Source organism: Mesorhizobium sp. WSM3626, assembly GCF_000513935.1.
GTDB lineage: Bacteria > Pseudomonadota > Alphaproteobacteria > Rhizobiales > Rhizobiaceae > Mesorhizobium > Mesorhizobium salmacidum.
This window is the reverse complement of the sequence record NZ_AZUY01000047.1, coordinates 1-49,146: the sequence shown is the minus strand read 5'-3', so window position 1 is coordinate 49,146 and position 49,146 is coordinate 1. Positions and strand designations below refer to the sequence as shown.

Annotated in this window: 43 protein-coding genes; 22 read left to right on the top strand and 21 right to left on the bottom strand. The window is 59.7% G+C overall.

Annotation, left to right across the window (positions count from 1 at the left end; genetic code table 11):
* Positions 1 to 350, bottom strand: a 350-nt coding sequence (locus M653_RS0125475; protein WP_027145864.1) for a GTP-binding protein, incomplete at its 3' end; no start/stop codon positions are given.
* Positions 351 to 1,299: 949 nt separating this feature from the next.
* On the opposite strand from M653_RS0125475, the gene M653_RS01000000133490 reads away from it, so the two are divergent.
* Positions 1,300 to 2,058, top strand: a complete 759-nt coding sequence (locus M653_RS01000000133490) for a response regulator transcription factor (RefSeq protein WP_084636857.1) — start codon at positions 1,300 to 1,302, stop codon at positions 2,056 to 2,058.
* Positions 2,059 to 2,201: 143 nt separating this feature from the next.
* Here the strand turns inward: M653_RS01000000133490 and M653_RS01000000133485 are convergent, their stop codons facing one another.
* Entirely contained in the window at positions 2,202 to 3,269 is a 1,068-nt protein-coding gene (locus tag M653_RS01000000133485; RefSeq protein WP_156938269.1) for a hypothetical protein, read from the bottom strand.
* Between the two features lie 571 nt (positions 3,270 to 3,840).
* Here M653_RS01000000133485 and M653_RS0125460 point away from each other — a divergent pair.
* Positions 3,841 to 4,428, top strand: coding sequence for a sugar transferase (locus tag M653_RS0125460; RefSeq protein WP_280940120.1), 588 nt, complete (start codon positions 3,841 to 3,843; stop codon positions 4,426 to 4,428).
* 125 nt (positions 4,429 to 4,553) lie between these two features.
* On the opposite strand, the gene M653_RS0125455 is transcribed toward M653_RS0125460, so the two are convergent.
* Positions 4,554 to 4,802 (bottom strand): hypothetical protein, encoded by a 249-nt coding sequence (locus M653_RS0125455; RefSeq protein WP_027145862.1) that lies wholly within the window; start codon positions 4,800 to 4,802, stop codon positions 4,554 to 4,556.
* Positions 4,803 to 5,206: 404 nt separating this feature from the next.
* On the opposite strand from M653_RS0125455, the gene M653_RS0125450 reads away from it, so the two are divergent.
* The 7 genes from M653_RS0125450 (at position 5,207) to M653_RS0125425 (ending at position 11,535) form a co-directional block, all read left to right on the top strand.
* Positions 5,207 to 6,487: an O-antigen ligase family protein gene (locus M653_RS0125450; RefSeq protein ID WP_027145861.1), complete on the top strand. Its 1,281-nt coding sequence runs from the start codon at positions 5,207 to 5,209 to the stop codon at positions 6,485 to 6,487.
* A 7-nt stretch (positions 6,488 to 6,494) separates the two neighbouring features.
* Positions 6,495 to 7,328: a hypothetical protein gene (locus M653_RS0125445; RefSeq protein WP_156938268.1), complete on the top strand. Its 834-nt coding sequence runs from the start codon at positions 6,495 to 6,497 to the stop codon at positions 7,326 to 7,328.
* Positions 7,325 to 8,341, top strand: coding sequence for a hypothetical protein (locus M653_RS0125440; protein WP_245262337.1), 1,017 nt, complete (start codon positions 7,325 to 7,327; stop codon positions 8,339 to 8,341). Before M653_RS0125445 ends, M653_RS0125440 begins: the two co-directional genes overlap by 4 nt.
* 94 nt (positions 8,342 to 8,435) lie before the next feature.
* Complete coding sequence (locus M653_RS0125435) at positions 8,436 to 9,602, top strand: PqqD family protein (protein WP_027145858.1); 1,167 nt, start codon at positions 8,436 to 8,438, stop codon at positions 9,600 to 9,602.
* The gene (locus M653_RS0125430) at positions 9,592 to 10,587 is read left to right on the top strand and encodes a nucleotidyltransferase family protein (RefSeq protein WP_027145857.1); all 996 of its coding nucleotides are present in this window, start codon (positions 9,592 to 9,594) and stop codon (positions 10,585 to 10,587) included. The genes M653_RS0125435 and M653_RS0125430 overlap by 11 nt, the downstream gene beginning before the upstream one ends.
* 78 nt (positions 10,588 to 10,665) lie before the next feature.
* A complete protein-coding gene (locus M653_RS1000000136060) occupies positions 10,666 to 10,920 on the top strand; it encodes a hypothetical protein (protein WP_156938267.1) in 255 nt (84 codons plus the stop codon).
* 114 nt (positions 10,921 to 11,034) lie between these two features.
* The gene (locus M653_RS0125425) at positions 11,035 to 11,535 is read left to right on the top strand and encodes a nucleoside kinase (protein ID WP_027145856.1); all 501 of its coding nucleotides are present in this window, start codon (positions 11,035 to 11,037) and stop codon (positions 11,533 to 11,535) included.
* 263 nt (positions 11,536 to 11,798) lie between these two features.
* Here M653_RS0125425 and M653_RS0125420 read toward each other — a convergent pair whose 3' ends face one another.
* From M653_RS0125420 to M653_RS0125385, 8 genes are all read right to left on the bottom strand, one after another.
* The gene (locus M653_RS0125420) at positions 11,799 to 14,279 is read right to left on the bottom strand and encodes an RTX toxin (protein WP_245262334.1); all 2,481 of its coding nucleotides are present in this window, start codon (positions 14,277 to 14,279) and stop codon (positions 11,799 to 11,801) included.
* A gap of 140 nt (positions 14,280 to 14,419) precedes the next feature.
* Entirely contained in the window at positions 14,420 to 15,961 is a 1,542-nt protein-coding gene (locus M653_RS0125415) for a lipopolysaccharide biosynthesis protein (protein ID WP_245262332.1), read from the bottom strand.
* 164 nt (positions 15,962 to 16,125) lie between these two features.
* The gene (locus M653_RS01000000133480) at positions 16,126 to 17,052 is read right to left on the bottom strand and encodes a sulfotransferase (protein WP_051442799.1); all 927 of its coding nucleotides are present in this window, start codon (positions 17,050 to 17,052) and stop codon (positions 16,126 to 16,128) included.
* Positions 17,053 to 17,257: 205 nt separating this feature from the next.
* Positions 17,258 to 18,628: a polysaccharide biosynthesis/export family protein gene (locus tag M653_RS01000000133475; RefSeq protein ID WP_245262330.1), complete on the bottom strand. Its 1,371-nt coding sequence runs from the start codon at positions 18,626 to 18,628 to the stop codon at positions 17,258 to 17,260.
* A gap of 126 nt (positions 18,629 to 18,754) precedes the next feature.
* Positions 18,755 to 19,975, bottom strand: a complete 1,221-nt coding sequence (locus M653_RS0125400; RefSeq protein WP_027145853.1) for a glycosyltransferase — start codon at positions 19,973 to 19,975, stop codon at positions 18,755 to 18,757.
* 189 nt (positions 19,976 to 20,164) lie between these two features.
* The gene (locus M653_RS0125395; RefSeq protein ID WP_245262328.1) at positions 20,165 to 21,913 is read right to left on the bottom strand and encodes a hypothetical protein; all 1,749 of its coding nucleotides are present in this window, start codon (positions 21,911 to 21,913) and stop codon (positions 20,165 to 20,167) included.
* 262 nt (positions 21,914 to 22,175) lie between these two features.
* Positions 22,176 to 22,736: a transcription termination/antitermination NusG family protein gene (locus M653_RS0125390; protein WP_027145851.1), complete on the bottom strand. Its 561-nt coding sequence runs from the start codon at positions 22,734 to 22,736 to the stop codon at positions 22,176 to 22,178.
* 14 nt (positions 22,737 to 22,750) lie between these two features.
* Complete coding sequence (locus tag M653_RS0125385; RefSeq protein ID WP_027145850.1) at positions 22,751 to 24,847, bottom strand: polysaccharide biosynthesis tyrosine autokinase; 2,097 nt, start codon at positions 24,845 to 24,847, stop codon at positions 22,751 to 22,753.
* A gap of 413 nt (positions 24,848 to 25,260) precedes the next feature.
* Here M653_RS0125385 and M653_RS1000000136945 point away from each other — a divergent pair, with 413 nt between their 5' ends.
* From M653_RS1000000136945 to M653_RS0125375, 3 genes are all read left to right on the top strand, one after another.
* Positions 25,261 to 25,851, top strand: a complete 591-nt coding sequence (locus tag M653_RS1000000136945; RefSeq protein WP_156938266.1) for a hypothetical protein — start codon at positions 25,261 to 25,263, stop codon at positions 25,849 to 25,851.
* 526 nt (positions 25,852 to 26,377) lie between these two features.
* Positions 26,378 to 27,085, top strand: a complete 708-nt coding sequence (locus M653_RS0125380; protein WP_084636855.1) for a Crp/Fnr family transcriptional regulator — start codon at positions 26,378 to 26,380, stop codon at positions 27,083 to 27,085.
* A gap of 657 nt (positions 27,086 to 27,742) precedes the next feature.
* A complete protein-coding gene (locus M653_RS0125375; RefSeq protein ID WP_027145848.1) occupies positions 27,743 to 28,177 on the top strand; it encodes a hypothetical protein in 435 nt (144 codons plus the stop codon).
* A gap of 140 nt (positions 28,178 to 28,317) precedes the next feature.
* On the opposite strand, the gene M653_RS0125370 is transcribed toward M653_RS0125375, so the two are convergent.
* From M653_RS0125370 to M653_RS0125345, 6 genes are all read right to left on the bottom strand, one after another.
* Entirely contained in the window at positions 28,318 to 29,058 is a 741-nt protein-coding gene (locus tag M653_RS0125370; protein WP_027145847.1) for a ribonuclease activity regulator RraA, read from the bottom strand.
* A 23-nt stretch (positions 29,059 to 29,081) separates the two neighbouring features.
* Entirely contained in the window at positions 29,082 to 30,245 is a 1,164-nt protein-coding gene (locus M653_RS0125365) for a mandelate racemase/muconate lactonizing enzyme family protein (RefSeq protein ID WP_027145846.1), read from the bottom strand.
* Positions 30,246 to 30,276: 31 nt separating this feature from the next.
* Positions 30,277 to 31,374: an ABC transporter ATP-binding protein gene (locus M653_RS0125360; RefSeq protein ID WP_027145845.1), complete on the bottom strand. Its 1,098-nt coding sequence runs from the start codon at positions 31,372 to 31,374 to the stop codon at positions 30,277 to 30,279.
* Positions 31,375 to 31,384: 10 nt separating this feature from the next.
* Complete coding sequence (locus M653_RS0125355; RefSeq protein WP_027145844.1) at positions 31,385 to 32,275, bottom strand: carbohydrate ABC transporter permease; 891 nt, start codon at positions 32,273 to 32,275, stop codon at positions 31,385 to 31,387.
* Positions 32,272 to 33,231 (bottom strand): sugar ABC transporter permease, encoded by a 960-nt coding sequence (locus tag M653_RS0125350; RefSeq protein WP_027145843.1) that lies wholly within the window; start codon positions 33,229 to 33,231, stop codon positions 32,272 to 32,274. Before M653_RS0125350 ends, M653_RS0125355 begins: the two co-directional genes overlap by 4 nt.
* Positions 33,232 to 33,308: 77 nt before the next feature.
* Positions 33,309 to 34,787: a sugar ABC transporter substrate-binding protein gene (locus M653_RS0125345; RefSeq protein ID WP_027145842.1), complete on the bottom strand. Its 1,479-nt coding sequence runs from the start codon at positions 34,785 to 34,787 to the stop codon at positions 33,309 to 33,311.
* 184 nt (positions 34,788 to 34,971) lie between these two features.
* Between M653_RS0125345 and M653_RS0125340 the strand changes: the two genes are divergently transcribed.
* The 5 genes from M653_RS0125340 (at position 34,972) to M653_RS0125320 (ending at position 39,959) form a co-directional block, all read left to right on the top strand.
* Positions 34,972 to 35,682: a GntR family transcriptional regulator gene (locus M653_RS0125340; protein WP_027145841.1), complete on the top strand. Its 711-nt coding sequence runs from the start codon at positions 34,972 to 34,974 to the stop codon at positions 35,680 to 35,682.
* A gap of 56 nt (positions 35,683 to 35,738) precedes the next feature.
* On the top strand, positions 35,739 to 36,905 hold the full coding sequence (locus tag M653_RS0125335; protein ID WP_027145840.1) for a mandelate racemase/muconate lactonizing enzyme family protein: 1,167 nt from the start codon (positions 35,739 to 35,741) through the stop codon (positions 36,903 to 36,905).
* Positions 36,906 to 36,961: 56 nt separating this feature from the next.
* A complete protein-coding gene (locus M653_RS0125330; RefSeq protein WP_027145839.1) occupies positions 36,962 to 38,320 on the top strand; it encodes a mandelate racemase/muconate lactonizing enzyme family protein in 1,359 nt (452 codons plus the stop codon).
* A gap of 103 nt (positions 38,321 to 38,423) precedes the next feature.
* Positions 38,424 to 38,750, top strand: coding sequence for an NIPSNAP family protein (locus tag M653_RS0125325; RefSeq protein ID WP_027145838.1), 327 nt, complete (start codon positions 38,424 to 38,426; stop codon positions 38,748 to 38,750).
* Positions 38,751 to 38,759: 9 nt separating this feature from the next.
* On the top strand, positions 38,760 to 39,959 hold the full coding sequence (locus M653_RS0125320) for a mandelate racemase/muconate lactonizing enzyme family protein (RefSeq protein WP_027145837.1): 1,200 nt from the start codon (positions 38,760 to 38,762) through the stop codon (positions 39,957 to 39,959).
* Between the two features lie 136 nt (positions 39,960 to 40,095).
* On the opposite strand, the gene M653_RS0125315 is transcribed toward M653_RS0125320, so the two are convergent.
* Both M653_RS0125315 and M653_RS0125310 read right to left on the bottom strand, forming a co-directional pair.
* Entirely contained in the window at positions 40,096 to 40,689 is a 594-nt protein-coding gene (locus M653_RS0125315; RefSeq protein ID WP_027145836.1) for a DJ-1/PfpI family protein, read from the bottom strand.
* Positions 40,690 to 40,834: 145 nt separating this feature from the next.
* Positions 40,835 to 41,536, bottom strand: a complete 702-nt coding sequence (locus tag M653_RS0125310) for a GntR family transcriptional regulator (RefSeq protein ID WP_027145835.1) — start codon at positions 41,534 to 41,536, stop codon at positions 40,835 to 40,837.
* A gap of 156 nt (positions 41,537 to 41,692) precedes the next feature.
* On the opposite strand from M653_RS0125310, the gene M653_RS0125305 reads away from it, so the two are divergent.
* The 3 genes from M653_RS0125305 to M653_RS0125295 are packed head-to-tail and all read left to right on the top strand — an operon-like array spanning position 41,693 to position 45,243.
* A complete protein-coding gene (locus tag M653_RS0125305; RefSeq protein WP_027145834.1) occupies positions 41,693 to 42,919 on the top strand; it encodes an iron-containing alcohol dehydrogenase in 1,227 nt (408 codons plus the stop codon).
* Between the two features lie 17 nt (positions 42,920 to 42,936).
* On the top strand, positions 42,937 to 44,424 hold the full coding sequence (locus M653_RS0125300) for an NAD-dependent succinate-semialdehyde dehydrogenase (RefSeq protein WP_027145833.1): 1,488 nt from the start codon (positions 42,937 to 42,939) through the stop codon (positions 44,422 to 44,424).
* Positions 44,425 to 44,433: 9 nt separating this feature from the next.
* Positions 44,434 to 45,243: an alpha/beta hydrolase gene (locus M653_RS0125295; protein WP_027145832.1), complete on the top strand. Its 810-nt coding sequence runs from the start codon at positions 44,434 to 44,436 to the stop codon at positions 45,241 to 45,243.
* 940 nt (positions 45,244 to 46,183) lie between these two features.
* On the opposite strand, the gene M653_RS01000000133470 is transcribed toward M653_RS0125295, so the two are convergent.
* The gene (locus M653_RS01000000133470) at positions 46,184 to 46,858 is read right to left on the bottom strand and encodes an isoprenylcysteine carboxylmethyltransferase family protein (RefSeq protein ID WP_084636853.1); all 675 of its coding nucleotides are present in this window, start codon (positions 46,856 to 46,858) and stop codon (positions 46,184 to 46,186) included.
* Positions 46,859 to 47,208: 350 nt separating this feature from the next.
* A complete protein-coding gene (locus M653_RS0125280) occupies positions 47,209 to 47,682 on the bottom strand; it encodes a hypothetical protein (protein ID WP_027145831.1) in 474 nt (157 codons plus the stop codon).
* Positions 47,683 to 47,926: 244 nt separating this feature from the next.
* On the opposite strand from M653_RS0125280, the gene M653_RS0125275 reads away from it, so the two are divergent.
* Both M653_RS0125275 and M653_RS0125270 read left to right on the top strand, forming a co-directional pair.
* The gene (locus M653_RS0125275) at positions 47,927 to 48,358 is read left to right on the top strand and encodes a tetratricopeptide repeat protein (protein WP_245262326.1); all 432 of its coding nucleotides are present in this window, start codon (positions 47,927 to 47,929) and stop codon (positions 48,356 to 48,358) included.
* Between the two features lie 98 nt (positions 48,359 to 48,456).
* Positions 48,457 to 49,047, top strand: coding sequence for a hypothetical protein (locus M653_RS0125270; protein ID WP_027145829.1), 591 nt, complete (start codon positions 48,457 to 48,459; stop codon positions 49,045 to 49,047).
* Positions 49,048 to 49,146 lie beyond the last annotated feature (99 nt).

The window sequence follows — 49,146 nt, the reverse complement described above, 5'->3', positions numbered from 1 at the left end:
TGGCCGGGCGTATCGGCAACGATGAACTTGCGCTTCGGCGTGGCGAAGAAGCGGTAGGCGACATCGATGGTGATGCCTTGCTCGCGCTCGGCCTCGAGGCCGTCGACCAAGAGCGCGAAGTCGATGTCGTCGCCCGTCGTGCCGTGCTTGCGCGAATCGCGTTCGAGCGCGGCGAGCTGGTCCTCGAAAATCTGCTTGGTGTCGGACAGCAGGCGTCCGATCAACGTCGACTTGCCGTCATCCACCGAACCGCAGGTCAGGAAGCGCAGCAGCGACTTCTTCTCCTGCGCGGCCAGATAATCGCGGACGCCATCCGTGGAAGCGAGGCTCTTTGCCTTGATGTGGCGCATGGTCAGAAATACCCTCGCGCTTCAGGTTGAGACTATCGGTCCTGCAAGCCCTGATGTGAAGCCCATCCGCCGCTGGGGCCAAACGTGACCTGTTGCGGGTCAGCACGCCTGGGATCGCAATTGCGGCCGTCGCCTCGCAGATGGGGCGGCGGCTTCAGTCGGGCCTGGATGGAGCGGCCCGGCACCCCTTGTTGGTATGGGGCTAGGACACCGGGCCTAACCGACGGGCAGTTTGTGAGAACCGGCGCCGGGGGATAACGGACTATATGCGCTCATGCTCAAGACGCGCAAAGCATACGAAAGAAGTATGAGGACAGCATTCGGGGCTCAACGCCGATGACCGATCAGCCAGTGACGTGCAGGCGCCGCCTCACGCTCTCTTCCGGCGATTTGCGGGGTCCGGCTTGCAGCGCTGCTACTATCCCTCGTTCCCGCCTTGGCGGGAAACCACTGACCAAGTCACCATCGATCTGGTTTGGTCTTGTCGAGGCGCTTGGCCGTGGCGGAGAGGTCGAACCAATGCGCACCTCGGTCGCCGAGTTCGCCGCGATTGGCGGCCGTATGGTTTGTTGGCCGGCAAACAGGAAATGACCAGTCGCAACCCCTGTCTCGGCTTATTGGTGCGAGGCAAGCTGAACGCAATTGTAGGTTGTAATACCTTTGGACATATTAGCTAGCTAATATATAATTACCAATTGTTAACCAGGATTAATGCGCCCTTTCCACAGCATTGTAGTATGCCCTTTAGGTTGGGTTACCTCCATAGGGCGGGGAGGCCATACGTCCGTGCGTTGGGGCGGCGTATGCTCTACTCCTTGAATCCAATCCCCGGTTAAATCTAGGCAGCCTGACACGATGGAGCGTATCAGTTCACGCGTCTGACAAGCTTTGCGGGGCCCAAATCAAAGGGAGAAAAGCAAGTCGGCGACGGAGAGGAGTATGTAAGGCGATGGGACCTCACCAAATTTCCGATTCCTGGAATGATGCAGCAGTACCGCTACATAATGGACATCTGCCGGGCGCGAATGGTCTAGGCAGATCCGATGTCGAAGAAGAGCACCGAAGCGAAGGCCTCGTCCTGATTGTAGACAAGCGAGCGCTTGAACGTGAATGCCTTGCTCGTGGCCTTATCGAACACAATCCCACTTTGCGCGTTAGCGCGGTAGGATCGCTTGACGAAATCCAGCACATTGCCGGGAAAGAGGAGCCATCCGCGATCCTGGTCATTCTTGGCGCCAGAAAGGTCTCCGAGCAGAGCGTTCGGGCGGAACTTACGGACTTCATTGCTGAGATTGGCACCGTACCCGTAATCGTCGTGGTGGATTCCGACGACCCGGGGGAGGTCCTCGCCGCACTCGAATGCGGAGCCCGAGGCTACATTCCCACAAGCGTGAAGGTGAAAGTCGCTGCCGAGGCCATTGGTCTCGCTCGCGCGGGAGGGATCTTTGTACCCGCCAGTTGCGTGCTGGCGCTTCGAGAGATCATCCACTCGACGGCAAACGGTGCCCGGCCGCTCGCCGGCATGTTCACGATACGCGAGGCTGCGGTCGTAGAGGCGCTCAGGAAAGGCAAGGCGAACAAGATAATTGCCTACGAACTCAATCTTTGCGAGAGCACCGTCAAGGTCCATATCCGCAATATCATGAAGAAACTGAAGGCTACGAACCGCACGGAAGTAGCCTACAAGCTCAGACAGATGTTGCTATGACGGCTGCTTCGGACTTTACCTAACGGGTCCGGCAACAATTGCCGGACCCGTTGAGAGGACCTTTTTGGGGCTGGCTGTTCTTATAAGGTGGTTGGACACCCGTCCGGGTCGTTTTCGCGAAACAGACTCGCTCGCGCTGGTGTTTAAGTGCGTTGCCTCTCAATGGTCGCGGACCTTGCCTTCACGAGGAATCCAACACTGTCCTCGCCCAGTTCTGCGCCCCGATATGCTGCTTCGGCGGCTTTCAGCCCTCCCGTCAGCCTGCGGACCGTCGGAGCTGCTCCGAGTACGTCAAGTGGCAAGCCTAGCTGATCGCGGCCGGGCCTCTTCGGCGGCCAAACCGTGAGGCCGAAATAGCTGGCGGCCGAGCGATCGATCCCGCCGCTGAACTGCGCCAACAGCGTTTGGTTCGAGTTCCGGCCAATTCGGCCCAGGCTGTTGATGTCCATTGATGGTTTGTCGCTGGGTCGCATCGCTACGACGATGACATCCCATGCATCGTCGGTCAGCAGCACCGGGTGCGAAAAAACGCTTACCCCCGCCCCGCGCTCGCGGAGCGCATATTCAAGGGATGATGCACAGGGCGTGTCGCAGACGATGGCGAGCTTGGCCGCGCGTAGATCGACACCGGCATCGTCCAGCAAGGTGCAGCATAACCGCGCGAACTCTGGCAGCAGGTCTACGGCTGGATGGTTGAGATTGAGAGCCGCAACCTTAATGCCAGCCTCGTCACAGGCGTCGAAGTCCACAGTGCCAGGCCGAAGCTCCCATGGTCCAGCCATTAGCGAAACAACCGCATGAGAGGGTAAGAGTTCGACAAGCGATCTAGAAATCGTTCCGACCTGGAGGGAGTTCGTGACGAGGTCGACGTCCTGCCATTTGCGGCTGTCGATGCGGTCCGTCACTTCCACGCATTCCGATACGTTGGCAAAATTGGCAAATGCCAACGTCGCGGTCGCGGCTGCTGCCAGGCTCGGATGTCTGGAGGATATGCGAGTGAGCGCAACGACGCGGCTGGCCTTAGCGAGCGCCGCCGCTGCCGCAGTCACTGCTTGGTATCCTGTCGCAGCGCCAACGACCACGGTGAGGCCGGAGAGATCGAGATCGAGCAAGGCTATTTGCTTGCGCACGAGAGCAAGGACTTCGGCACGGTCGATCTCGGGAACATCACGAGCAAACGACCTTGCTGAAAAATGACGTGATGTAGGCATGAAGCTGGGCACCACGTTGCGCGCTCTCACTATCTGGTAGGCCGGCAATGTCCTTTAAGCGGATCCGCTGCCCTGCCGGTCTCGTCTGGGCGCGATGCGCGTGCATTTCCTGCATTGCGTTGGCTGACGCGTTTGCGGCCTTCGCATTTGGTAAAGTAGTTCCTGTCTATTCTATTCTCGCCCAGGCGAGTGACGGTCCAAATTGGTTGGCCCTCTGACCTCTTGGTGGCCGAACCCGTTCCAATGCGCGCTTTGGCAATACAGCCGAACCTGCCCGAACTGCTACTGCAGCAAACGGATGCTAGGTGATACCCCGTTTGATCGGAAGACTTACCGAGGCTACGCCTGCGACGCTCGGATCAGGCTAAGGGGGTAACGAGCGCTGGGTACGGCGCTACCTCCTTTGCTTCTCTTGCCGAGAATGACGCGCCGCTGTGAAGTTGGGCAGCAAAACCAGCAGCGTTTCTTGGTGACATCCGTGACAATAAGCGCCTTTGACATAAAGCACCGCGGGCCAGGCATCCGCGTCGGCCAAAACCTCCGTCCGCTTGGAGGCCGGCGCAAGAGGATGATGGACATGACCGTCGCATTGATCGCGCTTGTCCTCGCTGCGCCGGTGATGCTGGCGGTTGCCCTTTTGATATTGGTGACCGACGGCGGACCGGCGGTGTTCTCACACACCCGGATCGGGTTCAACGGCAGGCGCTTCGCCTGTTACAAATTCAGGACCATGGTGGCCAACTCGGAGCGGGTCCTGGCCGACTATCTCGCGAGCAATCCCGAAGCCGCCAAGGAGTGGGAGCAGAATTGGAAATTCAAGAATGACCCGCGGATCACATTCCTGGGGCGCATTCTCAGGAAGTCTAGCCTGGATGAGCTGCCTCAACTCATCAACGTGCTGCGCGGCGAGATGAGTTGCGTCGGCCCCCGTCCAGTCGTTCCCGACGAACTTCAACGTTACGGCTCCTCTGCGATCGATTATCTAAAAACCCGGCCTGGGCTAACTGGCCTTTGGCAGGTGGCCGGCAGAGACGCAATGGATTATCCCAGTCGTGTCTCTATCGACAGCCGATATGTGCGGGAATGGTCCCTATGGGCCGATGTTGTCATTCTCGTCCGGACCGTGGGCGCCGTGATGAAATTCGACCGTGCGTCTTGATCAATGCGCATCGCAAATTCTTGCCCGATGCATTGCTTTGCCTAAAAACCGCAGCGTGCTGTCGCGATCGCAATGGCGAAAGGTGCGGCGCCCGCCAGCCGCGGCGAAATGGCAGCCGCAGACCATTACTGCTCACGTGACATGCCTTGGCGCCAGATTACGCCAAGGAAGAGGCCGAGCAAGTAGGCCCCCTGTAGAACGACAACGAGAAGCAGGATTGAGATGAGGTGGTGCCAATCAAATACACTGCCGATGCCGCCTGCAGCGACGCCGCCCACGACAGTCGCCGCGGTCACGACAATGAGCGCGGCAACTCGAAAACGAAATCCCAGCAAAATGCCGATCACACCGACGACGACAAGGCCCCAAAGCACGGCGATCTCCTATGGGTGGAAGACTCAGTGTGCCATCTCCAAGTCTCCCACATCTGCGAAATCGGTACCAACACTCAATCCGGCTGCACCGCCTCGCCGAGCGATCGAGGGGCGGGAAATCGCCGCACACTCCCCCGCGCTGCACAAAAGGCGTAGAGCACCCTGTCCGAATGCCCCCTTTTCGCTCATTTCCTTGGCCACCCGCCGAGCCTACGCTGCATGGAAATAGGTATGCGGAAGTTCACCCGCCGTGCGGCAGCATGCAATGATTTATGATACGGACGCCAAGCCTGTGTTTATCAGTGCAGCTATTCAGGACAACAAGACGCTGGATGTTGCGCATCAACGCGAGGCTGCGTCGGCGCGCAGTTCCCGCATAATGCCTCTAACGTGACATTCTACCTATGCTTCAGGTATCTGTCCTTTTGCTGATCCTGTCCATCTGGTTCCCTGGCGCCACGCGGATTGCCGGAACGGATGGCTCACTTTCCTTCGTGCTGGCACTGTTCTGCGCTCTGCTAAGTGTCGGTGCCTATGCGGAAACAGCAAGACGCCTCCATCGGATTGAAGCCGCCCTGACGACTGCGGTGCTGACGATATCTGCTGTCATCATCGTTCTCTCTCTACTGTCGATGCTCTACGCAGACAATCCGATGAGGACGATGCGCGCGGTTTTCTCACAAGTGTTTGGCTTCGCGATCATTCCAGCAGTCGCGGCGATCTCCATGAGACCGAAGGGTCTCGTGGCAATCGACAGGGTTGTGACGACCATAGTCATCATGACTGTCGTAACATCCTGTCTGGTCGCAATCGGGCTGGGCGATGCCAGATTCGCCGATCGGGCTGAAGGCTATTTCAAGCATTCGAACCAACTCGGGATCGCGTTGTCGGCTGGTCTGCCGCTTGTCGCCGCGAAGCTGGTCACATCCCGCCGGCACCGACTTCTCCTTATGGGCTGCCTCGCTGCCGTGCTCCTGGGTTTGGTGAAATCGGGTTCGAAGACCAACTTCGTTCTCGGAGTGGTGGGCCTTGGTCTTTTCTTTGCGCTATACAGTATATATTTAATCAGAAGAAAGCAGAGTCCTTTAAAAGTAATCGTGGGAACCATTGCCGCTCCGATATTGTTCGAAGCGAGCCTGCTGACATTGCAGTTCCTAAATCCACGGGCTTACGGCCTGCTGGCCCTTCAACTTTCCGGAGGCGAGGCGCATTCGGTGGTATCGCGGCAGCGACTGTGGTCTATATCGATCGATCTCGGCCTGTCGCACCCGTTCACGGGTGTGGGGGCAGGGCAATGGGTGCAAGATATCGCACCCCATAGCCATAATCTGTTCATTGACTTCTTTAGAACACTGGGAGTGCCCGGCTTGGCGTTGGTGTCGATGCTGGTTCTCGTGGTCATGGCATATCTGGTCAGGGTCGTGTTCTGCACATTGTTCGGCAATGACAAGGGGGGCGACCATGCGGCGGAAGTGAATGTGATGGTGCTTGGAACGTCGGTTTCCCTGTGGAACTACATCATCGCAAACCAGATGAGCGACTCCTTCGGTCCATCGACAGCGCCTTTCTTCTGGCTGCCGTTGGCTTTGCTCATCTTCTATCGCGGCATCCAACGATCACTGCAGACCGGCCCTGAGCGTCCGAAATTGTACGCGGTTCCAGGGTCCCAGCTCTTTCAACATTGAAATTCCCATGGCTTCGCACACAGTCCGTGACCTGACGGCAGGCTTGGCGCCAAACGTCGAACCACGCCCACTTCAAACAGGCATTCGATTTGTGGAATTCTTTGGTCTCCCCGGGATTGGAAAGACAACCGCAACCACCCTGTTGGCTAGCGGTTTGCGGCGGCACGGCCCGTTGGTGGGTGATGTGCGGGTGGCGTCGGAGACAAGAAAGTTCATCGACCGCCAGATCTACAGAATAGGTATTGTTGCACCAAAGCTGAGGGATCGTGAGTTTCGCTCGCTGCTCTCACGAATTGCGCGCTTTGTCATCGAAGGTGGGCAATCATCGATTGTCGACACAGTCAGAGTCATCTGGAACCTTTCGTTTCTGATTGCTTATGTTCAAAGCGAGAGACAGGGAAGAAATACAATTATTGTCATGGACCAGGGCCTGTTGCAGGGATTCCTGTCCATCTTGCTTAAGAGCAGGCGTGGGGCAACATCCGAGAAGTGGCTTGATATCCTGTTCGCCATTGGCGTGCACGATATTGCTTTTGTCCATCTGCACGGCGAGATCGGCGTGGCACGAGATCGACTTCTAAAAAGGGGCGATAGGTCCTCGCGGATGCAAAGGACATCTCCTGACCGCGACCTTGATCTGTGGTCGACCGCGGACGGTGCTTGCCGCCAGATTGCGACCGATCTTGAGTGGAGGATGGGAACGGAAGATCACGCCGGCGTACTGGTGGCGGTCAACGTGGAGAGGTTTGCGTCGCCCGAAGACGTCGCCGAAAGGGTTCTCGATGCGGTGCTACTGGCCTGCCTTGAACGGCATCGGCTGTGCGATAGGGTAGGTCAATGAGCACGAAAATGGACCGCCGTTCTTTCATGGCCGTCGCTGGCTTGTACCCTGTAATCGCTTTGTTGCCGAGTTCGCTCCGAGCGCAAGGCGGACAGACGCCGGGAGGCAACGAGTTCGTCCTGGCGGGTGAGTATGGCTTCAAACAGCAATTAATTCGGAATCTCCAGCCGGGAGCAACTATCAACGCTCGCAATGCTTCCTTCACGGTTGCCAACAGCAGAAACAGCGATCCCAGCGCGACGATGGGCTGCGACGAGGGGACGTTGCCGGTCAATCGCTATCCCGTCGTCATCCGCAACTGTCCAGGGGTTCGCTTTGTCGGCGGCCGCTTCGACGGCCAGGTACCGCTGACGTCTGATTGGCGGGACACCTACTGCAACAGCGCGGCTTTGCTTGTCAGGGACGGAACCACCGATGCGACAATTGAGGGGGTGCGTGCCCGTCGCTGCTGGGATGGCATTCGCCTCGCCGAGCACGCCGACGGCTTTCGCCTAAAAGGGTGCTGGCTCAGCGAAATCAGGGATGATGCGGTGGAGAACGACTATCTCCTCAGCGGTATCATCGAAGATTGCCTGTTTGACGGATGTTTCTCGGGGATCAGCCTGGACCCTGCGTCAAACGAGCGGGACGGAACAGGGCAAACGGTGCGGGTCGACAAATCCCTCATTCGCATGCATGCCTTTCTGTCCAAGGGCGAAATCACACATCAGGCGCCGATCAAGGCTGTCGATCAGTCGCCCAGGTTGAGGATCACGGAATCGGTTTTCGCATTGGCCGCGGCCAACATGCGTGGATTCCATCGCCTGGAAAGAACATGGCGGCTGACGATTGAAAGCCGCGACAACGTTTTGCTGTGGCTGCCCGACGAGCCAATCCCCTCCTCGTTGCCGCTGCCGCCATCTGGTTTCAGATTGCTGATGGGCGCCAACGCCCGCGAATATTGGAACAAGGCGCATCTCCAGTGGATCGCGGCGCATCAGGACGTGGGCCGGTTCTCCGACGAATTGCTGTGAGAAGTCGCACCGTCGGCAATGATTATCCTAACTGCAAAGACAGGTGGCGCTCGCATGCACCCTGCTTGCAACAACAGCTTGGACCGTCACCGCGATGAACCAGCACGAGGCGATTGACAGAAGTGTGGCATCAGGATCCGCCGATCACGGCCCTGGGAGGTTTGTGATCCAGGGGCGGTTGGTACGCGTCAGGGGACAAAATATCCTGTTCAGCCCTTGCCAGAAGGCCATTTTCGCCGTCAACGATACTGCTGCCGACATCTGGCGCTCTCTGGAAGAAGGCATGCCACCGCACGCCATCTCGGTCGAGATGGCGCGCAGTGGCGTTGATAGACTTGAGGCAGACAGGCATGTCGAGGCTGCACTCGAAGATTGGCAGCGGCTAAACCTGATACGGCCCTGCGCGCCCTTGTCCGCTTCGTCAGCTCAAAAGCCTTTGAGCCAGGTGGTCGCAGTTGCGGGCCTCAACATACGCATCGTCTATCCGGCAGCCTACGCCTTTCCCGCGATTTCCGTATTTCGCCACCTCGAGGTCAAAAGAGATACTGCCGACGTACTGCTCGAAGTGGTTGGGCAGGGAGGGAGAGTCCATCTGTTGCGGGATGGCAAGTGGATTTTGTCCTGCTCCCTCGACGAACTACCCGTCATGCTGAAGGGGCAATTGCTGACCGAGGTTCTGGATTACGGCGCATATGAACTTGCCCTCCATGCGGCTGCGCTTCTCGGAAATGAACGCATCGTCCTTCTTTGTGGCAATCCGGGCGCGGGCAAGACGACGCTGACCTTGGCACTGGTCCATGCAGGATTTGGCTTTGTCGCCGATGATGTGACGCTGCTGGACTCTAGCGGGCATGGCGTCGGCCTTCCGTTTGCCCCGGCGGTCAAGGCGGGAGCATGGCCGTTGCTGGCCAAATACTGCCCCGGCCTCGATGCCGTTCCGATCTGTCGCCGCCCTGACCGCAAGCGTGTACGATTTGCCGTGCCCAAGGCGTTCGTGCCCTTGCCTCCCGCTCCCCTACCCATCGGCTGTGTGGTCCTGCTCCGTCGAGGTCGTGACACGAAAGCTAGCCTGGAGCCGATCGATCCGGCTCACGCATTGCGCGGCCTGCTCAACGGCGCGCTGGCACCCGGCGGAGAGCTCAGTGGCACCGCTTTCGAAGTGCTCACCCAACTCATCGGCTCGGCGCAAACCTATTGCCTGACCTATTCCGGGCTTGATGATGCGGTACAGCTAATCTCGAAAGCATGCCATGACGAGTAGAGGCAACGCGCTTAAGGCGCTGGTCGCCGGACTTCGCGGCGCTCCGACCGACAGCGCCGACTGGCAGGCCGTGATCGCTCTGGCAAATCACACTCTGCTCACACCCGATTTGTTCTCGTCACTCGCTCGGGCCGGACAAATCCATCAACTCCCGCAGGACGTGCGCGAGTACCTTCGGTTCGTTTACGACTGCAATCGCGAACGGAACCTGCGCTTGCGTACTCAACTGCGTGAAGCCATTGCGGCCCTCAATGGCCGCGACATCGTACCGTTTCTGCTCAAGGGGGCCGTTCCTCTGTTCCTTTCGCCGGGCGGCCAGGTTCCCAGCAGGATGACGAGTGACCTCGATCTAGCCGTGGACCCTCGCGAAGAGACGTTCGCCCGGACCTGTCTTGAAGAGCTTGGCTACGTCGATGTGGCGGGCGCCCGAGGCATGGCCCGCGAGCATGACGCCGGAATGCTGGAACTTCGGCCGAGCCAACCAACCTGCTATGCCCCTCCCGAACTCGTCCAACTCGGAGGACTTCGGGTGAACATTCCTCCCGCTCGGTCTCGCGCCCTGCATTGGATGGTGCACGACCTTCTCAAGGAGGGAGATTACTGGCGCGGAAGGATAGATCTCAGGCACCTTCATGATCTGGCCCGATTGGCGGAAAGCGAGGACGTGGACTGGATGTCACTGCAGGAATCCATGCCGGATCGGAGCGCCCGCAATGCGCTCGACACCCAGCTCTTGGCCTTGCATCATTTCTTTGGAACCAGAATCCCCGCAAAATGTACACAACGCCCGATGGTCCGTTTCCAGCACTGGAGGCGCGTCTTTACGGCGACCCACCCCATCATTGGCGCCCCGCTGCGCCTGGCAGGCAATTTGATGTGGGGCATATGGCGGTTTTCACGCGCCTACGGGTTGGCGAAACGTGGGCCGTCGGACCCCTTGCATCGCGTCGCTCGCACGCTCTTCAATCCTCGCACGAAAATCTAAGCCTTTTGGGGAACTAGTGCGCCTGTATGGAAAGCGTAAGATCAACCTGCGAATTGAGAAAGTTTGTGGGAGGTCGAAATGTCAATAGAAAGCACAAAACGCTCGGAACGGACGCAAGAGACGCTGGTCTCGGAGGCTCAAGCGCGCCGTGACTTTCTTAAGAAGGCGGGACGTTTTGCGGCGGTTACGCCGCCGGCTGTGACGCTTCTGCTCGGCACAAGCTTGAACTCCAAGGCAATTGCCAAATCGGGCGGCACACGCCCCGGCAATGGTTGGGGAGACGAGAACCATATTCACGTCGGTCCGCCCGGCCAGGTGAAAAAAGATCATTGAGCAGGTCGCTGAAAAACAGCGTCTCGACGACATAGGGCTCAGCCCTTCGTGAAAGCCCAGACCGCTTGCGGCGCCCAGAGTGCCGCCGGCGGTCCGGGCTTTTTTTTATCGGCGCTGACACACGTTGGCGAAGGCGGTTCCGGCACTGGAAAAACGTCTGTCGCTACCGAACTGGAGCGGCGGGGTTATCATGTCGTCCATGGTGACCGGGTCTTGGCCTATGTCGGCGACCCCGAAACAGGCAAGGCACTGCCAGGACCACCCGAAGGCGAGGATCGCATCGCCTGGGGATACGCGCACTGGATTTGGCCCGTCGACAAGGTCCGGGCCATTGCTGCCGACACCACCCATCCTGCCACCTTCTTCTGTGGCGGGTCGCGCAATTTCCAGAAATTCCTGGACTTATTCGACAAGGTCTTTGTGCTCGACGTAGACGTTGAGACGTTGAACCGACGATTGGATGGGCGACCGAATGAGCCAGGTTTCGATCCGGCCGAGCGGCGGCTGGTACTGCGCTACCATCATACCCGAGAATATCTTCCCGTTGGCATCGATATCGACACGGCGGGCACGGTCCCAGGCGTTGTCGACGATATCCTCGCTCAACTCGCCTGAAGCCCCGAACGCATCGTGAATGGGATGGAAGCATTCGAATGGTTCGGGAAGACGCTAATGCATGTCGCCCGGAAGTGTCCTCGGTTCCGGAATAACGACATGCATAAAATCAGAAGCTTACAGCAGGTCGGGCGAATCCTATTTGCCGCGACATGCTGTAGTCGCCTGAACGGCTCACTGGCGGCGCTGAGACTAGCCGACCGGCAGCTTGCGGATTGCCGGACGCCCTAACGACTGACTTGAAGGCGCGAAGCCGTGCCGGATCAGGCGATTACCCAATCGTTCAAATGGAATTCATAGATCTTGCCGTCGTTCTCGTTTGGATCCGTGTTATTGTCCACGCCCCGATCGACGATATAGAGGCTCATATGATGGCTCGGATCGTCGCTGCTCGGCGCCAGCGCCAATCCGGCCGGTTTATGCGCGTCGGCCGCCGAGATATCGAGCGTGCCCAGCAGATCCCCGGTTGGCGTTATCATTGCCACCGAGGTGCGTGACACGATGACGTAAAGCAGGTCGTGGACCGCATCATACGCGAGGCCCCCGTCAGCAGGGTTTCCGAGCGATTGCACAGAAAAACTCGTCACGACATCATCACCGCCCGTGCTTGGGACGCCGTCGAATTTGCCGTTCTGGCCCGGAGCGATGGTGTAAATGTTATGGTTTGAGCCATCCTCGAGATAGAGCACTCCGCGTTTTGTGTCGTAGGCAAGAGCCTCCGAATCCTTGCTGCCGAACGCGGCGGTCTTGAATGAGGTCACGATATCGTCGGACGTATTGTAAAGCCCATCCTTGCCTGGGTTCAACTCGTAGACGCTCTTCGTGCCAGTGTCGTCCGAGAAAAAGAGATGGTGGTTAGCAGGATTATAAGTCACCCCGGCCGGCTCGTCCGAGAAGTTGATGGTACTGAGCGTTCCCATAAGATTGCCGGCCAGGTTCATTTGGTAGAGATTCTTGCCGGTAAAAATGGGCATTTCATCGACTTCACTGTCGGCAACCAGCAGCGTGCCAAGATGAGAAATATAGACGATGTCCGTAGGATCGGGGCTCGGCGGCGACCACTGCGAGGTCAGGATGGTATGGGCCAGGGTCACCGATGTCGGCAGCTGGCTGCTACCGGTGACGTCAACGGTGAAAGTGTGAGTATCGAAGCTGCCGTCGGATGAGGTGGCTTTGACGTGGAAATTGATTGTCGGTTCGGTCTGGGCGTTGAGTGTGCCGCTGCTCGATCGCGTGATGACCCCGGTGCTGGAATTGATGGCGAAGCGCGAGTCGTCGATCGTGTACGTGACCGTCGAGCCGGCATCGGGATCACTGGCCGAAGCGGTGATGCCGACGGCAGTGCCGGCCGCGGCATTCTGGAGAATCTGGTTGGCCGCGGTGTTGGCATCGGGCGGAGCGTTGAATGCGACCGATTCGGGGCTGTCGAGGACGGCGAGAGTGAAGCTCTTGTTGGCGGTGCTGCCGTCGGAGGAGGTCGCCGTCACCGTCAGGTTGATGGACGGCTGGGTCTCGAAGTCGAGTGTGCCGACGGCCGAACGCGTGATGACACCGGTGCTGGAATTGATGTCGAAGCGCGCATCGTTGATGCTGTAGGTGACGCTCGATCCGGCATCGGGGTCGGTGGCCGAAGCAGTAATTCCGGTAGGGGCACCGGCCGCGGCGAGCTCGTTAATCTCGTTGGTGGCTGAATTGCTATCGGCGGGTGTGTTGAAGGCCACCGGCTTGCCGGATCCTGGCAAGAGGTATTCGACGTGCAGCAGCGGTGCACTGGCGGGATTGTACTCGTATGAATCGGCAGTGCGCGTCCCGGTGCCGCTGATCACGAAGGCCATGTCGTTGAGCGCCACCCAGCCGGAGCGGTTGACGACCTCCTGGACGATAGCCGTAAGGTCCGGCGTGCGCTCGGCAAGGCCATGTTCGCCCACGATGGTCCACGGGTCCGGTGTCCAGGCGGCGGAAGCCGTCGTCCGGGGAAGCGAGGAGACATTGAAGGCGGCGCTGGTGAAGGGGCTGGCGTCGTCGGTGTTGTCGCCCTGGATCAGCAGCGAGGCCGCGCCGGTTTTCACCTCGTTGGCCTGGAACTGGATGTAGGCGCTGGTGATGATGGCACCCTTAGGGATGTCGATGCCGGTGAAGCGAAGGCCGACGGTCTGGCGGGTGCTGCCGTCATAACCCAGCTCCAGATCGCTGATGTTGGTCCCAATCGTACCGGAGCCTTTCTCCTCGACGTCGTCGCCTGCGGTCGCCACCCTGGTCTCGAAAATCGGGTCGATCGCACTTGAGCTGGCGGCGAGGAGGCTGCTGGTGGCGACAGCGCCTCCTGTCGAGACCGTGCCGGTGTTTGCAACGGTAGGGGCGGTGTAGGTGACGCTTCTGTCCGCGTGATTCCGGGAGCTGTCGACGAAGGTGCTGTCCAGAGGGACGGCAAGTTCAGCCGGCACCTCGGCCTGTCCGGTGAATTTCAATCCGCCATCGTCTACCGATGGCGGGACGATCCCATGCTCGGAAGTGAGATCGAGCTTGCTCGCGGCTGGTTCCAAGTTCGGAGAGTGGCTGCCCGGGCCGTTTTCGGCAACAAGCGCTTCGCCAAGATCGGAGAGCACATGACCCGTCTCGTTGCCGCTCTCTTTTCCGCTCGGCCGGGTCCAATCGTCAATGTTCAGCCAGTCGCCGCCAATGCCTGCATCGCTGCCGAATTCAGTCATCAGGAATTTCGCGCCAACCTCGGTCAGTTTAGTCATGTTGGATTTCCCTTCCCCAATTTCCCGTGATTAAAGCCGGCATCGCGACGTGCCCGACAGGAGGTCAGTTCCCATACCCCAGGCGCGAATGGCCACCGTATCGCAGGCGCATGAAAGCCGCGGCCCGAATGTCCTGCTGGTCAGTCTGTTGCCTTCTTCAACCTGGGCCAGGCAGGCGCCACGGCCGCGAGCAGGCGCAGCAGTGATAGGCCGTCCCGTCCAAGGAACAGCGACGGCAGGATCCAGCACAGCAGCAAGCCTACGACGGACGCCAGCAATGCCGTATCGATGAGCAGGGGAAGAGGCGATAGATGGAACTCGCGCAGCCAGTCCACGACTGCCCAGACGCCAGTCCCGACAACACCCGCGAGCGCGAGCCCGGGCAGGTGCGCCGCAAGGAAATCCCCCCATGTCATGCCGGTCACGCGGAGGCTCAACTGTGCCATGAGGAAGAAGTTGATCCCGAAGGCCGCGCCGACGCCGAACGCCACGCCTTCTATGCCCCAGAATTGCCCTATGAGGGAACCGGCGAAGACGCCGATGGTGAAAACCGCCTGGCGCCAGGCACGAGCGTAGACCGTCCCTGTTGCGCGCGAGACGGAATCGCTGAGCTTGTAGCTCGTCCGGAACAGCATGCTGAACGCTAGTATCTGGAGCGGCGCGACTACTCCCACCCATCCCCGCCCGAGAATGACCGCAACCAACTCCGGCGCGACGATCGCTACGACCACACTGGCCGGCAGGACCAGCAGAGCGCAACCCGCGACCGCGCTGCGATAGGCACGAGCAAGCCGCGCCGGCTGCTCCTGGACCAGAGCCATGGTCGGGAACAGCACTCGATCGAGAACCTGCCCGACGATGACCGCCGGCGTCGTCATCAGCTGTGACGACAGGCCGTACAGGCCAAGCGCATCTGCTCCGAGCCAGCGGCCCACGACAAGCCTGTCCGCCTGGGTGGCGAGGTAATTGCATATCCGGGCAATGGTGAAACCGCTTCCGAAATAAAGCAGCTCGACGGTGGCGCGGCGTTCCAGCAAAGGTAGCATCGGATGCGGCTGGCCAGCGAGCAGCACGACCATGCGGATGAATTGCTGGATCAGGAGCGCGCCGACAAGGGCCCAGATACCGAAGCCGAGCCAAGCCAGCACTGGACCGGCAACGACGTAGCCAGCGGCGAAGGCGCAGGCGTCGACGAGCGCCAGCCAGCGGAACCGCAGCGCGCGCTGGGCTGCGGCCAATGCCACCATGGAAGCGCCTTGGAAAAGGAACACAAAGCAGATGGCACGAACGATCGGAGCAAGATCGGGGAGCCGAAGCAGACCGCCAATTGCCGGTGCCATCGCCCATACCAGGGCGGACACAACAAGGCCGAGGAGGCACGACAAGGTGAATCCTACCCGAAGATGTCGTTCTTCCAGGACCGGGCGCTGGACGATTGCGGGGCTAATGCCAAGTCCCTGGAAGATCGCCGAAAACTTGATGACGATCAGCGCCGCGGAGTAAAGGCCGAACTCATTGGGCGAGAGCAATCGGGCCAGGACGAGAAGTGCGACGAGCTCGGCAACCGCGAGGGCGCCCATCGACAGGCCCGTCCAGAACATGCCCACGACACTTTGTTTCGCCAGCCCCCGCCGGTTGTTGCTCACATCTCTCTCCACTAAAAAGGCGACCACTGCGTCCATCCTGGATGCGCCGAGCCGCAGGGGATGCTCGGCGACACGCCTGTGACGTCATCATCGGCGCCACGGTCATTTTCGTTATTGCCGGGATACGGCGTAAGGGACATCCGTACCCTTAGACACTCAGCTTCACCGCATCTATTTTGCAGTTGCGTGCGCATCGGGCATCAAAGGGCCTCGGCAGCGGTCTCGCTTGCCCGCCCAGCGCGCCTTTCCTCTTGAAGGAGCGGGGGGATTTCGTAGCGATAGAACTCCATCTCATCCCGGATCTCCGGTATGATCGCCGTCAAATCCTTCCGTTCGAGGCGGAGCCACTTCTGCTGGCGGCCGGGATCGATCATCTCCTTGGCCTTGTGGACGATATCGTCAGTACAGTTCAGCCCGCAATGCTCATAGATTCGCCGCAAGACCAACTCGGGGTCCTGTATCAAATCCTCGTAGCGAAAAGATAGAACGCGGCCATTGCCCAGCTTGGCGAGATCTTCGCGAGCCTTTCGATTGCCGCGCGCCCACTGGCGCGCGATCACCGTCAGTTTCTCGTTCTCCTTCAAATCCCGATCTATCCCGTTGTACCGTGGCCCATAGATCGATGTGTATTTCTTCCCCAGCAGCCTTTTTGTGACCACCTGCTTCAGAACGTCCCTTGCATAATAATGAATCTGTGACACGGGCGTCATCTTCAAGAGCCGTATTAGCCCTTTTAAAGATTTAGCTCGCTGCCATTTAAGTTCCATCGAGCTTATGTAAGAAAAAGGATTTCTCGTTATATAGAGATATATTGCATCTGGAAATATCTTGTGAACAAACGGCACCCGCAGGACATTGGCAGGCGTATTTTCCATGATCTGTCTGTCGCCGTGTTGCGACTGATATTCAAGGAATCTGCCGCGAATGTAGCGAGCGACCCTATCAGTAGCGTCGGTTTCGACGAATTCGTCATGACGCCGCGCCGGATCGGCGTACAGCCACACTGTTTTCGGCTCGTACCAGGTAACGATGTCGGGGTGCAGCCCGATTAATTTTTGTGCGATTGTGGTTCCAGACCGATAGTTGCCGATCAGGAAAATCGGAGGTTTCAGCTCTGTTGCTGTCATGGCAGGTCTCCGTCTCTAAAGGTTAGCCAGGATCGCGCCGACCGGCGTGAAAAGCTCCGCCGCGCGGCTACTGGTCTCTGAACGCACGCATGATCTGGTCCCTCAAAGGTCCGCCCGATCATGGCCCAACGAACCCACGATCGTTGCGGAGCGAGGCCGCAGCCTGAAGCGAAGCCGTGACCGAGGAAGCGGGCATGTGTTCTTGCTATTGACCGATAAGGCTTGGCTGAAGCGCCGGGCCTTTCGCATTCGGGATCGCCGTTGTTCCGGAAGTGTCCGGGGCGTAGAACCCTTTGTTGGCCACAATCGAGACTTCAATGACGTCGCCAGCTCTGACTTCCGTGTTTTCATCCGCGACGATGTCGTGGGCGGCTTTCTGGTCGCGCCTGAAGATCGAAATCTTCACGGAGCCTTGCAAGTCGTCGAAGGTCCTCTGTTCGCCATATGTAAATATAAAGAGAAGCTTGTCGGCGACATACCTTATTTGACTTTGAATTTTCCCCAGCTCGACCTGCGTGTCTTGGGTCTGCGAGATCAAGTCCATTTCATAACTCTGCTTCTTTTTTCGCAGCTCGCTTTCAGCGGTCAGCATCGCCTGCTGCGCCTGTTCCTGCTGCAGCTCGGTCTGCGAAAGTTCGGCGCGATAGCTGGTATGTGCTCGTTCGGCCGTCATGACATTCGAATTGGTGACCAGGCCTTTTTCCCGCAATGACCGGGCAGACTGAAGTTCCTCGAGTTGAATGTCCGCGGTCTTTTCTCGTTCCTTTCGAGTGGCAGCGACCATATCCGCTTCCTTCCTGGCCCGCTCCAACGAGACATCAAGGTAGGAAATGTCGTCCCGATATGCGGCAAGGCGGGCGTCCAACTGCGCTTGTTCGGATGCTACGATGTCGTCAATCAAGTGGACGCCAAACTCGACTGGCGGATCCGGCGGGGCAACGAAGGATTTGTCCTGTCGGCTTTCCGCCTGGAGCCGGGCAAGCCGAACCTTCAGACGGTATTCCTCGATCGCCAGACCTGCGCGCGCACTGCGTAGATCCGCTATTTGCAGGGCCGGCTCCGTGTTTCCCGCGGTCGTAGCCCGAAAGCCGCCTGCTATGGCGAGTGCATGGCGAACCGTAATGCCGGGTTGAAACGGGTACGATCCTGGATGAGCAACCGTCCCGGAAATAAAGAATGGCCGGTACTGGCCGATCTCCACTTTCACGTAGGGCTCGAGGATGAGCTTCTGCTGCTGGAATGCACGCTGAATGGCCTGCGAAAGGGCAACGCTGCTGAGGCCGCGGGCTTGGACATCACCCAACATGGGAAGTGATATCGAGCCCCGATCATCGACCACGACTTCCAGAGGATAGGCTGTCTCGCCAATCACGGATACGCGCAGAACGTCGCCGGTGTCGAATGTATAGCCATCGGCACGGGAAGCGTCTGCCGCGAGCAGAACAACGGCAATGGCGAGGCCACCAATCATTGCGAGCATGCGGCCGGCCACGGGTCCGGATCTTGGAAATAGCCATCGGCACCAATCCTGCAGCGAAGGCTTGGATGGAAATTGATGGTTGGCACGCAAACGCATCTTCGTACTCCCGTTGTCATGCTGCCGTCAGGACCAGTCGACATTCATCGGCGGAACGTCACGGCAGGTATTCGTTGTCGAGAATTAAGCCTGGAAATCCGGGCTCCGTCGCGGGAGCAAAAGGGATCAAAATCCGTGCAGTCCTACGATCTGCTTGGCGAGGCTATCGCGAATTCGCGGGTCATTCGGCCTTGCGGCTGAGAGAGCTGACTCAAGAACGGACTGATAAATCAACTCGACCCTGTCGCACATGGCATCCATCCCCCATGACGAAAGGTCGGTGAATTTCGCGCTGGCAGCCAGTTGAGCGCGATAGCGCTCATTTTGCAGAAGGTCGGCGATCGCCGCCGCTGCGGCGCCAACATCTTCTGCTGGCGTCACAATTCCGTTCACGCCATGCTTCACCACTTCTTCCACGCCCGGCAGGTGCGAGACAACGCTGGCTCGACCACCCGCCAGATACTGCATTACGACCCGAGGCAGTCCTTCTCGCATGGACGTCAGCACACATACATCGGCCAGGCTGATTAGTCGTTCAGGCTCGCAATGGTAGCCGATCATGCGAACGTTGTTTGCGAACGGGGATCGTTCAATCGCCGCTTCAACAGCGGACCGAGTCGGCCCTTCACCGGCTAGGATCAGTCGCACGTTTGGGATTCGGTCTACGACTTGCCCAAATGCTTCAATGAACTCTACATGGCGTTTTCTCGGTTCCAGTGCGGCCAGCATAAGGATTACCGGTGGCTTAGGCTCTCCGGCGGCCGTTCCCAGGAGCAGATGCGGCTCCTGCGGCCATTGCGCGTTCGCGAAGCGTGTCAGATCGAAACCGGAATGGACGACGTGGTGCTGATCGGGACTGCCCAAATGATTGGCGATGCAAATGTCGCGCATGGCCTGGCTGACATCGATGAAAGCGCGCGTGACTTTCGCGGCCAGGCGTTCGGCAGCCAGGAACATGAGCCTCTGCGCGTTGCCCACATGCACGAAAGGTAAAATGTGCACGCCATGTACGATGCAACGGACATTGGCTTCCTTGGCGGCAAGGCGACCGACGATCCCGGCTTTGCTTTGATGTGTGTGCACGATGTCAGGTTGCCAATCGCGTATAAGGCGAGTGAGTTGCCCGAATGCGGAAATGTCACCGGATGGCGAAATCGAGTTGATCAGTTTTTCCAGAGTCACCACCCTGATGGCTCCGGCAACCGACGCCCGTAATCCAGCATCGTATTCTTGGCCGTGAACCAAAAGCACTTCGTGGCCATGCCGCGCCTGAGCGAGACAGCAGGCCAATGTATTCTCTTCGGAGCCTGCCCGAAGCAGTCTGGTGAGCACATGAACAATCTTCATTTGCTTATACCTCAGGGGACATGAATCCGGGGCGGCGCATCCGGGTGAGCGAGCGCCTGGAGGCGGAGCGTTGAGGGCTCCTCGGCGGCTTCCCTGGCACGGCCTGGATCGGCTGTTGCTTGGCGCGATCGTGGCAAGCTGGCCAGCGCGTCTGCTGTGGTGAATGCCGGCGTTAAGCCGCCAGCGTTCTCAGAAGGACAACCAGATATGCCTGAACAGTTCCTGGCCGACCGCCTCTATGCCGGCGCTCGCGTCAATGGTTCGGATGTTCTTGTCCCTGTCCCGCAACTCCGCCATCAGCGATAGCCGCGCATCGAACGCTTCTTTCCTGATCTCTCCCGGCTTGCGCTGCTCGGAGACGGCAAAATCTGAAACGAGATGCAAAGTGAGTTGTGGCTGGCATTCTGCCATCTTTTGATAGAGCCTTTGCTCGAGGCGGGCGAGAACCGACAGGCCGGGGACGGAGAAGAGGTGCGGTGGGACGGTTGGCCCGTCCAGATATCCGCTACACAGCGCCTGCGGCCACCTGTCACAAATGACGATCAGTCCGCGCGTAGCCCATCGATGCGCACGTTTCACGACAGCGTATCGCTCTAATGCGATCAAGACTGCCCAGAATGCCAGCGCGGCAGCGGCGAGTCCTCCCTTCGACCAATTTCGGCTGAAGGAATTGTTGCCATCGTGCTGGGCCAACGACTTTAGACGGCGTCTGTAGGGAAAAACCAGAGTCTGCAACGCCTTGCGGAGCCACCACCCATTGCCGTCTCCGATTCCGACATATGCTTGCGCACACCCGAATTTCCATCGAAATATCCGTGTCAGCCGATCAGCTTGAGTGCTCTTTCCCATGCCATCAGGGCCGACGAGCGCCACTACAAAACCGCCAGCCGCAGGCCGCCTCTTTGGTGGGAATGTGCCGGGCATCAGGCGCTGAAGGGACCTCAACGCCAGATATGAGGTCTTGCGGGCCAGATGAACGCCGGCATCGGCGATCCCGTAACCTCCTGTAAAACCGCAGGCTTCACGGATTGAACGCCGGAGTCTGGCAAGATCTCTGCGGTTTGCCATCAAACCGTCTACGCTTTGCAGAAACCTGCAGCTCGCCAGTCTGCCGCCGCCAAGCGTGTATTCCGCGACACCCAAGCCTTGCTGGCCTGACGGAAGTGGCGGGCGTGCAAACTGGTCCCTCCAACCACCACCGACGGTGATCCACTGTCGCCAAGGCAATGCCCAGGTCCGGAAGGCGAAGCGGGCAATGGTTATTCGAATCTCGTCCTCGGGTGAGACGACTGGAATCGACACCCCATCCACACAAATCGACTCCCATCGTGTAATCGCCGCATAGTCGAATACCGGATATCGCTTGCGAAATTCCCAGCCGACACGGATCCCGATATGCATGTCCAGATGGAGATAGCGGCCATTTGGAAAGTCAGGCAGGAACCAGTCCTCCCGGCCGGCACAGACATTGTCGTAGCAAGACAGGCTCACGCTGCGACAGCCGTGCAGCTTGCTCACGATCGAGCAGAAGACCGGGTAGTCGTGCTTGTCCAGAAGGAGATCCAGGTCGTCGCGGCCCGCAAGTCCGCTTTGCAGGGATGCGAGATCCTGAATTATTCCGTACTTCAGGCCGCTCTCATTGAATGCTCGAAACAGTTCGATGGCGATCGGGAGGGCCGGGACTGTTTCAAGGGGCAGCAAGGAGGCGCTTGCGTCGGTTTGAGAAACACCGGCATCTGCTTTGTTGATCGACGAGCTCGCCCCAACCACCCTGGCTGGCGCTGGAACATTCACCCCCGGCGTCAACGCTTCGACCAGCATGCTTGCCTTGGCTTTTGGAACCCAGCGACGATATTGTTGCGGCTGCAGGCCGTCCCGAGGCTCTCCGGGATCCGTCGGACGGTAGCTTCCGGGTTTGGATTTACGTGAAGGTTGCAAGGGGTTTCCCCTGGTTGATCGCGTCGAGCGTCATTCGCTCATCGTCGCCGATCATCGTATCGGCGAGGTATATCCAACCTGTTGGCGCTGATTTCGTTGAGACGCAGCACCCAATGTTTTCAATGCCGGCCTGCAGCCTTGGATGTCACCTTGCAAGCTGCCGCATCGAGGGTGAATTGGGTGCCAACTCATCCTTCCGTTGCCGGGTGGTTTCGGCATCTTCCGAGCAAAAAGATATTATACGAAAACTAACGCATAGAATTCAGGATATAACAGAAAGTTTATCTCGGGCGATCGTGATTGGGATCGAACGGTTCATTATATCAAGAAGAATTTTGACTGCTCCAGCACTTCCAACATGATCAAGAACGCCAAGCTGTTCCGAAAACGGTCCATCTATGATTCTAATTCTTTGACCTGGCCTCAATAAGATATCGGGGTGCAAAATTCCGTCCTCGTCGGTTGCGGCTATCAAGGACTCGATCACGCCGTATGGCGCCGGGACCGGCATTCCTTTGCTCATGACAAGTCTTCGCACGCCGATGGTTGAGTTGATGGGGTACCAACTCTGCTGAGCAGCCAGCGAGACGAACAGATAGCAGTCGAAATACGCACCGGCGACGGTTCTGACAATGCGAGCGTGGCGAACGGTTCGCCTTCGCTTGGGCAGGTATGTTCGGAAGGTTTGCGATAGCAGGTGCCGCTCCGCCAAGCTCTCGGAATGTTGGTGCGTCTGGACCACGTACCAACGCGCAAGGTCCCCGCCGTAAGTCTTTCCCACCGGCTCCGGGAAGCGATCATGGTATAATTCAGCGTGCTGCATGGCGAAACATTTCTCTAGTTGAGATAGTAACTGTCCGAGACACTACTTTCGAGGGACGTGTAGCGGCCATATTTGGGCAGCTTTGGTTCGTCCACCATTGTCAGGGCGATGCCGGCAATCTTCGACCGACCGCCAAGGTGTCGAATTCCTTCTGCAACGGCCTCGCGCGCGGTTTCGCGCCACTTCACGACAAAGAGGACCTTGTCGACATACCGCGCCAGGATCGTGGCGTCGGCCGCGGCTCCAACAGGTGGTGCGTCAACGATCACCGTATCGAACTTTCCGCGAAGCTCTTCGAGAACCGAGCGCATCCGTGCCGAAGCAAGGAGGGCAGGCGGGTTCCGGGTCCTTGCGCCCGCAGGGAGCAGGGATATCCCCGAGCGTTCGTCCAGATGAATTGCGTTTGCTGCCTTCACCGGCAACGTCAGAAGGTCGACCAGCCCGACCTTGTCTGCCATGCCGAAGAAGGCCGTGGTGGCCGAAAGCCGCAAGTCCGCATCGACGACTAGAACCCGTTCGCCGTCGGCCGCTGCGGAGCAGGCCAAGCTCAATACCAGGGTTGTCTTTCCTTCGCCGGGCATCGCCGATGTCACCAGCATGAGGCGCGGCAAGCGGGCCTGTTCGGGCGTCGCATCGATGCCCAGGCGGAGCCGCCGCACGGCCTCGCTAAACCTCGATAGCGGTCTGCGCTCGAGATAAGCCACAGGTTGGGCTTGGGACTGGGCGTCTCTCGACCAGCCCGCCATCCGTGGAATGGATGCAAGAACCGGAACGGACAGCTCTTCCTCTATCTGCTTCTTTGCCAAGAAGCCGGAAGCGAAAAGTTCACGAAGAACGGCGCCTGCGCCCCCGACGAAGAAGCCGAGCACAAGTCCCAACGCCGCGAATAGAGGCCTGTTCGGAAAGCTTGGCGAACCCGGAATAACCGCATCGGTTATCACGCGCACGCCGCTGTTCAGCAAGGTAGACTTCTCCTCGGTGAGCTTGGCGCGTGAAAGGAATGTCTCAAACAGCTCCTTGTTCGCGGCGGCAATCCTTTCTAGGTCGCGCAACTGCACGCCAACCTGACCTTCGACTTCGGATCGGTTGGATACCGAATTCAAGGCTCGGCTGAGAGAAGCTTCCCGGGCTTCGGCAGCGTCCACTTCATTCTTCAGATTGCCGATGAGACGCTGGACTTCGGCGGTAATCTGCCCCTCGATGTCGCGGCGCTCGGCTTGCGCCGCCAGGACATCCGGATGCCGATCGCCATATTTCAATTTAAGGTCGGCTTCGCGCCGTGTCACTCCAGAGATCTGGGCCCGAAGCGCGCTGATAACCACAGACTGCAAGACGTCCGGCATCGACTGGATGTCGCCTCCGCTAGTCAGCAATTTGTCAACTTGTTGATATTGTGCCCGTTTCTCCGACAATTCCGCGCGTGCGGTGATTAACGCGACATTCAATTCAGACAGCTGCTGATCAGTCAAACTGCCTGCTGGCGTCGCCAATAGATTGTGATCGATCCGAAACTTCTGGACAGCTTGTTCCGAAAGGCTCAGTTCCGCTCGCAGAGATGCAGCCCGCTCACTGAGCCATGTGGACGCTTTCCTGGCCCCTTCGTAACGGGACCTTACTCGATCAGCGAGGTAGGCCTGGGAGATTGCGTTCGCCAGCGATGCTGCTTTCCCCGGGTCGTAGGCGGTCACCGAGATCTCAATAACATCCGCCAATCCGACACGCGAAACCCCAAGGGCGCCCTGTAGCCATATTAATGCCCCCGGCCCGATCTTCGGGTCTTCCGTCAGTTTTTCGCTGTCGACGACCTTCTGAAGGAGCGAGGCGGATCTCAGAACTGCAATTTGACTTTCGATAAATGTCGAATTGTCGGCAAAATCAGAATTGGAATAATCCTGCGGGGTCATATAGTCGACCGGGGAATCGAGTAAGACTTGTGCGACGCCCGTGTAGGATGGTGGAAGGAGATAGGCGGCGGCGACAAATAGGGCAAAGGTGATTACAGCAATGCTGCACACCAGCTTCCAGCGGCGGAGAAAGAAATCAAGAATCTCCCGCACGTCGAGCGGCAGTAATTCTCTGGTCATGGTCGGACTGTCAATTGAACTTGCCATTGCCGAATCCTTAGCGATCAACAGAACAACGCCCACCCTTCAGCGTCGGCTGAATGTGCTTTCACTTCAAAATGTTTGGGCAGTTGCCTGTTAGGCACGATGAGACTGCTGACAGGGTTCGCACCTGCCATCCGGCATGTCCAAATCGCTTCCGCCCACCAACGATCGCGTCGCCGGTCAGCCGAAAACATAACAGCTTCGCGCACACCGCCGCCATTACCATTATTGAGTAGTAATTCGGCTAAAGGTCGATCTGGTCTACCCGATGAGCCTTTCAGACCTTAGACGTCCGCAGGGACATCTATCGCTCGTCCGGGTGCTCTATGACGCGACCACAGTGCCGGCGCGCGGGGGACGGCCTACGCTCCCACACGACGAAGAGGCCGGCCGGCCCCGTTTATTTCGAGGTTGATATGGACACTTACAGCGACATTGTTCCGGGACTTGTAGATTGGGCGGTCAACAGACCGTTAGCCATTCTGATGCTGTCTGCAACCTGGCCGTTGATGCTTCTTCTAAACAAGGGCCGGTTGCTGGGCTATGGTGCCCTTGCCTTTTTTATTGGAGTTGGGGCCTTGATCGTGTTCGGCATCGAAAGCCCCGCAGGAGCAGCCATTGTCGTGCTCGCCTACAGTTTGCTGGTTTCAGTTGCCCTGATTTCCACCAGCAGGCGACTTGCCCAAATCGAAAATCGCCTTGCATCGGCCATATCGGTACTCGATGACCTAGAAGTTGCCGAGGAAAGACGGCAGACCTACAAGGCCAAGCATCCGTCGACCTCGCGGCTTCGCCGGAAACCAGTAGCTAGACCAATGGAGCCGAGCGTTGCGGGGGGCATGACAGAGGGTCTCGAAAGTGGGACGCAGGTGATCCCTGGCCCCCCTTGGCAAGAGTTCCAACCGCTAGATCCGACAGTGGGATCGGCGGTTTCGGCATTAACTCCACCAACAGGATCCGACGTTCTTTCAGAAGAAAGACGTCGAACAAGACTGGTATCAAGTTGAGTAGGTCAGCTTGCGGTAGTTTCGGCCAAGTGAAGTGACCGTCAGCTAGCGCTGATGCTCCGGCTGGGCGCAGCCCAAAGGAAAAGGTCGACTGCGGGCGACCGGGTTGGCGGGCCCACGGGCTACTTGCAGACGCCGATCCGGTAGAGATCATAAGAGCCGGCTTCGGCGGAGATGCACGGCAGCTGGTTCGCTTTTCGTTCGGTTGCGGGCACAAATCGTTGCCGACGGACCGAACGGCTGCCGAGCGGAACAGAGGTGCCGCGGCCAGAACAAGGAAATCGTGACCCCCGACTGGCCAGTGCGCCCGACGCTCTGGCTGTCCGCGCTGTACCGGCATGAGTGGCCCAGCAGGCATGGCGGCTCTTTATGACCTTTGCTGCATGTTGATATCCTCCGAAGGTGGTAAGGTAGTGCCCATCGGTGGTAAGTTGCGCCTCCATTCGGATGAAACTATAAATGGAACTTTATGTGTAGCTGATAGTTTGGGCCTGAGGGACGATCACGGCTGGGGTAATCACACAAAATGAGCTTATCAAAGCAGGCTCTTGGATTGGCGAGGGAGCCTACCCTTGCTGAACCAATTTCAGAAATGGGAATCTCTGTACTGCCTGGAGCTGTCCGGCGCCTTTATCCGGCGAACACGACGATTGCACGGGAGTATCAGGCTAGATCCTTTATCCTAGTTATGACCGCGGGGTGGGCCGCATTCGCCAAAACCCTGCGGAATGGCTCTCGTCTCATCGTCGATTTTGCGCTCCCTCACGAAATTGCCTTCATCGAGTTCTGCGGAGACGGGGGCGAGACGGTAACGGCTCTCTCGGACGTGACCGCGATCGAGTTGACGGGTCCGGTCCATACATGTTTTTCGCGTTATCCGCAGTCCATTTGCGAGGCCATCATGCTGGCTGAGGCACGGCGGTACTCAAGGGTCACCGAACATCTGGCGGGAGTCAGTAGAAGAGGACCTATTGAACGCACGGCTCACCTTCTCCTCGAACTGGGCTGCCGCGCACATAGATCGGTCACAGGTTATCCGCAGCGCTTTGAATGCCCGCTGACTCAGGCCCAGCTGGCCGACGCGTTGGGGCTGTCTGCTGTGCATGTAAGTCGCGTGTTGAAGGATTTGCGAGAAAACGGGTTGGTTTCGTTCCGCAATGGTGTGGTCGAGTTGCATGACCACGCGGGGCTTATCAAAATAGCCGGATTTGATCGATCTTACATTTCGAGTTGATGGCGCAATTCCGGTCTCAACCGCGTACCGACCCTCGCCGAGGGTCAACTACCGAGCCGTAGTCGATGCAGAGCCGTAAAGGAAATGGCCGGTGCGGAGGGGCAGCCTTCCGGGGACGTGAAGACCGCACCGGCCACTGCGGCGGGCTTAACGCTACGCACCCGTACTGGTCAATGTAACGCATACTAGCAACCAGGCAATTACGCCAATCGGTGGTGTCCAGGTCAGGGAAATACAGACGGGATCGTACGCCCTCCGTCTTGGCGAGTCTCTTTTCTAGAGCGATTTATGGTGTCTGATACTTCGGTCGATGGCACATTTCCTATCGGAGGTGTGCGCTATCAGTGCCCCCGTCTGACGATTTGTTTGCGGAAGCTCCGGCTAGCTTGTCGGTCGCTGTCCCTGGCCAGGGGCGCCGCAGATCGTCGACGCCTCGGCCATGAACCCTTCCTGCCACCGCAATACGCAGGCCACAACATCGATCATGAACTGCGCATCCCAACCGTCGCATACACCTCGAGCACGCTTCTCCGTCTCAATCGGTCAACTAGGCGCGTCTAGTTCTTTTGCGTTGTGACCTCATCCAAGTAGTCGAATGGACTGGACGCCATACAAGGCCGTAACTTTTTTGTTTGGCTGCGGGGGTTGGGAGGTCGTATGACCATACCTTTACAAATCAAAGAGTTGTTGGAAATCGAGGCGTACCGGCGAACCATCAAGATGCTCGACCACGCCTATGACGTCGACCTGGCAAATGCTTGCACGCCTGTGGAGCGGGAAAAGGCTCAGTACCGACATTATTGGGAAACGTTACTGTACTATGAACAGATTGCAGAGATAAAAACGCGGCGGCTCGTCCGGAAGGCGGAGCGTCTCAATCTGTCGATCGGCCCCGCGGACAGCGACAGCCCAATGTGGAGGAAATCGTCTCAGCTAAACAGCTGGATACTTACGACGGTGGGCTGTTCTGAAGTACAAAAAATAATCCGCAAAGAATACAAAGATCGACGAGAGCGAGACACTACCTGGGCTGGCGTAATCATCGGCCCACTCACCCGGCTAGCATCTGTTTGGCTGGTCGAGCGCGGGTAGCCGTACAGCAGCCAACGCACGCTCCCAGTCATGATCGCCGAGAAGGCGGCGGACATGATCCTATTTGGATCGCGCCGACAATGTTCTGGCGACGTGCGGCTGCCTGCATTGGAGGGGAATCCCATGACCTCGCCCGTTCATCAGAGTTTCGGGTTGGTTGTCCGCCAAGCTTCATACTCATCGTTCGCACTTGGGTGCAGCGGATAATAGCGTTGCAACGACCCGCCCTCCATGAGCTTCATGCGCGAAAATTCCTCCCAGTCGTGATGCTTTTGGGATTCCTCGATCACCTTTGCGGCCATTGCGACGGGCAGCACGACCACCCCGTCGTCGTCGGCGACGATGATGTCGCCGGGGATCACCGTGACACCGCCGCAGGCAATCGGAACGTTGACGGCGTTGGGATAGATGCTGGTTTGCACATGGTAGTTGGGCGTCCAGCCGCGCAGCCATAGCGCCAGATCGAGCTTTTCGACATTGGGCCGGTCGCGCATGCACCCGTCGATCACGATACCCGCGCCGCCTCTGCCCTTGAAATACGTCGACATCATATCGCCGAAGACGCCCGAGCTCATGTCGCCGCGCGCGTCGACCACGACCACGTCGCCTTCCTGCGTGTGGTAGAGCACGTGTCGGTGGAGTTGCGTCTCCGGATCGGCATATTCTCCCTCGGTGAAGAGGTCCGGACGCTGCGGCATGAATTGCAGCGTCAGCGCCGGCCCGACGATCGACTTGCCGTGGTTCTGCGCCACCGGGCCGACCATGTGCGGATTGCGGAAGCCCATATGGCCAAGCGTGCCGGCAACCGTCGCCGCGCCGATCTCCCTTAGCGCGTCGATCAGATCCTTGGGTGGCCGCGTGATGTCGGAAGTATGCGTCATTGTGGACTCCGATTGAAAGGGAACTACCAGTTCGTGACAGAACCATCGCGGCGCTTGAGGTGGGGCGCTTCCCAGAAACGGAAGCTCTGCGCCTGGACTGCCTCTTCGTTGACCTCGACGCCCAGCCCCGGCAGATCGCGGACGGGATAATCGGGGCCGTCGAGCCGTGGTTGCACCGGGAAGAATTCGGAATTGTCGAAGCCAAGCTTTGCTTCGGGCACCCTGGTCTCCAGCCACGCGAAGTTGGGTACCGCGGCGGCCAGATGCACGGTCGCGGCCGTGCACACCGGACCAAGCGGGTTGTGCGGCATCAGGTCCACATAGTGCGCCTCGCTCCAGCCGGCGACTTTCATCGCTTCGGTGAACCCGCCGACATTGCAGATATCGAGCCGGTTGAACTGGTGGATACCGCGCTCGATGTAGGGCAGGAACTGCCACTTGCTGGCAAATTCCTCGCCGATGGCGAAGGGGATGTCGGTCATGGTGCGCAGGGATTCGTAGGCCTCCGGCGTCTCGTCGCGTATCGGCTCCTCGAGGAAATCGAGCACGCCGCGGTCGAGCTTGTTGCAGAAGCTAGCTGCCTCCGCCACCGACAGCCGGTGGTGATAGTCGATGCCGAGGACGACATCGTCGCCCAGCGCCCGGCGCGCCTTGTTCAGCATGCTCGCGGTAGCGCCGATCGACTGGCGTGGCTCGAAGATGTCCCTGCTGTTTTGCCCGGCGGGAAAGAAGCGGATGGCCTGCCAGCCCTGCGCACATAGCTCGCGGGCCCGCTCGATGGCAATGTCGCCCTCGGCCTCGTCTCCGGTCGAGGCGAAGGTGGGGATCCGGTCACGCTGTTTGCCGCCCAGCAACTCGTAGACCGGCACCCCCAGCGCCTTGCCCTTGATGTCGTGAAGGGCGATGTCGATGGCGGATATCGCCGCCTGCAGAACTCGCCCGCCTTCGAAATACTGACTGCGATAAACCTCTTGCCAGATGCGCCCGATCTGCATGGGGTCGCGGCCGACCAGGAACTCGCGATAGTGCTCTACCGCGCCGGCCACGGCCTTCTCGCGTCCGCTCAGGCCGCTCTCGCCCCAGCCGAATATGCCCTGGTCGGTCTCGACCTTGACCAGCATCTGGTTGCGCGTTCCCACCCATGCCGGATAGGGCTTGATCCCGGTGATCTTAAGCTTCGTAGTCATCCACGCCCACGTTCCACACGCATCCGCCTGCTCAGCTGGCCTCGAGGGCCATTTCAGTTTCGCCGTCGAACAGATGCATCCGCTCTTGGTCGAACTCGAGCCAGATCTGCTCGTCGGGCGCGACGGCAATGTTCGGCGGCACGCTGACGTTGACGACGGCGCCGGACAGGAACGCCTGCACGAAGGTGACGTCTCCGGTTGATTCCACCGTGTAGACCTTGGCCGGGATGCTGCCTGGCGCCGCACTCTTGTGCAGCTTGATCGTCGAGTGACGTGCGCCGAGCACGACTTTTTTGGTCGTTGCCTTCGTGACCTTCTGGACGTTGCGCGGCGAGAGCCCGAGGCTCCAGCCCTCCACGCTGGTCAACACGGTACCGCCCGGTGCCGTCGATGCCTCCAGCGGAATAAGGCTCATCGCCGGGCTGCCGATGAAACTGGCGACGAACATGTTCACCGGATGGGCAAAGACCTGCGCCGGCGAATCGTATTGCTGCAGGAAGCCGCCGTTCATCACCGCCATCTTGTCGGCCATCGTCACGGCTTCGAGCTGGTCGTGCGTCACATAGATGATCGTCGCCTTGAGGTCCTGATGGAAGCGCTTGATCTCCGACCGCATCTGTACGCGCAGTTTGGCGTCGAGGTTGGAGAGCGGCTCGTCCATGAGAAACACGGCGGGGTCGCGCACAAGGGCGCGGCCCAAGGCCACACGCTGCTGCTGGCCGCCCGAAAGTTCGCGCGGCTTGCGTTCGAGCAGGTGCGTCATGTCGAGCACGCGCGCCGCTTCCTTGACCTTCTTGTCGATCTCGTCCCTGGGCAGTTTGCGCATCTGTAGCGGGAAGGCGAGATTCATATAGACCGACTTTTGCGGATAGAGCGCGTAGTTCTGGAACACCATTGCGATGTCCCTGTCCTTGGGGTCGAGATCGTTGACCACCCGTTCCCCGATGACGATGTCGCCCGATGTGATCGGGGTCAGCCCCGCGACGAGATTGAGTGTGGTTGTCTTGCCGCAGCCTGAAGGGCCGACGAGCGCAACGAACTCGCCGTCATTGACCGTCAGCGAAACGTCGTTGACGGCCTTGAAGTTGCCGTAGGTCTTGACGAGATCTTTGAGGACCACGTGGGCCATCGGCAACTCCCTAATGCTTGACCGCGCCTTCTGTCAGGGCGCGTACGAAGTATCGTTGCAGGACGAGGAACAGCACCACGACGGGCACGCTCATCATGAAGCTCGCCGCCATCAGGCCCGGAAAGTCCGTCGTGTTTTCCGAGAAGAAGCGCTGGATGCCGACCGGCAGCGTCAACTGGTCGTTCTTGGAGAGGAAGGTGTAGGCGTAGATGTACTCGTTCCACGCGCCGATGAAGGAATAGATCGCGGTGGCGATGATCCCAGGCGTCGAGAGCGGCATCACGATCATGATGAAGGCCTGGAACCGCGTTGCCCCGTCGATGCGCGCCGCCTGCTCGAGCTGCACCGGGATATTGTCATAGAAACCCTTGAGCAGCCAGATCGCCAGGGGCAGGCCGAAGGTGAGGTAGGTCAGGATCAGCGAGCCATGCGTGTTCACCAGCCCGATCGCGCGCATCAGGATGAAGAGCGGCACGAGAAAGATCACTGCCGGGAACATATTGCGCAGCAGCACGGCGAAGAACAGGAAGTTCCGGCCCGGGAAAGTGAAGCGCGAAAACGCATAGGCCGCGGGAACAGCCACGATCACCGAAAGGATTGTCGTGACGGTCGACACGAACAGGCTGTTCCAGAAGAAGCGCAGGAAGTCCTGGCCGACACTGTTCTGCGGATCGAGGAGCTTCTGGTAGCTGGCAAGCGTGGGCTCGTCAGGCCACCATTGCGGCGGGAATTGCGTCGCCGCGAAGCCCGACTTGATCGAGGTAATCAGCATCCAGATCATCGGCAGCGCTGTGTAAAGCAGCATGAACAGAAGGAAGATGCGCCCGGCCCACCGCCATCCGTCGACGCGCATGCGGCGACGGATCTGGCCTCGAGAGGCTGTCTCGGCGATCGTGCTCATGCGCCACCCTCTTTCCGCTCATTGCCGCTCAGCGCACGGACGTAGAAGTAGCCCAGCATCATCAGGATGAGGAACAGGAGCACCGAATAGGCCGATGCCACGCCCCAGCGTTGCCGGCCGAAGGCGAGCTCGTAAATATGGGTTATCCAGATATGCGATGCGTTCGATGGTCCACCCGCGGTCATGATCCAGGGGATGATGAAGGAATTGAAGTTGGCCACGGCAAGCAGCAGGATCGTCACCACCGAGACGTTGCGCAAGTGCGGGAAGGTGACGTGCCAGAAACGCTGCCATGCATTGGCCCCGTCGACTTTCGCGGCGCGCAACAACTGGTCGGGCACAGTCTGCAGGCCGGCCATCATCATGATCATGGCAAATGGAAACTCGCGCCAGATATTGACGACGATCAGGGCGGGGAGCACCGTGCTGACGTTGTCGATGAAATTCGGCGGCCGGTCGGTCAATCCAAGGCCCACCAGCACCGCGCCGATGATGCCGAAATCCGAATGGTAGATCCACTTCCAGATATAGGAGGCGGCGACCGCGCTGATCACCCAGGGAATGATCAGGATGGCACGCAGGATGCCACGGCCGACAAAGTCGCGGTGCAGCGCCAGCGCCGTGGCAAACCCCAGGACAAAGGAGATGAAAGTCGACCCGAATGTCCAGATCAGGGTGTTCCAGGTGACTTTCCAGAACACCTCACTGGTGAGGATGGTGGTGTAGTTGTCGAAGCCGATGAAGGTCTTGTCGCGGAGCTGCAGGCCCGGCGGCGTCTTATAGAATGACAGCTCGATCGTGTAATAGATCGGATAGGCGATGACGACGAGCATCACGGCGATCGCGGGGAGCACGTATGCGTAGTCGGCGCGATGCTCCCACATGTTCCGCAACGCGCCGGACCTGCCGGGTTGCGATTTTCGGCGAGCCTCGGCCTTGCCGGTCACGATCGTCACTGTGGCTTGCCCTTGTTCTTCGGAATGAACCAGCTGCACTCTCGGTGCAGCCGGCCAGATCGGAGGTCAGGTCCGGACTAGAGTCCGCCCATCAGGTCCTTCACCTTCTTGGCCGCGTCGTCCGCTGCCTGGTCGACGGTCATCGCTCCGGTCAGGGCATTCTGCAGCATGTCCGGGACGATGATGTTCATGATCTCGGGCGACTCCGGCAGCGCCGGGAACGGGATCCCATACGGCAGCATCGAGGTCGTGACATCGAGGAACTTGATGTGGTCCAGACGTTCCTTCATCCATTTGGTCTTGAAGCCGTTGAGGTTGCCCGGGTTGGAGCCGGCATAGGCCATCTTCAGCGACCATTCCGGGCTCGTCCACATGCAGATGATCGCCTTCGCGGCCGGCTCGTCCACCTTGCCGCCCTCGACATATTCGGGCTTCAGGATGTGAATGTTCGAGCCGCCGAACACGACGGCGCGCTTGCCGTCAGGGCCAGTCGGGATCAGGCCGTAGCGCATATTGTCGATGACGGTCTGCGCCTTCTCCTTGTCGGTGCCCGTCGCCTTTGCCTGCAGGTCGAGCATGACGTTGTAGTCGGACGGGTGCGAGATCATCATGCCCAGCTGGCCGGCTACGAACAGAGGCTGGTTGTCGGCCTGCTGGTTGGTAAGTGCCGAGACCGGAACCGACTTGTCGCGGACATACATGTCGTATGAGGCTTGCAGCGCCGCCTTGCTCTGCGGGCTGTCGAGCTCCACCTCCTTGTAAGTCGGGTTCGCGGTGGCTTCGTCGAAGACGCCGCCGCCATAGGCCCACAACTGCGGCATGAAGCGATAGGGCGTATTGCCGGCATTCTTGCGGGCCACGAGGCCGTAGCCGGCAATGCCGAGCTTGTCGTGGATCTGCTTGGAATATTTGACGACGTCGTCCCAGGTTGCCGGAGCCTTGTCCGGATCGAGGCCCGCACGCTTGAAGATGTCGGCGTTCCAGATGAACGCCATCGTCTCGTTGTTCGTCGGTATGCCGTAGGTCACCCCATCCCAGGTCACGGCCTTCATGGCGCCCGGCCAGAAATCCTCGGTCGAATAGCCGACATCCTCTGGTTTGAGCGGCTGCAGATAGCCCTTCGAGGCGAATTCGGTACCGCCCAGGATTTGCAGGCGGACCGCCATCGGCGCGGCATTGCCCAGGAGCGCCGTGCGGAATTTGTCGAGAAGGTCGTTATAGGTGAGGGCCTGTTCCTCGAGCTGGATGTTCGGATAGGTCTTGCGGAAAGTCTCGAAGAAATCCTTGTAGTACTGGCGCAGGAGGTCGGGATCGCCCTCGAACACGCCCTGATACCAGAAAGTCAGTCGCCCCTTGTAATCGAGCGGGGTGACCTTGCCGCAATCGCCGGCCGTGTCGAATTCCTGTGTTCCGGCGATGGAGCGCACATATTCGGGCGACCATTTGCTCAGGTCGACCGGCGGCGCACCCAGCGCCGATGTGGACATAAGCGATGCCGCCAAAACACCGACGACAGTGCCGCGCAGGACCGCACTGCCGAGCATGATCCTCGTCATAGGTATCCTCCCTGGTTCTCCGCCCTGCGATCGCGAGGATGGTTCTTTTAGTAAGGTGTATCCTCTCGATCACTTAGTACGTTTTCAGATCATGGATTGCCTGTCAACGAGCCAGATCGTACATTGTGTAGGGAAACTGTGCGTGATATCGGACAGACTGTGTATTAATTTGGGGAGCCGGCCCTTGGCCGAAACAAACGACTTTAAAGCAAAGCCACCTCCGGGGATCGACGCCATCGGAGCCTCCAGCGAGGGCGCCTCCCTTTACGAACTAATAAGGGAAGAAATCATCGAGGGACGGCTCGCCGCCAACGAACGGCTTGTCGTCACCGATCTCGCGCGCCGCCACGGCACTTCGACCAACCCCGTGCGCGAGGCCCTGCAACTGTTGCGGGGCGAGGGATTCGTCATCTTTTCTCCCAATCGCGGCGCGCGTGTAAGGCCCATTGATCAGGACTTTGTTCGCGACATCTACGAGATCGGTGTTCTGATCGAACCAGCCTTGACGCGATGGTTTGTGGGCATGGCCACCGGCGAGGACATCGCCGAACTGGAACGTATCCAAGGCCTGATTGAAGAGAACAACTTTGCCGACACATTCAGGCACAGTGAGCTGGATACCGCCTTTCACACCGTGATGTACCAGCGGCACTATAACCGCCATGCCGCCGAACTCTGGTGGAAGCATCGCGAAGTGCTGCGAGCGGTGAGCCGACGCTTCAATTTCACGCTCGCGCGGCGTGCCGCGATCATTCGCGAACACCGCGAACTCATTGCGCTCATAAAAGCGGGAGAGGCAGACAAGGCAGCCGAACTCATTTCCCGTCATGTCGAGGGTTCCGGCCGGCATGTTCTCGAACACATGCGTGCGCGCAACGCCGCTCGGGCCGGATAGGACGAGGGTCAGGTCTGGAACATCGTGGCTGACCCTCACTGGCAAAGGTAGTTGAAATGAAAATCACCAGCGTTCGGCCGTGGCTGATCAAGTCCGATGCTTCTTATTGGGGGGAATTCCTGTTCGTCGAGGTGACGACAGACGAGGGGCTGAGCGGCTGGGGAGAGATCACCACCACCACCAAGCTCGCCAACCGCGCCCTCTGCACGATCCTTCGACAGATCGGAGCCGCGGTGACGGGCGAGGATCCGGCGCGCATCGAGTATCTCTGGCACAAGATCTTCCGCAGCTTCACCTATATGGGCAGTCGTGGCGCCGCGGTCGAATGCGTGAGCGCGATCGACATAGCCCTCTGGGATCTCAGGGGCAAAGCTCTCGGCAAGCCGATCTACGAGCTGTTGGGCGGGCCAGTCCGTGATGAAATCGCGCTCTACACCCACCCAAACCAGGCCAAATTCACCAGCAAGGATGCTGTGGTCCGCGAAATCCTGCACATCGTCGAATCCGGACACACTGCTCTCAAGTTCGATCCTTTCCCCCACCAGGGTCGCGGTGCCGGCGGCGTGTCCCGCGAACAGCGGGACGGCTATCTCGATGGCGGCATGACCCGCAAGGATGAGCGCGAGGCTGCCGAACTCACGGCTCTGGTCCGCGAAACGGCGGGACCCGATGTCGACATCCTCATCGATGCGCACGGCCGCTTCGACGTTCCGACCGCCATTCGCCTCTGTCGCAGCCTCGAGGAAGCCGGCCAGATCGACTGGTTCGAGGAGCCGTGCCCGCCCGAGAGCCTTAACGCCCTCAAGCAGGTGCGCGAGAAGGTCAGTGCGGCCATCTCGTGGGGCGAGCGCGGCCACACGAAGTGGGATTTCGTGCCGGTTCTCGAGAACAAGCTCGCCGACTACATCATGCCCGACGTCACCTGGACCGGCGGCATTACCGAACTCAAGAAGATCTCCGCTCTGTGCGAAGCCTATTACATCCCGGTCTCGCCACATGACGCCGCCGGGCCGATCAACGTGGTCGCGGGAGCACAGGTGATGATGACCGTTCCGAACTTCTACAAGCTCGAGACGTCGGAGTGGAATTTGGGCAAGTACGATCATCTTGTCGACAGGCCGCTCGACGTTTCGAACGGCAGCCTCAAGCTCTCGTTGAGGCCGGGTCTCGGCATCGAGATGAACCGCGATTACCTGCAAGCCCATGAGATCGAACTGGGCTAGCAACGTTGTCGGCAGCATGCGGGCGACAAGCCTGCAAATCAGAACGAGGATAAGTCATGCCAAAGACGGATGGAGCCGACGAGGCCCTCAACCGGGTCAACACCAACTCGAAGCCGTCCGAGCTTCGCATCACCGACATGCGGGTGGCCGAAATCGTCGGCGCGCCGTTCACCTCGGCGCTGCTCAAGATCTACACCAACCAGGGCATCGTTGGGCTTGGCGAGGTGCGCGACGGCGCCAGCGCCACTTACGCGCTGATGCTGAAGAGCCGGCTGCTTGGTGAAAACCCCTGCGACATCGACCGTCTGTTTCGCCGGATCAAGCAGTTCGGCGGGCATGGCCGGCAGGGCGGCGGCGTCTCGGCGGTCGAAATCGCGCTGTGGGACCTCGCCGGCAAGGCCTATGGCGTGCCGATCTACCAGATGCTGGGCGGCAAGTTTCGCGATCACGTGCGCGTCTATTGCGATACCGACGCCGAGAAACCCAGCGGCACCGAAACCGGCAAGCGCCTCAAGGAACGCATGGGCCGCGGGTTCACCTTTTTGAAGATGGACCTGGGCTTGATGCAGATCGCCCATGTCCCGGGCGCCGTGGTCGCACCTGCCGGCGCGCTCGAAGGGTTTCACGGCAACCCGCGCGGCCGCGGTGGCTCGTTCGAGGAGCGAAAGGCCCGCAATCTCGCTTATGACGCGCAGAACGTGCAGCACCCGTTCACAGGCCTGCACTTCACCGAAAAGGGGATAGACCTGCTCGAGCAGTATATCCACGAGGTTCGCGAGGTCATCGGATACGAGATCCCGCTTGCCATCGACCATGTCGGCCACATCTCGCTGCAGGATGGCATACGCCTGTCGCGCCGTATCGAGAAATACGTTCCGGCATGGCTGGAGGACGTGATCCCCTGGCAATACACCGAGCAGTACCGGCAATTGCAGCAGGCTACCACGGTGCCGATCTGCACCGGCGAGGACGTCTACCTCAAGGAAGGCTTCGAGCCGCTGCTCAAGAGCGGCGGCCTCTCGGTCATCCACCCCGACCTGCTCACCAGTGGGGGCATTCTCGAGACCAAGAAGATCGGCGATATGGCGCAGGATCACGGTGTCGCCATGGCGATCCATATGGCCGAAAGTCCAATCGCCGCGATGGCCGCCGCGCATGTCGCCACCGCGACCGAGAACTTCATGGCGCTCGAATACCACTCCGCCGATGTCGGCTGGTGGGACGATATCGTCACCGGCCTGCCCAAGCCGCTTGTCAAGGACGGCTTCATCACCGTGCCCGACAAGCCGGGGCTGGGCATAGACGATGTGGTCGACGAGGTGATCACCCAGCATCTGCAGCCCGGTGTCACGGGGATATGGCAATCCACCGAGCATTGGGACAATGAATATAGCTGGGACCGGACCTGGAGTTAGCCCAGACCCCTTGCCCTCATTCCCCCAGGCTCACAGGGCCAACGACCGACCATTCGTGTCGACCGCTCCCAAGGGAGAGGCGAAGAAAGAAACGGACGAAACCATGATCTACGAACTGCGTATCTATGACTGCCTGCCGGGCAGACTGCCGACTTTGCTCAAGCGCTTTTCCGACCAAACGCTGGCCATTTGGGAGAGGCATGGCATCCGCCAAGCCGGGTTTTTCACCACGGCGATCGGCGAAAACAGCAATCGCCTCACCTATTTCCTCGCCTGGGAATCGCTGGCCGAGCGTGAGGCGAAATGGGCGGCTTTCGTCGCCGATCCGGCATGGCACAGGGCCCGGGACGAGTCTGAGCGCGACGGGCAGATCATTGCCAATATCAGCAGCCAGCTGCTCACGCCGACAGCTTTCTCGTCTGTGAAATAGGACTGCGCCATGAAGATCACCGACCTGCGGTGCGCCGTAATCGGCAAACATCCCATCGTCCGTATCGTCACCGACGAAGGTCTCTACGGCCTTGGCGAGGTCGAATACACCAAGCCTTATCTCAAGCCATGGGTGCTGCATTTCCGCGAGGCGCTGATTGGCGAGGATCCGACCGACGTCGAGCGGGTCATGTTGAAGATCCGCCAACGCGGCTCTTTCAAGCCCTATGGCGCGGCGGTCAGCGCCATTGAACATGCGCTGTGGGACATAGCCGGCAAGGCCGCCGGCGTGCCGGCCTACAAGCTGCTAGGCGGCAAGGTGCGCGACAAGGTGCGCGTCTACAACGGCTCGATCCGCCAGAAGCGCACGGGCGACCGGCCGGAGGACTACGCCGCCGACGTCAAATGGATGATGGAGCAGCCGCAGAACTTCTTCATGGTCAAGCAAGGAATCTCGTTCCATTCCAACATGAAGGACACCATCGAGGACTTCCATTACGGCGTGACGCAGAAGAAGGCCGGCTATCATGGTGCGATGGATCAGGGTGTGATCAGCGAACGTGGTTTCAACCACATGCTCGACTGCGTGATCGCGATGAAGGAAGTGCTGGGGGACAAGGTCAGCCTGGCACTCGACTGCGGCCCGGGCTGGATGCTGCCCGATGCGATCAAATTCGCTCGCGCGGTCGAGAAATACAATTTGATGTGGCTCGAGGACATGCTGACCGGCGACTATGTACCGTGGGTCAATCCGCAGGCCTACCGGGAGCTGACCACCTCCACCTCGACGCCCATCCATACCGGCGAGCAGATTTACCTCAGGCACAATTTCAAGGAGCTGATCGAGACGCAGGCGGTGCGCGTCATCGGCCCCGATCCTGCCGACATTGGCGGCATTGCCGAGCTCAAATGGGTCGCCGAGCACGCCTATATGCACTCAATCCTGATGGCGCCGCACGGCACCGCGAACGGCCTGCTGGGCCTAGGCGCGCTGATCAATGTCTGCGCTACCTTGCCCGCCAACTACGTCGCGTTCGAATATCCCAGCGCCTCGGACCCGTGGTGGAACGACATCGTCATCGGCCTGCCCAAGCAGATCGTGAAGGACAGCATGGTGGATCTGCTGGAAGTACCGGGGCTAGGTCTCGACATCGACGCCGAAGGCGCCAGGAAGTATTTGCTGGCGGAGGATGCCGGCTTCTTCGATTGATTGGGGCCGGTGGCCCTCGATCTCATCGACCGAGGGCATACTTCAAAGTGCGGATGCGAGCGGCTACTATTGGAGCGTAGCCTGCACACCTTGCAACAACGGAAATCGGCGCATTGTTGACGTGCGCCGGCCTTGTTTAGTTATGGCGGATCTCGGTCCCGAGCACCTTCAGGCATTCGCGGATGAAGGCAGCGAGGGCTGTCCAACCCTTGGCCGACACCATGGTGCCATCGACGAAGGCTTCCGTGGGAGAGAGGTCGACATAGGTTCCGCCTGCCAACGTCACTTCCGGTTCGCAAGCGGCGAGCGCGCCAACCTTCTTGCCGCGCACGACGCCGTCCACGGCAATCAGAATCTGGACCCCATGGCAGATCGTGAAAATCGGTTTCCGGGTGTCGTGGAAGTGGCGCACCATGGCTTGCACACGCTTATCCGTGCGAATGTATTCCGGGCCGCGGCCGCCAGCGCAGTATACGGCGTGGTATTGATCGAGCTGCTTTTCCGCCTCAGAGAACGTCTTGTTGATCACCTGAAAGTGGCCGAGTTTTTCGGTGTAGGTCTGGTCGCCCTCGAAGTCGTGCAGGGAGGTCTTGATGAGATCTCCGGCCTGCTTGTCCGGGCAGACCACGTGGACGGTGTGGCCGACCGCTTCCATCGCCTGCTGGTAGACGAAGATCTCGTACTCCTCGGTGAACTCGCCGGTGAGCATCAATATTTTCTTGCCTGACATAGTCGGTTCCTCTGTCGTGTGAAAAAAGCCGGCGAACCATGCCGCGCCCCGCATTGGCTTTGTCCGTCCTCAGAATGGTGAGTTGGGGAAGTAGTATTCCTCGGCGTTGTCGTTGGTGGTCAGTGGCGCGGACATCGGTTTAGCCTCAATCGAAGGCCGGCAGCAGGCGATCGCGCGAGTGCTCGATGTGCGCGCGCATTGCTTTCGCGGCCGCATCGGGATCGGCCGAACCGAACGCCGCAAGGATCGCCTCATGCTCGTCCAGCGCCTCCTCGGTCACGCGGGAGTGGTACATCAGGCGAAAAATGTGGAAGTGGGTGTGTTGATAACCCAGCGTCTCGCGAATGAGCTCGTTTTCGGCATATTCCATGATCTTGTTGTGGAAAATCGCGTCCTGCCGGGCGAAGTTTGAGTAGCGCAGACGCTCGTCCTTGCCCTCGCGGCGCGACATCACGCCTGCTGCCTCCAGCAGCGTGCCGAGTTTGGCCTCGTCCATCGCGGCAGCGGCCTTCGCCGCGCCGTGCGGTTCGAGCAGGAGACGCATTTCGTACAATTCGTCGAAACGGCGCCGGCTGATCTGCGGTGCGGCGCGGTATCCGATCAGATGCGTCTTCAGAACCAGGCCTTCGCCTTCCAGACGCCCGAGCGCTTCGCGGATCGGCGTATGGGAAACGTCGAACTCCTTGACCAAATTGTCGACGGTGATGCGTGAACCGGGCGCGATCTTCAGCGACATCAGCTGCGCGAAAATGGCCTCGTAGACGTCCTCGGCCAGGCTGCTCGCGCGCTGGATGCGACCCGCTCCCGTGGGTGCTTCACCATTATTGCTCAAAATGACAGGTTGCATTCTTTCGCCTCTCGACAAGGGAGACTGCTAACACGAGGGTTTGACCGATGCAATACTATATCCTATACGATTTTATCGGTGCCGTTCTGTTCAGGATCTTCGGTGCGGATTTTGCAATGCGAGTTTCTCCGACGCCCTTCAAGGATGCAGCCTGTCATGAGCCTTCTCACAGCCCTCCGGCTCCCACGCGAAATTCTATTCGGGAAGGGGCAACGCCATGCACTGCCGGTCGTGGCCGCTCGCTACGGCCGACGCGCCCTGGTCTGCACCGACGAGCGTTTCGCCGGTACGGCCGTGTTCGCCGAAATCGTGGCATCCTTGCAGGCAGCGTCGATCGAAGTGCTGGTCCATGACGATGTCCTCCCGGATGTGCCGCGCGACTCCGTGGCGGTGTGCGTCGAGGAAGCGCGGGGCTTTGGGCCCGATATGGTGATCGGGATCGGCGGCGGCAGCTGTCTCGATTTCGCCAAATGCGCCGCCTTGCTGATCAGCCACGGCGGCGAACTCCACGACTACTGCGGCGAGTTCAAGGTTCCGGGACCGACGCTGCCGCTGATCGCCGTGCCGACCACGGCGGGCACAGGGTCGGAGGTGACACCCGTCGCGGTGATCTCCGATCCGGACCGCACGCTCAAAGTCGGCATATCGAGCCCCCATCTGATCGCTGCCGTTGCCATCTGCGACCCCGAACTGACGATGACCTGTCCGCCGGGCTTGACGGCGATCGCCGGTGCGGACGCCCTCACGCATGCGATCGAGGCCTTCACGGCTATGCGCCGGGACGGTGACTTCACTCTGCCGCAACGCCACGTCTTCATCGGCAAGACGCCGCTGACCGATCATTTCGCGCTGCTGGCCGTCAAACTGCTCGGCCGCAGCCTGGAAAAGGCGTTTACTGACGGCGGCGACGCAGAGGCGCGCGCCGACGTGATGATGGGAGCGCTGGCGGCGGGTTGCGCGTTCGGCACCGCCGGCACGGCGGCCGCACACGCCGTGCAATACCCGGCAGGCGCGCTCACACACACGCCGCATGGGCTGGGGGTGGCGACAATGATGCCTTATGTCATGAGCTACAACAGCCGTGTGGCCGCGGCGGAGATCGCCGAAATAGGGATTGCTCTTGGCCTTGAGCCGCACGGTCGGAGCGCCGGCGAAATGGCGGGCGCGACCATCGAGGAGATCAGGCGTTTGTTTGCGGCGATCGGTATCACTCCGACGCTGGCCGGCCTGGGGCTTCCGGCCGACAAACTCGACTGGACCGCCGAGCAGGCACTCGGCATCGATCGGCTGATCAAGAACAACCCGCGCCCATTCGACCTCACCGCCATGCGCCGCCTTGTCCAGGCTGCCTATGACGGCGATCTCAACGCCTGCGCCATGTGAACGTCAGGAACAAGACGATGAACCTTCCCTATAATGCCTCCCAGCTCGATCAGGATCCGTACGAAGTGCGGGGTTTTCCGCACCGACTCTACATTGGCGGACAATGGCTGCCGTCTTCCGACGGCGGGCTCGTTGAGGTCATCGATCCATCCTCAGGTGCGGTAATCGCGGCGGTTCCCGATGCGACCCTGGAGGACGCCGCCGCAGCAGTCGAGACAGCGGCCAAGGCCGCCAAGGGGTGGCGCGAGACCGCGCCACGCAAGCGCTCGGAGATTCTCAGGCGCTGTTTCGAGCTGATGGTCGAGCGGTCGGAGACGCTTGCCATGCTGATCTCGCTGGAGAACGGCAAGGCACTACGCGACGCGCGCGGCGAGGTGGCTTACGCAGCCGAATTCTTCCGCTGGAACGCCGAGGAAGCTGTTCGCATCACCGGCGAGTTCGGCACCGCTCCATCCGGAACCAACCGGATCGTGGTCGACTATCAGCCGATCGGCATCTGCGTCCTCATCACGCCGTGGAATTTCCCCGCCGCGATGGCGACACGCAAGATCGCACCGGCCCTCGCGGCAGGCTGCACGGTCATTCTGAAGCCGGCCAGCGAGACGCCGCTGACCGCCTATGCACTCGCCGCGCTCTACAGCGAAGCCGGCGTCCCGGACGGCGTCGTGAACGTGCTGACGACGTCGACACCCGGCCCCCTGACGTCGGCCATGCTGGCCGATCCGCGCGTCAGGAAGCTCTCCTTCACCGGCTCGACCGGGATCGGCCGCGCCTTGCTCGCCGAGGCCGCCAAGCATGTGATCTCCTGTTCCATGGAGCTTGGCGGCAACGCGCCCTTCATCGTCTTCGACGATGCCGATCTCAATGCGGCCCTCGATGGCGCCATGATCGCCAAAATGCGCAATGCCGGCGAAGCCTGTACCGCCGCCAACCGCATTTACGTCCAGTCGGGCATCCACGATGCGTTCGCCGACGGCCTGTCCCGGCGCATGGCCGCGCTCAAGATCGGCGCCGGCACCAGGGCAGAGACGGAATGTGGACCCATGATCACCAGGAAGGCGGTCGACAAGATCGACCGGCTGGTCAAGGATGCGGTCAATCGGGGTGCCAAAGTGTTGTGCGGCGGCTCGGTGCTTGAAGGAGATGGCTTTTTCTATCCTCCGACCGTCCTGTCCGAAGTCTCGCCGGACGCCGATATGGCGCATGAGGAGATATTCGGCCCGGTGGCGCCCATCACCCGCTTCGAAAGCGAGGCGCAAGCCATCCTCCACGCCAACAACACCGAATACGGCCTCGCCGCCTATCTCTACACGCGCGATGTGGCCCGCGGCATGCGGGTGGCCTCGGAGATCGAGGCCGGCATGATCGGCCTTAACCGCGGCTTGATGTCGGATCCCGCAGCGCCCTTCGGCGGGGTAAAGCAGAGCGGCCTCGGGCGGGAAGGGGGCCAGCATCACGGCATCGCCGAGTTCATGGAGGCCAAATACATCGCTGTAACCTTCTGAGCGGACACCATGTCGAAGGATCCTTTTCGCACCCGCGACCACGTTGCCGATTTCGATGACATCGTGGCCGATATCGTCGCCCGCAGCGCCGCGACGCGGGCAGCGCTGCCCATGCTGGCGGATGTCGCCTATGGCCCGCACGAGGCCGAGCGCCTCGACCTGTTCTTTCCGGAGGGACCGCGTAAGGACCTCCCGGTGCACATCTTCATCCATGGCGGCTACTGGCGCATGTTCACCAGAAGCGATTATTCCTACATTGCCGAAACGGTCACGAGCGCCGGGGCAATCGCGGTCGTGATCGATTATGCGCTGATGCCTGCCGTCAGGATGGCGGCAATCGTCGACCAGGTCCGGCGCGCGAGGCAATGGGTGCTGGATAATATCGCCGGCCATGGCGGCGATCCCGGCCGGCTAAGCGTCAGCGGCCATTCCGCCGGGGCGCATCTGGCGACCTTTTTGTTCAACGAGGGTTCGGCCCCTTCGGCGGCACTCCTGCTCGGCGGGCTTTACGATTTGAAGCCCCTTCAGCATTCCTTCCTCGAGCCTTTGATAGGTCTCACCGACACGGAAGTTGAGGCATTTTCGCCGATGAGCAAATCCCACTCTCCCCGGACGAAAGTCACGGTGTTGGTCGGCGAGCGGGAGACGGAACCTTTTCACCAGCAGGCCAGCTTGTTTGCTGACCGCCTGACGGGGCAAGGCCTGGGTGTGTCGAAGGGCGTGCTCGAGGGTCGCAACCACATGGATAGCGTACGTGATTTGGGACTGCGCGGGACAATCGCGGGCGACTGGCTTCACGACGTCGTCGTGACCGGATAGATTCGACCCGCGTCGGTACTGCGGCCGCACGATGCTGTCTCATTGGTTCGAGAGTTCAGGCCTCGACATCGTCGCGACACGGGTGGAATCCGACACTGGTCCCGATGGGCAGACGCTGTTGAACTTTTTGACTTATTGAAAGATTGGTATGCGAAGCATACTCCGCTTTCTCATCCTGAATTCTGAATTCCACAGCCTCGCCTTCACCGAGACGGGAGCCCTCCCGAACCGCTCGATCGTCAAGTATCACGCAGCGGGTCGGGAGGGCGTTTCAAATGAAGTGCCCTGCTTGTCCACTTGCGACCTGTTCCGCGGTCGAGTTCCCGGACCCGCCCCGGAGGGGTGGGCACTGAGAGCCCGATTTCTGCAGCGGCTTCAGATGCCCCAAGGCTTAGGAGCGTGAAGGGGGCTCTCGTCACCGCACACTCGTTCGCTTCTCGGATGAATATGTATGCAGGCGCGGCATGGAGGCCTTGAATGTGGGGTGGTCCTTGTGAACCGCTCAAGCCGACCTCGATCACGCTCAGCGTCCTCTTAGCTGGGGCAACATCGATACGAGCCACCCGTCAGAGCATCAGAATCGTAGATTGCCCTGCTTGAGCAAATCCCGACGCACGCGAGGCCCCAGGGCCCGAAACACCATCATCGGGAATGAACGTCACGCCGACTTTCTCATAAGCGTCCTGCAACCTGCGGCGGGTTTCCACCGCGACCGTTTCGTCATTGCGCTCGATGCGCAGGATCGTACGCCGGCCACTCCGGTGAGCTTCGCCAGTTCTCGTTGGCCAATGCCGATGACGACACGTGCTGCCCTTAAAAGCGCGCCACAAAAGCCCGCTTGCTTTTCAATTAACAGTCCTAGCGCAATGCCGAGCGGCACCGGATCAGCGATGAATGTGGGGTCGCTCCCCTACCGGAACCGACCCGCGACTGCTGGCCATCAATGCGCGGCTAGCGTCAACCTTCGCGAAAAAGGAATGAGCATCGGTACCTTTCGCGAGTACGAGACATATTCTGGAAAGGCCAAGGACAAGACGTGTTCTTCGTTCAAGATCCGCCAGTATTGAATCGCGAAATTCACCGCGACCGACGTGATGACCACGGGTGACGGATTGGCCGCGACGGCTCCGACCATGAAGAGCGATTCCGCGAGATAAAGTGGATGACGGACAATGGCATAAGGACCGCGCGTTACCAATCGGCGTGCCTGCGCATCGATCGAAAACGATCGGCCGAGCCAGAGAAGGCAATAAGCAGAGCCCGTCATGCCCGCGAAAACCAGCAATGCCGCGATGGTTTGCATACCCTCTGCCGGTGTTGGGCGAACCATGATGGCGATAGTCGTGAGCATAAAGGTTCCGCAGACAGCCGCGATGCGCGGCGCCCAGCCTAGGCTGATATCCTTCGGCGGGAGCCGGATGATGGTAAAAGTGACCATCAGCGTGGAGAAGACGAGCGAAGACGCCCGCGAGACGAATTGGAGCATGAAGTCGTCTGGAGACATTTGCGCGTCGCCAACGAGTGCGACGAGACGCCCAACCCCGTTAAGCACGAAAAATGCAAAAACCAGCATGAGGATCAGGCGCCCCGCGAAGTCGAACGACCAAATTTTCATGAGCCACCCTCCCTGCCACCGGAGAATGAAGCATTTCTTAACCGTGCCCGCAACTTCGTTCTTAAGAAAGCGTTAACGCTGCTCTTAACGTCGAATTAGCCGAAGCTCCCTAACTTGGGTGGATCGAACCTTGGGGCTTATGTTTCGGCAATCTGTGCGAATTCTGGTGGTCTTTGTCAGCCTCCTGATCGTGGCGGCTGGCGTTTTCATTGGCCGGCTTCCTGCTCAATGCGAGTGGAAGCTTGGCACCGGCCTCATGAGCGCATGTGTCAATCGCGCGATCATCCGGGACGGGGATCGCTTTGAGACGAAGCGGCTGCATGCCTCGGCCTGATCGGGCCGCGCTCAAGTCACTCCCGATAGAAGTCAAGGCTCGGAGGACAGGGCACTTCCTTCGTATAGAAGGCCTTTACGAACCCGCTGCGGATTGCCTCTTTGGTGACATAGTATTTGATCGGGCACCAAAGCCGTCTTGGCGGCGCGCCGGGCGGGGTGCAGGCGCCGGTGATCACAATCGGAGAGATGCTTTCCGGGTCGATCGCTCCTACCTTCGCGGAACGGTGGTCCGGTCGCTCCCGTATGTAAAGGAAGTCCCAACGATCGACTCCAACCACCCTAAGACAGCCGCCGGGCTTGAACGCGAGCGCCTGGGGCGGAAAGGCGAGGATCATGAATGCCACTAGCAGCAGTCCAGACCACACGGCCATCCTTCGCTGGAACAAATCATCAAGACCTAATGCTTCACCCAAACGATGCCGGCGGCGCGAAAGCACCGCCCGGTCGATTTCAGCAGTGGCGCACATGAACAGGTTCTTAGCCAGCATGTCGTAGTCCGGTCGGGAAGCGGGGCATTTTTGCAACATCTTGTTCAGAAGTATCTAATAAACTGTATGGCGCTGTTGGATTTTCCTTATCCGGCCTATAGCAAGTTTTGGTAGGATGAGTCTTGGGACGGTAAGATTGGGTCTTGGGGACGGGGAAAGGTCCAGAAGCGTGTTTAGGGGACTGGGGAGTTTGGCGGCAGTTGCCGTCGCCGTTTTGTTTCTGGCCAGTTGCCAGACCGGAGACATGTCATCCTATGGCGACAGCGCCGCCTCCGTGAAGGATCTGCCCGACGTGTCGTTCTACAAGACCGACGAGCTGATCGCATTGGGCAAAACCCAGTTCAAGGAAAAGAACTACGGAATGTCCTACGCGCTCTTCAAGCGTTCGGTCGAGTTGTTTCCCAAGGACCCGCAGGCTTGGCTCGGCCTTGCCGCCTCGGCCGACGAGATCGGCCGTTTCGATACGTCCGACCTGGCCTATCGCCAGCTTGCATCGATGATCGGGGGGCGGCCGGAATACTACAACAATGTCGGCTACTCCTATCTTCTGCGTGGAAATCTCCGGCAGGCCCGTCGCAATTTCCTGAAAGCCTACGAACTCGACCCGTCGAACGAGACGACCGCAAACAACCTCCAGCTACTGGCCAACAGCACGTCGTTGGCGAAGCGGACGTGACGCCATGTCTTCGCGGCGGGTTCCGAAGGACGGCTGCACTGACATGGACCGGACGGCTCGGCCTCCTCCCTTGAAAGAACCAGTCCGGCGAGGCAGCCATGCTTAGCTTCGTCGACAACCAACCGGGATCCGTGGTGTATCCTGAGAACTCGGGGCCGCCGCCGGCGGCGCCGGAGCCCTTGATGCAGAAGGCCGGAGTGGCCGGTGGCATAGCCATCACGTTGAATATCATCTCGCTTGCTTTCGCCATCGGCATGGTCGTCATGCTGATCTTTGTCTTCCAGTCGATCCGCGAAGTTGCCACGCTCGAGGATCGGCTTTCCGGCCTTGGCCAATTCGAGACGCGGCTTTCCAGGCAGTTGGACACGGTCAACCAAGGTGTCCAAAGCCAGTTCGAGGAACTGAACAAGCGGATCTCAGCGCTGCTCGACCAGACCGCGCGGCTCGAGGAGCAGGTGGCGAAGCTCACCGGCGAAAACCGGGATATGGCCGGGCGTTTGCAGGCGCTCGGAGAAGCCGGCGATCCTGCGGTTATGGTCGCTGAGCCGTCAAATGAAATCGTTCTGAGCGCTCCGCCGCAACAGCCGAAGGAAGTGGGTCCGGAACCTGTCCGTCCGGCGAACCCGGTCCAGTTCGAGCGGATCGTGTCGCCCGATGGAAAAGTAACCTACAGCAAGGTCCGCAAGTAGGTTTGCGCGGAACCAATTCTTAATGGAAGAAGTTCATCGTCCCTGCAAGATGTTGCGGGAACGACCGATGCTGAAATATGCCACCAGGTTGATCTACCT

Coding starts and splice junctions, on each gene's coding strand:
- M653_RS0125345 (WP_027145842.1), bottom strand. CDS start 34,787: ATGACGAGGATCATGCTCGGCAGTGCGGTCCTGCGCGGCACTGTCGTC.
- M653_RS0125270 (WP_027145829.1), top strand. CDS start 48,457: ATGCTTAGCTTCGTCGACAACCAACCGGGATCCGTGGTGTATCCTGAG.
- M653_RS0125380 (WP_084636855.1), top strand. CDS start 26,378: ATGAGCTTATCAAAGCAGGCTCTTGGATTGGCGAGGGAGCCTACCCTT.
- M653_RS01000000133470 (WP_084636853.1), bottom strand. CDS start 46,858: ATGAAAATTTGGTCGTTCGACTTCGCGGGGCGCCTGATCCTCATGCTG.
- M653_RS0125390 (WP_027145851.1), bottom strand. CDS start 22,736: ATGCAGCACGCTGAATTATACCATGATCGCTTCCCGGAGCCGGTGGGA.
- M653_RS0125420 (WP_245262334.1), bottom strand. CDS start 14,279: ATGACTAAACTGACCGAGGTTGGCGCGAAATTCCTGATGACTGAATTC.
- M653_RS0125375 (WP_027145848.1), top strand. CDS start 27,743: ATGACCATACCTTTACAAATCAAAGAGTTGTTGGAAATCGAGGCGTAC.
- M653_RS1000000136945 (WP_156938266.1), top strand. CDS start 25,261: ATGGACACTTACAGCGACATTGTTCCGGGACTTGTAGATTGGGCGGTC.
- M653_RS0125440 (WP_245262337.1), top strand. CDS start 7,325: ATGAGCACGAAAATGGACCGCCGTTCTTTCATGGCCGTCGCTGGCTTG.
- M653_RS0125330 (WP_027145839.1), top strand. CDS start 36,962: ATGCCAAAGACGGATGGAGCCGACGAGGCCCTCAACCGGGTCAACACC.
- M653_RS0125385 (WP_027145850.1), bottom strand. CDS start 24,847: ATGGCAAGTTCAATTGACAGTCCGACCATGACCAGAGAATTACTGCCG.
- M653_RS0125295 (WP_027145832.1), top strand. CDS start 44,434: ATGTCGAAGGATCCTTTTCGCACCCGCGACCACGTTGCCGATTTCGAT.
- M653_RS0125310 (WP_027145835.1), bottom strand. CDS start 41,536: ATGCAACCTGTCATTTTGAGCAATAATGGTGAAGCACCCACGGGAGCG.
- M653_RS0125315 (WP_027145836.1), bottom strand. CDS start 40,689: ATGTCAGGCAAGAAAATATTGATGCTCACCGGCGAGTTCACCGAGGAG.
- M653_RS0125335 (WP_027145840.1), top strand. CDS start 35,739: ATGAAAATCACCAGCGTTCGGCCGTGGCTGATCAAGTCCGATGCTTCT.
- M653_RS0125430 (WP_027145857.1), top strand. CDS start 9,592: ATGACGAGTAGAGGCAACGCGCTTAAGGCGCTGGTCGCCGGACTTCGC.
- M653_RS0125415 (WP_245262332.1), bottom strand. CDS start 15,961: ATGGACGCAGTGGTCGCCTTTTTAGTGGAGAGAGATGTGAGCAACAAC.
- M653_RS0125435 (WP_027145858.1), top strand. CDS start 8,436: ATGAACCAGCACGAGGCGATTGACAGAAGTGTGGCATCAGGATCCGCC.
- M653_RS0125460 (WP_280940120.1), top strand. CDS start 3,841: ATGGACATGACCGTCGCATTGATCGCGCTTGTCCTCGCTGCGCCGGTG.
- M653_RS0125450 (WP_027145861.1), top strand. CDS start 5,207: ATGCTTCAGGTATCTGTCCTTTTGCTGATCCTGTCCATCTGGTTCCCT.
- M653_RS0125275 (WP_245262326.1), top strand. CDS start 47,927: ATGTCATCCTATGGCGACAGCGCCGCCTCCGTGAAGGATCTGCCCGAC.
- M653_RS0125370 (WP_027145847.1), bottom strand. CDS start 29,058: ATGACGCATACTTCCGACATCACGCGGCCACCCAAGGATCTGATCGAC.
- M653_RS0125355 (WP_027145844.1), bottom strand. CDS start 32,275: ATGAGCACGATCGCCGAGACAGCCTCTCGAGGCCAGATCCGTCGCCGC.
- M653_RS01000000133480 (WP_051442799.1), bottom strand. CDS start 17,052: ATGACAGCAACAGAGCTGAAACCTCCGATTTTCCTGATCGGCAACTAT.
- M653_RS0125365 (WP_027145846.1), bottom strand. CDS start 30,245: ATGACTACGAAGCTTAAGATCACCGGGATCAAGCCCTATCCGGCATGG.
- M653_RS0125300 (WP_027145833.1), top strand. CDS start 42,937: ATGAACCTTCCCTATAATGCCTCCCAGCTCGATCAGGATCCGTACGAA.
- M653_RS01000000133485 (WP_156938269.1), bottom strand. CDS start 3,269: ATGCCTACATCACGTCATTTTTCAGCAAGGTCGTTTGCTCGTGATGTT.
- M653_RS0125325 (WP_027145838.1), top strand. CDS start 38,424: ATGATCTACGAACTGCGTATCTATGACTGCCTGCCGGGCAGACTGCCG.
- M653_RS0125305 (WP_027145834.1), top strand. CDS start 41,693: ATGAGCCTTCTCACAGCCCTCCGGCTCCCACGCGAAATTCTATTCGGG.
- M653_RS0125360 (WP_027145845.1), bottom strand. CDS start 31,374: ATGGCCCACGTGGTCCTCAAAGATCTCGTCAAGACCTACGGCAACTTC.
- M653_RS0125320 (WP_027145837.1), top strand. CDS start 38,760: ATGAAGATCACCGACCTGCGGTGCGCCGTAATCGGCAAACATCCCATC.
- M653_RS0125445 (WP_156938268.1), top strand. CDS start 6,495: ATGGCTTCGCACACAGTCCGTGACCTGACGGCAGGCTTGGCGCCAAAC.
- M653_RS0125400 (WP_027145853.1), bottom strand. CDS start 19,975: ATGAAGATTGTTCATGTGCTCACCAGACTGCTTCGGGCAGGCTCCGAA.
- M653_RS01000000133490 (WP_084636857.1), top strand. CDS start 1,300: ATGGGACCTCACCAAATTTCCGATTCCTGGAATGATGCAGCAGTACCG.
- M653_RS1000000136060 (WP_156938267.1), top strand. CDS start 10,666: ATGTCAATAGAAAGCACAAAACGCTCGGAACGGACGCAAGAGACGCTG.
- M653_RS01000000133475 (WP_245262330.1), bottom strand. CDS start 18,628: ATGCGTTTGCGTGCCAACCATCAATTTCCATCCAAGCCTTCGCTGCAG.
- M653_RS0125280 (WP_027145831.1), bottom strand. CDS start 47,682: ATGCTGGCTAAGAACCTGTTCATGTGCGCCACTGCTGAAATCGACCGG.